Consider the following 57,671-nt stretch of genomic DNA (forward strand, 5'->3'; position numbering starts at 1 on the left):
TTTTAAGGGGCTTTTTATTTTACCTTCACAACCTAATTACATTAAATATTTTAAAACACATTTCTAAAATATTTTGCTTACATACACTTACATTGCCATTCGAACTTTATTGATAATATCCGTTCAAACTTAGTGAATTACTAATTTAATATTATCAACATGAGTTAATTATGAAATATATAACCACCGTCACTTTAGCTTGTTTAGCTATTTCAGGCTGCAACTCCAACAACCCCAAAAAAAACACCCCTACGACAACCCCTACGGCTAGTAATACCGAGTTGGCAGATTCAGTCGATGAAAGAATGATTCACGACATTAAAAAATCTATGGTTTATCTCGATGAAAACAAGGTATGGAAAGGGTTTGACTACAAGTCGAAGCCGCACTACATGGTAAGAGTTGATTCAAATGGCAATCCTGAAACTGCATTTATTATAAACCCTCAATCTAAGGTCAGCGGAGCACAAAAATTAGGTTCGAATGAAAGTTTAGGCCTTAATGTTTATAAATATGAAGCTCAAATGCATACCGCTAATGACAAAATAGGAAGCGTTGGCTATTACTTTGATTATGTCATCGATGGGAATAAGTATTATACCCAAACTTATAGCGTTAAAGATACAATAGTCAGTAATTCATTATTTAGTTTTAGTAAGCTCACCGCTCATGAAATATTCCATTCATATCAAGTTGGCAGTTTTAAAAAATTAGACTGGTGCCAGCAATATATGGATTCTGACTTTAATTCAAAATATCCTTTTGAAGAAGAAATACTGGTAAGACAAATCGCTCAGTTGGATCTATTTGAAGGTTTACCTCATAAGGTCACTAAAGCAGAAGCAACTGAAAAATTGAAACGTTATATCGCACTGAAATTTGATGAAATGCGTGTTGATATTACTCCAGAAAAAATGGCAAAAAACATGGGGCTATGCCAAGAAAGAGGAGAAGGCACCGCGCAATATATTGAGACCATGATTAGTAAATATGCATATAAGAATAATGAAGCTAGTTTCGTTTATGGAATTAATGCTCATTCAGACGACTTTGATAATAAAAGTATGCAGATGTTCTTCAAGTGGGGAATATTCTACTCAACAGGTGCATCCGCCACTTGGCTTCTGAGCGAGCTAGGTTATGACATTACACAACTAGAAAGTACAACCCCATACCACGCAGCAAAAACACTCTTAAAAATGTCTGATGATGATATCCAAGCTAAATTATTAGACATTGAAGCAACTATGAACATGGATAGAGCACGAAAATCAGCCAAAAGGTTAGCAAATATGTAACATAATCAATGCACTCTATACAGGGTGCATTTTTCATTACAAATACATATGCATAAGGTTACATTTGAATTTTTGTGATAATTCGTCAAACATCACTAAATCACAAAAATTAATGCAAACGATTAAACCGACATATCATTTGCGTGACTGAAGTCACTTTTAAGTATGTACTCTATACCGTAAGATGCGCCAACTTCTGTTCTTCATCATCTTATTGAGTGTAACACTATGAAAATATTAAAAAGTACTCTTGCCCTAGCTATCTCTGCAACCATGTTAATGGGTTGTAATGACGAGACAACAACAAACAACTACCTACCAGAGGTTCCTGAAGTTCCAGCACCGGCTCCTGTTGATAGTGAAGGTCGTATTGCTGCATTTAACCTTTCTTTTGACCGCTATACTTATGAAGAGCTAGTGGCTGAGATGAAGCTAACAACGGTAGAACAAACTACTCTGGTTGATGGCTGGAAAGCAGGTACTTTGTCTGAAGAAGATACCGCAACAGCACTCAAAGTAATTCAAATTCGTAACGTTGCAGCTATCATTCAAACTGAAAGACCAGCTGTTATCATGATGTCTGAGTTCAACAATGACGGCACTGGCACAAATAATGACGCTTTAATTGCTTTCCGTTTGAACTACCTTGCTGTTCCTCAAAACTCAAACAGCATCGACCAAGATGGTACTGTGCTTGAGCCTATTGCATTCCAGTACTTTGCTAACTTCGCGACTAATACTGGTTTAGTTAGCCCACATGATTTAGATAATAATGGCACTGCTGGTCAATTACCTGGTGATGCTTGGGGCTTTGGTAACTACCATGGTCAATACGCATTTGCATTAATGTCTCAATACGAAATTGATAAAGATAACATGCGTACTTTCCAAGAGTTTAAATGGAAAGATCTTGAAGGTGCGGTAATTCCAACTATTACCAACTGTAATGATTCTTGGAACCCAATCCCAGATGGCATGAGCTGTGGTGACGAGTGGTATACAGCAGCTGAATGGGCTGACATGCGCCTTTCTTCTAAGAACCACGTAGATGCACCAATCCTAATCCCTCAATCGGATGGCAGTACTGAAACTATTCACCTATTAATGTCTCACCCTACTCCACCAATCTTTGATACAGGAAAAAACAAAGCTCAAAATGCTGATGAAGTTAACTTCTGGATTCAATACATCGAAGGCACGACAAGCACTGTATTTACTGATGACAAAGGTACAACTGGTGCTCTAGCAGCAGATGCTAAATTTGTTGTTATGGGTGATCTAAACGCTGATCCACTTAAAGGCGATGGCGACCTAACTGCGATTAATGCACTGATGGATCACGATAAAGTAAACCGCTTAGCTACATTTGGTCCTTTAGCTCCAGCAAGCCTTGGCGCACCTGAGTGTCTAGCACTAGGCGAATGTAAGTCAGCTAACTGGGATACACCAAACCCAGACCAAGTAACAAGCACAAGTGGTTTGCGTCTTGACCATGTAATTCCTTCAGCGAACCTAACAATTACTGAAACAGGTGTTTACTGGCCAGCTACATTCGAATCTGGTCGTCTTCTTATGAATGATGAGCGTGTTGGTAACTACGGTAATGGTAAAGATATTTCTTCAGACCACCGCATGGTTTGGATCAAAGCAGATATCGCTAACTAATTCATAGTTAACGCTATATAGCAGCAATCAAAGCTCAGCCAACGTGCTGGGCTTTTTCATGCCCCAACAGTAATGTTTTTGTAAACACAGTTCTTTGAAGCGAAAATTATTTTGTCCATCATGCTGTTTTAGACAAAAACACTTGGTACAAAAAAGCCCATAATCCGTCAAGACTATGGGCAAATCAGAGAAGAGAAGCTCTGAAAACTTACCAATAAAGCGTTACATTAATGCGCTAACGTCGGGGGACTAATTAAACGCACGAGCCAATGTACCGCTCCCTTGATATTGGTAACTGGTTGCACTGTGACAAACAAAAGCTGATTCACCTGCTTTCAGTTTTACGGGTTTTTCACCGCACATAATTAACACTTCACCTGTCATACAGAATAAGATTTCTGCGCTTCGAACAAACTGTGAACGACTCTCGTTTTCTACGCATTCAAGTACTTCAAAACCAAAATCATCTACTGGGATAGCGTAGCCTAACTTACCGTCCATTTTAGTTGGTGCTAAACGCAAATCTTCATGATTAATAGATTCAAATTGAGTGTTATCAATCAGCTCTACAACATCCATATGCTTAGGTGTTAATCCTGCGCGAAGTACATTGTCTGAATTCGCCATGATCTCTAAGCCAGTGCCTTGCACATACGCATGTGGCGTTTCAGCATGCAGGAACATCGCCTCACCCGGCTCTAATTCAATCACATTAAGGATCAATGGTGAAAACAAACCGATATCATCTGAATATTCATCAACAAAACTCTTAATCAGATCAAAGGCTTCACGTGCTTTTGCTGTGCGTGGACGTTGTTCCATTGCTATTTTCAGTTCGTTCAACGCGGTCGATTTTTTATCACCATTCAGGCTCATTACCACCGTAAAGAACTGCTTCAAACCTTGAGATGTTGGTAAAGCTTTAAGCGCGTGTAAATCATCATTCAACGTTGCAATGTTCGCTTGCTCAAACAAAGAAATAATTTCAGAAACTGGTCGAAAACCATTCATCGCTTTGTAGAAAGTCAGAGCGTAAACCAACTCGGGTTTATGATTATCGTCGCGGTAATTACGGTTCGAAGCCCCTAACTCAATACCTAAGTCATTCTCTTTTGAGAAGCCTAGCTGTGCTTTGTCTCTACGAGGATGAACCTGCACCGACAAGGCTTTATCAGCAGCCAAAACCTTGAACAAGTAAGGTAGATTACCAAAGCGTTGAACCGTGTAATCACCCAAGACAGAAATTGGATCTTTCTTGATCAAATCAGAAAGTAGCTCGCCATTTTCAGCTATCTTTGAACAGCCATTTGGGTGAGCACCCATCCAAATTTCGGCTTGTGGCTCGTTGTTTGGATTTTCGATACCAAACAGATCATTCATCGCCACTTGGCTGCCCCAAACATAGTTTTGAATAACGTTATCAAGCTTGAATAGATTAGTTTGCATAGTGGTTCTCACTGTTTTCTTGTGTTGCTAAATGCTCGGCTTTACTTTGCACGGGCGTTTGAACAGATAAAATTTGTTGACCTAATTGCAGAGTCGCTGCAACGTTTCGAGAGGTACGAATCAGGTTTTGCTCGGCTTCATTAAGCACTTGAGACAAGGGCTGAGGGGAACGTACGGTTCCAAATAAGCTAGACATTGAGCTATAAAGCATTTCAACGTCTTTTCCCAAAGAACCAGCGATACCAATGGTCGGAATGTTCTGCTTAAGAGCTCGCTGTGCTATTCCAAAAGGCGTTTTTCCTTGTAGAGTTTGATTGTCCATCTGCCCTTCTCCAGTCACGACTAGTGAAGCGCCTTCAAGCACCTTATCCGCATCTAAAGCGTCGAGTACCATCTCAATACCCGCTTTAATTTGGATATTGAATGCCAGGCTTAACCCTAGAGGTGTGCCACCAGCAGCACCAAAGCCCGCGCTGTCGCGATGATTAACACCTGTGTGAGCTTGAGCAATATCGGCAAAGTGCCCAATGGCAGCATCAAGTTGTTGAACGTGAGTTTGTGAAGCGCCTTTTTGCGGACCAAACACGGCACTGGCTCCGCTTTCGCCACACAGTGGATTATTCACATCACATGCGACCACGAACATCACTTCTTTGCATCTAGGGTGCAGTCCATCAAGATCGATGCTGGCTAGCTGACTTAATTCGGCGCCGCCACCAGATAACTCATTGCCTTGCTTGTCTAGTAACTTGCCTCCCAAGGCTTGTAAGATGCCAGCACCTGCGTCATTGGTGGCACTACCGCCCAGACCAATGATGATCTGTTCCACACCTTTATCTAGCGCATCTTTGATCAGCACCCCTGTGCCGTAAGACGATGCTGTTAGAGGTGATCTTTCTTCTACGGTTAATCGATCTAAACCCGATGCTTGGGCAAACTCCACCAAGGCAGTGTTTACGCTTTTACCATCAACCTGTTGTTCAAGTGAAGCCCAATAAGCCGTACATTCACGTCCGATTGGATCCGTCGTTTGCAGCCGTTGTTTCTTACCATTAAGTGCTTCTAGCAACACGTCTACCGTGCCTTCACCACCATCAGCGAGAGGCAGTTTTACGAACTCTGCGTAAGGGAAAACATCGGCAAATCCACGCTCAATGCAAGACGCAACTTGATGGGCGTCGAGTGATTCTTTAAATGAATCGGGGGCAATTACAATTTTCATTGTCGTTCACCATTCCCGCCCACCAAGGTGAGCGGGTGATTAAAATTAGAATTTGATTTGGAATGTTTTTGCTTGGCAAGATGCCAATTCACCAAAAGATAAGTCACCAAAAGACAAGTCATTAAAGGTTTCAATTGCTACATCACCTTCACGAACGCGTTCGTCCATGCTTGTTTCTTTCCAACTTGAAACCGCTTGGGTGAAAGAGATTGAATCCGATACTGAACCCGTTTCTGCTGGGTTGTAGACACGCATGATCAACGCATCTTCGTCTTCAGCTTTCTTAAGTACGCTTAGTACCGCACCTGCCTGTTGCTTCGATAGCAAGCTGAAGCTCATTGGTAGGTTTTGCTCACCCACATTCAGCTTCATCGCGTTGTAAGGGATCTTGTTATAGCATTCGACTTGAGTGACATTGTCACGTGCTTGCGCCATGATATTCGCGTCAATGTGGTTACCAGAGAAACCACACAGCGTGAATTCACACACTAACTTGCCGCGCACTTGTGAATCTGGTGTCGGGATCTTAATACCTGAAGGACGACCCGGACGAAGCAATAGCTCTTCTTTACCCAACACGCCGATACCACGGAATAATGTCAGTGCGAAGGTATCTCTATTCTCATCGCCTTGAGATGCAATCACTTCAAATTCACGCAGACCATTCGACATGATCGCCATGCCCGCTTTGCCGTTTTCTAGCGCTGCAAAGTTCATTAACTGATACACAGGAACTGGTGCTTCTTTCCACTTCTCTTCTTCCCAAACCGCCATTGCAGGATCGTTAGTTGGTCGAGTAATACAACCGAATTGGTTATCAGCAACGACAGTTTCAGAAACAAATGGCGTTGGTACTAACACACGTACACGGTGGTCGTCGGCTTGGTTGTCTAGCTCCATGCGGACTTCGATGCGGCGAGAGCCTTGTTTTAGTACCACTTGGCATTGGGCTTCAACAAAACCGTTTTGACCCGTGCGCTCTTCACGCTCTGCAAGGTTTGCAGGCACGTTCATGCGGAAAGCGATGTTCGCTACCGATTGGAAGCCTTGGTGGTCAATCGATGTTTCTACCGGGAATTCATCTGAGTACAGTAGCCACTCTTGACGAGATGGAGAGTAATCGTACTCATCGCCGTCATCAGAACCGTCTTCTAAACGAAGTACTTGGTCGAATACTTGCTCTGTCTCTTTATCGAAAATAGTCAGAGTACCGTTGTCGTTTACATTGATTCGGTAGTATTCATTTTCTAATAGGTAGTCCTTCTGTTCAGCAACTTTTATTGCGCCCTTCTCGTTTCCTTCAATGTGTAACGTGGTGAAGCCCATCGCTGGTACAGTGCGTTTGATTTGAATATCAAACTCCATGAACGGGTCGTAGTTACCGTAGTGAACGATTTGACGGTCTACTTTACCTGGATCAATTTGGCGCTTGTCTTGGATGAAGTACTCAACTGGGTTTTCGTTTTCATCAAAGATTGAGAATTCTTGAGCACGGATAGTAATGGTTGTGTTCACCACTTCTTCACGCTCGTACGGAGAAAGGTTAAACATCGCCAATTTGTCGCAACCTTCGCGATCCGGCATGTGGTCGACAATCTTACGCTTGTAGAAATGAATCAGGTTTGTCGCCATATCGTCCGCAAGGATGTAACGGTTTAGGATTTCAGCGTGAACCTTGTCTGAACAGCAGCAACCAATCGAGTCATGAGCGTGGTTCTTCATGCTCTCTTTCCACATTTTCTCAATCAAACCGTGGTGGTATTCGAAACCTAATGTCCAAGCGATAGACGCTAGAGGCTCTAGGATGTTTACAATCTTATTTTCGATTTCTGCGTGGATTAGTTTGATGTCCATGCGCGTAGACGAAATAGTACGGTGAACACGCATGTATTTACCGTCGTTGAATTCGCCTTTGATTGTGTCGAGTTGGTCGCGTGCTGCTTCTACTTTCTCGAACACTTCTTCAAAGCGACTCATTGAGAATTCGCGATCTGGGTAGATTTCGCGAAGTTTGTCCATCACTTCAAAGATGTCTTTTTGAATCGGCATTTGATCGTGGCCGTTTGGCAATAGGATATCTTTCGTTACCGATGGTTTTTCTAGTACTGGGAAATACTTATCTAAACGAGCACGCAGACCTTCTTCATCTTGCGGAAGGTATTTACCAATCGCGTAACCCAGTGGAAGCACTTGTGCCGTTACTTCACTGCCGTCGTTAGACTGCCATAAGAATTCTGTTTTGTTGGTGCCATGACGCTCTGAACAACCACGCCAGAACATTGCACGCGTGATGTCGAAACCGTTGTAGATCATCGGCAGCTGTGAGCTCATGCTGAATGAATCTGGTAGGTAACCAATCTTCATTGCATCACCAAATTTCATACAGTCACGAATGCCATACATCATGTTACGCACAATCGACTCACCAGAAACTTGCATTGTGTCGGTTTGAGAATACCAAGGGCCAATAATAAGCTTGCCCGCTTCAACCAATGCTTTTACGCGTTCTGTGTTCTCTGGTTTGATCGCAAAGTAGTCTTCTAGAACCGCTGTTTGACCATCTAGAACGTAGTATTTGTATTCTGGATCGCTCTCCAGACGGTTCATGATTTCTTCCATGTTGTTCACAAGAAGAATACGTGACTCTTCTGTTGTGAAATACCATTCACGATCCCAGTGCATGTGTGGAGTAATATGTACGCGTGATGTAGTCATAATCATTTACCTAAATGTGTCGCTTCGAGTAAATCTAAAATTCGAACTCAAATACGACTAAATTAAAGTTTTTCAAGGGGTTAAAATTGGCTGCCGCTAAATTTAGGGTGCAGAAAACCACGCCCAGAATCTGTGTGAATAAAACCGTTAGGAACACAGGTATTTAGGACAGCCAAGTTATTCGTTATTTTTTATATGGTGTTTTAACTGCGAGCTAGAAGTGAGCTCAAAATTCAGTTAGTTCTGTGTTGCAGTACTTGCTTCAAACTTACCCTTTTTTACAGCGTGACCACGCCACATCAGAAGGGTAACAGTTGAAATCACTGTGCCGACAATCGCAGCACCGAACCAAATTGCAGCGGCAGAGAATGCACCTAAACCTGAATCGTGTAACAAGAAGATAGAGAAGATACCCGCGCCCGGAGTCGATAGACCGATACCTGCCGCGCCAACCATTGCACCAGTAACCACAGAACCAAGTAAGAATGAGCCGATTACACGGATTGGATCTTCAATCGCCATTGGGATTGCACCTTCAGTAATACCTGCTAGGCCAAGTAGCCATGTAGATTTACCCGTTTCAATCTCAAAGTCTTTGAATAGACGTGGAGCAATCATGGTTGACGCCGTTACAGTGAACGCCGATACCATTTTTACTGAGCCAAAGATTGCGTATGGTCCATAAACTCCGTTCGCCATTGCACCTAAACAGAATGCGTAAGCGGCTTTGTTTACCGGACCACCTAAGTCGAATGATACAAACAGACCAAGAATCGCACCCAATAACAGCGCATTGGTGCCTGACATACCGTTCAACCAGTCCGTTAGACCTTGGTTTAGGAAGGCTACAGGTTTACCGATAACAAATAGCATCAAGCTACCCGCTACCAAAGTACCAATCACAGGGTAAAGGTAGAAAGTAAGGAATCCGTTAAACGCAGGACCTAAGCGAACATGCTCTTTTACCCAACGCATCACATAACCAGCAATCAAACCACCAACAACACCGCCTAGGAAACCAGAGCCAATGATGTTTGCTGCAATACCTGCGGCAAAGCCAGGACCGAGTGCCGGTTTATCTGCTAAAGAGTAGGCTGTGTAAGCTGCTAGTACTGGTACCATTAATGTACCCAGTAGGCCGCCACCTAGTTTGCGATACATCCATAGCCAAGAATCTTTTGTTGCGTAGAGCTCTTGCAGGTCAAAAATTTGCGCGATAAGAACAGCAACCGCAAGAACTGTACCACCAGCAACGATAAGAGGAACCGCGTAAGAAATACCAGAAAGCAGTGCTTGTTTAAGCTCAGTTTTCAACGGTAGTTTTTTCGGTTTGTCATCGGTAGCCAATTTACGTTCTGCACCGTTGCCTTTTTTCGACTCTTCAATCGCTTCATTAAGAATGCGTTCACCGTGCTTAATCGGCTCTGCAACTGGGGTTTCAACACGAGGTATACCATTAAAGCGTTCAGATTCTTTAATTGCAACTTCAGCTGCGAATACACACGCCACAGCATTATTAAGTTGTTCCGCAGTTAAGCGATCTTCAATACCGTTTGCGCCCTGCTTTTCAACATGAACCTTGTAGCCAAGCTTTTTGCCGGCTTTTTCTAGGTACTCTGCCGCCATATAAGTATGAGCAATGCCTGCGGGGCAAGCAGTGACACATACAATTGTTGGTGAATTTGTATCTAAGTTGTCTTGTTTTTCTTCTTGTTGATTGTCGCCATCAAGAAGCGCAAAAATTTCTTCAGCGGTTGTGGCTTTTAATACCGCTTCGCGAACATCGTCGTCAACCAATGTAGTTGTCAGTGCAGTCAGCAGATGCATGTGGGTAGAACCCGCTTCTGCATTTGGAATCGCAATTAGGAAGATAAGATTGACATCTTCGTCTTCATCTAAGCCTTTCCATTTCATGTCTTCTTTAAGCGTTGCTACAGCGAAGCCCGCTTCTTTAACTGCGTCTGTCTTGCCGTGCGGTACTGCTAGACCTTCACCAAGCGCTGTCGGTCCTTGCTCTTCACGAGCAAATACTGCATCAAGGTACTCTTGCTTGTTATGCAGTTTGCCTTGCTGATCCAGTTGGTCAGCAAGTGCGTAAATCGCTTCTTCTCGACTGCTAAATGTAGTTTGCAGATTCACGAGCGACTTATTCGTTAGAGTAGTAAGTTTCATAACCTTTTGTCCCATAGTCACGGATTAGTGCGGCAGTCGTCCCTGCCGACAACCAAATAATACAACTTAAAGACATTTAATCCGTGATCACGATCTCATCAATACAAATTTGTATCTAATTTGTATTTAATTGATATTAGAAAATCCATTTAGAAAGCTTGTTATGTATCGTTTAATTTGTATTATATGTACTACAAAATACCAATACGATTCTCACACTAACCTGTAGTTCAAGGCTTATATAGCGTAAATTTACGTATTAAAGGTACAGGTTGTTAATCAAAGTCTAGTTGTCCTAGCGCACAAATGAGGCAAAAATGGCAAGACTCCCGATGTATCGCCAAATCGCAGATGCAATAAGAGAAAAGATCAGTTCTGGTGAATATAAAGTTGGAGAGGCACTTCCAACAGAAGCGCAGTTACGTGAAGTATTTTCTGTAAGCCGTGTCACAGTACGACAAGCACTAAAGCTGCTGATCGAAAATGATGAACTTGAAAGTGTTCAAGGAAGCGGCACTTACGTTAAAGAGAACAAGATCAATTACGACATCTATAAGCAGTCTAGCTTTCAAGAAAAGTGGGCGCATTTGGATGTGGTAACACACAGTGAGGTTTTGGCCTTCGAGATGAAACCTTGCTCTTTGGCAATGTCTGAGCATCTAGATATCAAAGAAGGTGAATTAGTTTTTTACGTAAAGCGTGTCCGTTTCATAGATAACAACCCAATAACGGTTGAAGAAACCTGGCTACCTGTTGCACTATTTCCTGATCTCACTTATCAAGTAATGCAAACATCAAAATACGACTTTATTGAAAACACCAAAGGCATGGTGATTGATAGAAGTGAGCAAGAACTCGTTCCTATTCTTCCACCTGAAGATGTGGCTCACCGGTTAGGAATCGACCCTGCTCAACCGATTATTGAAAAACGTACTCGTGGTTACCTAGCCAATAACACGGTATTTGAATACAGCCGTAACTACTTCACGTCAAATGACTATAAATTTACTTTAGTCGCTAAGCGTCAAAGATAGCACTTTTGAGAGATAGTACTTTGAGTGATAGCACTTAGTCACTCGCTCTAAGTTAATAACGATCCGAATCTAGCATCTAGCATCTAGCATCTAGCACTCATATGAATACAGATACCCCAGGATAAATGCTGGTTCTGTATTCACCTTACCCTCTATCAAACGGTTCTTTTAGACTGCGTAAATCCTGTCTATTCCTTCCCATTTTCTGTTTTAAATAGCCTTTCATGGACCCTGTGTTACTTCTCAACTTTTGACCTAAGCTAACTTAATTATTGTGATATGCCTCGTAATAAGCTTAACTAAAATGAGATAGTTAGTACGCTGCTCTGCTGAGTTCAATCAATGTTCAAAAATGATTGTTGTAATTCCATGTTCACTTTTTACATGAATACAAGCTCTTGCTATACCAACGAATAATAATGCAAGGTGTTCTGGTATGAATAGACGTAAGTTCATGTTTGACAACAACACCGATACCCTTTTCGATTTGCATAACCGAAGAAGAGTATTGAAGTTTATTGTGTTAGTTGCACTACTCACTTTTATACCATTAAGCATAAAAAACTTTGTTATTGGTGAAACCTTTCTCGCGATCTTACTACTTTCATTCTTACTCAGCTTACTCATTGAGGTTTATGCGGTTCTTTACCTTCATAAAAGCCTTCTCGGTTATTCTGTCCCACTTGCGCTTATTTCATTTTCAATCATTTTAAGCGTAGATATATTTGGCACTCTAGCGACTTACTGGGTGTTTCCCGTTATCACAGCGGTGGTCTTTATCATCCCTCAGCGCTATGCCATTGTTGTTAATAGCATTATTATCTTCGGCACTACCATAGTGGCCTCTCAACACCAAATTTCATCCATTACTCTTCGATTTTTTCTTGCTCTACTTTGCTGCGCCTTCATTTCTCATTTTGCTATTGCAGCCATTCGTAAGTTACAGCACGAGCTGCGGAACCTTTCAACAAAAGACTCACTAACTGGGGCGTTCAATCGTTATCAGCTTGAGACATTTTTACAAAACGCTGCAGATAGAAAGATGCCCAATCAACAATCACGAGTTCAAAATTCGATTGCGATTCTTGATATAGATTACTTTAAGCAAGTGAATGATTTGTATGGCCATGATGTGGGCGATCAAATCATTAAAGAAGTGGTTAATACCATCATGGCTAATACACGTAAAAACGACACGCTATTTAGACTAGGTGGGGATGAGTTTTTGCTCTTGCTAATTGATACTTCAAAGAATGAAGCTAGTGATATCGTACAGCACTTTTCTAGCCTGATTTCGGAAGGACGAAACTCGGCTCCTTTTAAAATAAACCTAAGTATTGGTATTGCTGAACTTGTTGCCAATGAAGAAATTGATACTTGGATGAAGCGAGCCGATATAGCGCTCTATGTGGCGAAAAATAATGGACGTAACCAAGTCCACATAGACAATACGACTTGTCCATCGGATCAAGCAACTTCTTTAGGTCATTAAACTAATCAAGCACTAAGCTATTTATGCTTTTATGCTTTTATGCTTTTATGCTTTTATGCTTTTATGCTTTTACGATTTAAGCACTAGACCAGTTAATTGTATTTATCTCTATATTTCATGCTGTAGCCTGAACACCTTCTAAAAATCTATACACTTCATTTATCACACCTCCGTAATGCTTAAAAGTGATCCGTTCGATATTCTTAAAATACAAACAATACTCGAATTAGCATCCACATAACACTGAGAACACACGATTTATCACTAGTTTTAACAACAAAATAATTCATTGTTTTAGATCATGCCAACCCCAACTATCCCTCGTGCCACAGGTTACTTTTCTGTACATTCACTGACATATCTTGAAACAGTTTCTTATAAATTTTAAAACTTAGTGGAGATTTCTATGTTAGAACTCTTAATCGGATTGGTTATTACTATTGCGGTAGGTTACTTCATTGTGAAGGGCTATAAAGCTGCTGGTGTATTACTGACTGCTGGTCTTGCGTTACTTCTTATCACAGGCTTAATTGGCCATACAGTTCTTCCAGCCAAAGTCGCATCTACGGGTAACATGGTTACTGACTCTTTAGAGTTCGTAAAATACATGCTTCAGTACCGTGGTGGAGGCTTAGGTATGCAAATCATGCTGTTATGTGGTTTTGCTTCATACATGACTCACATCGGCGCAAATAACGTGGTAGTAAAGCAGTTTTCTAAACCGCTTGCTGCTATCAAATCCCCATATGTACTTCTTGTTGCGGCTTACATCGTAGCGTGTCTAATGTCCCTAGCAGTAAGTTCTGCAACAGGTCTTGGCGTTCTATTAATGGCGACCCTGTTCCCAATGATGACGGCAATGGGTATTTCTCGCCCTGCTGCTGTTGCGGTATGTGCTTCACCTGCGGCTATCATTCTTTCACCAACATCTGGTGACGTGGTTATTGCAGCAGAAAAATCAGGCATGTCTCTTGATGTATTTGCTGTTCAAACGGTATTGCCTGTTTCTATCTGCGCAATCATCGTAATGGCTGGCGCGGCTTTCTTCTGGAACAAATACCTAGATAAGAAAGAAAACACACCAATGGAAAAAGTCGATGTTTCAGAAATCGAAACAACTGCTCCCGCTTTCTACGCAGCACTGCCATTCCTCCCTATCATCGGTGTTTTCTTATTCAACGGTCGCACTATTCCGGGGCTTTCACTTGATATCTACACCATCGTAGTTGGATCTATCTTCGTGGGTGCGGTTATTGACTACGTTGTTAAAAAGTTTGACGGCGAGAAAACGCTAGAAGATTTAGACTCTTGCTATCAAGGCATGGCTGAAGCATTCAAAGGTGTGGTAATGCTATTGGTTGCGGCTGGTGTATTTGCTCAAGGTCTTATGTCTATCGGTGCAATTGATAACCTAATCGGCTTAGCGGAAGCGGCTGGCGCTGGTGGTATCGCACTTATGCTGATTCTAACAGGTCTAACGGTTGCGGCTGCTATCGCGACAGGTTCTGGTAACGCGCCTTTCTATGCATTCGTAGAGTTAGCACCTTCACTGGCTGCAAAAATGGGTCTAAACCCTGCGTTCTTAATTATCCCTATGCTTCAAGCATCTAACTTAGGTCGTACTATTTCACCAGTATCGGGCGTCATTGTAGCGACTTCTGGTATGGGTAAAATCAGCCCGTTTGAAGTCGTAAAACGTACTTCAGTACCTGTTATCTGTGGTTTGATTACTGTTATTTTCGGTACTCTTGTACTGGTTCCAATGTACACGTAAACGATATAGTGGCTAAAGTAGCTAAGCTAGCTAACGAAGCTGACGAAGCTGACACGAACTTAAACTAAAAAGGGACTCATCAAGAGTCCCTTTTTTAGTAATTAGCTAACGATAAGCTTCTACAACTTAAATCGCCCCACAATTTCGATTAATTGGCTATTCACATTATCTATATTGCTTGCTCCATCTAATGCTTGTTTACCATTGCTATCGAGCTCTCCAACAATGTCATTAATCGCTGACATATTCCGGCTTAGCTCTTGAGTCACGCTACTTTGCTCTTCAGCAGCGGTTGCAATTTGTGCACTCAAGTCATTAATTTCAATTACAAACTGAGTCATGGTTTCGAGGCTTTCAACCACCTCTCCTGCACCTTCAGCCGTATGTTCACATCTATCTTTTGTGACATCCATAGACTCAACAACAGACTGGCTGCCTTTCAATAAACTGCCCAAAGCACCTTCAATTTCTTCAGTACTGGTTTTAGTTCGGCTGGCTAGGTTACGAACTTCATCAGCAACGACAGCAAAGCCGCGACCTTGTTCACCAGCCCGCGCCGCTTCAATTGCAGCATTAAGCGCCAATAAGTTCGTCTGTTCAGCAATTGCTCCGATCACGCCGAGGATCGTATTAATACCATCCGTTTCACTACTCATTTTCTGTACATTTTCAGCGGCAACTTCAACATCTGACACCAATTCAGAAACATTCGACTGTGCTTGCGTTGCCGTTTGCTTTGAACTGTTACCTGCTTCATTCGCCTTATTGGTTAATTGTGCAGTATTAGCCGCATCAACAGCCATGGATTCAGCCGTCGCATTCATTTCTTCTATTGCTGTAACCACTTGCTCAGTTTCTGAAACATGATTTTGGAGGATAATTGAATTGCGCTGCGATTGGTCTTTCAACTTATCAACATTTTCGTTTAAGTCACCTGTAACACCTTTAATTTCCAACATCATCTGTTGTAGGCTTTCAATGAACTTATTCACGCCGCTGGCAATTTCGCCCAAGTCATCTTTGGTATTCACTTCAAGGCGTTGCGTTAAATCTCCATTACCTTGCGACAAGCCATCGATGGTGGTTCTTAAGGCTAAAATTGGACGATACAATATTTGTAATACGAAAAAGGCAACAACAACACTAATCAAAGTCGCCACAACTGCACTAATAATGGCAGAGTATTTAGCTTCAGCTAAGCTGGCGTAAGCGACATCATTATCTACGCCTATTGCAAAGTACCAATTCTTACCTGCTATCTTGATTTGATGTGAAAACAAAAGCTTGTCACTGCCTTCATGGTCGTAGTGTTTAACACTGCTCACGTTAGACACTGCATCATTTGCTACATCTCGAAACCATGGATAATTAGAGGCCTTCTCACTTGCTTTAAGTAGCTTTGTTGAAGAAGCGAGAATGGTTGTATCTTGATTCATTATGACAGCGACAGCGCCAGGAATTTCAGTAGCGTTTTTTACTAGTTCATTCAAAAAACCAAGCTGCATATCCACTGATATCATCCCGTTTTTGATTTTCTCAACGATACTGATCCAATAGATGTCAGATCCAGCCCCTAAATATGGGTCGGTCATTGCTGCACCTTGGCTATTTCTCGCAAGCTGGTACCATGACCTTTCTGTAATATCACCATCAAGCTTATGATCTGGCCAACTCTTTGCAGTTTGGTTCCAATAGCCATCGCCATTTTCAAAACCAATAACAGAACTATTTAAATTCATCGCTCCTGCCATAATCTTGGTCAGTTCAATTAATTCTTCTGCTGTTCCTGTTACTTCCTCCGCCTGGAATTTTGCAGCGAGTTTACTTAACCCAGAAACTTTCTCGCCTAATTGATTTTCAATCAGCTGAGCTTGCTTCGTCACATAGTCTTCATTAGTCGAGGTAATTATTTCAACTAAGGTTTCTTCCTGCTTTATGTAGGAAACATAACTTGAAACCGAAACTGATATCGCTACCAATGCAATGATTGAAATAAGGAGTAAATTTTTAAATCCAAACTGTTTCATAATCGTGTCTACCTATTATTATTCTTGATGGTTCTAATACCGCTGTATTCATCAGCATTAGACCAAGCTGTCCTTGCTATCCACACTGCTTTAATCGAAACATTAGCTTTTGTACGTACCCTATAATTCACACTTAATTACTGTTATTTACCAATATAAAAATAAAAACCATTGATACTATGAATAAAAGATTAACTTAAAGGTCTCAGGTGATTATGACACTTTTGTTAATTCTTAATTCTAGTTACCAGAAGCGTGACTTAGTGAGTGTTTTATAAATAATAATAGACGTAACTTTCCGAATATGTGACTTTGATTTGCAATAAATGAAGAGCAAGAAGAAGTATTGAGGATTTAAGATATTTATTTAGAGAGTGAATAAACGTTCATTAGCCAGTAGGCGTTAGCATGAAGCTTAGTTTTAAGACGGGGTTGTTGTTGTGAGGATAAACGATAAGGGAAGAACCTGAAGGCGCAAGAGAAAAGCAGAGCACAGATCTAGTGACAAGGTTTGTGCGAAAGTAACAAGTCATAACAACCATTCTGAACAATCGTATTCAAACCTTTATCAAAAATATCACACAGCTCTTTGCCTCTCTCTGTTTTTGGGAAAAACATATACATAGGTTTACTGATAAGAGGTTTGTCACTCACGCGAATTGTGTTCGAATCATCCTGCGCTATTTCTTTAATCATGGATAACCCAACTTGCCGCTCTATAGGTAGAGCATCGATTCGGTGTCGATACAATTTATAGATATTTTCCTCCATGCTGGTCGCGCTAACAATGTCGATGCCATGTTTGACAAGTAGCTCTGTTGAGGCATAACCGAGTACACCACCAACTTCATACTTTGAGAGATCCGCTATGTGATCCCATTTAAAATCAACTTTCTCATGATAAAACATGACTGTTTCTACATGGATAAGTGGCGTAGATGAAATTGTGAATAACTTTTCTCTTTCAGCACTCGGATACCAAGGAAAAGTAGCGTCGTATTTTGAGTGCTCTACCAGCTTTGCGCTACGCATCCACGGAAAGTAATCAATCTGTATGCTATACCCTTGTGTCTTGAATGCGTGGTCAATAACGTTTTCAAGAATGCCGCCTGATTTTTTACTGGAGGTATAAGGGAACCAATCTCCTGACGCGAGTCGAATAACCTTACTAGCATGAAATGTTACTTCTGGAGTAATAGAGGTGGGTGCATTTGCATCTGACGAAAGCACGTTTGTGCTTGTCAGTAAACTGAGTGACAAAATCAAAAAGAAACGGGTATTGTCCATCATAGTATTAATTTATTACTTACCTTGGTTTTTACAAAGTCTGTCAGGTAAGCATGACACATGGATTGCTATAAAACGATTTAAAATGTTAAAGATTCAATGATAATGAGAAATAAATTCACACACTTATTAAGTGGTTAAATGCAAAAATGCCGTGTTATGACTAAATAACACGGCATTAAAATTACTTTCATAATAAAGAGCGCAAGAGAATATTACGACTTCATTTCACCATAACGTTCAAGATACAAAACGGTTGCTGCTGTACGTGACGGAACTTGTAATTTTTTCAATAGGCTCTTCATATGAACCTTTACTGTCGACTCAGAAATGAACAAATGGTCAGCAATTTGCTTATTCCTGTAACCCTTTGCCACTTCTTGAAGAATTTGCATTTCACGCTCGGTCAGTTGACCAAAAATATCTTCACGGCTACCCGCATTTTCAAGATAATTTGACACAACACTACTGTAAGCTTTATCACCACTATGGGCTTTCTTTAAAAGCTCAATCAATTCATCTGGTTCAGTATCTTTCAATAGATAGCCATCAGCACCGGCTTTTACAATAGCTTCAATATCAGCAGGGCTATCTGACACCGTTAAAATAACAATATTGGCTTGTGAACCATCGGTACGTAAAGCTTTCAACGTATCAAGACCAGACATTCCTTTCATGTTCAGATCAAGCAGGATCAAATCAGGATCTTCTTCGTGGGCAATCGCGACGGCTTCAGTACCATTGCTGGCTTCAGCAATCACATCAAACTCATTTTCAAAACTCAATAATTGGCTAATGCCTCGGCGCATTAATGGGTGATCGTCCACCAGCATTACTTTACAAATCGTCAACTTTAGACTTCCTTAAAACTTTTATATTCTAGAATTACCTTACAGCCCTTACCTTTGGCTGCGTCGATAGTTAGGTCACCATTAAGCCTTGCCGCGCGTTCTTGCATAATGCTTACCCCGTAATGATTCAATTTAGAATCATTTGGGTCAAAGCCATCTCCGTTATCTTGTACAACGACTAGCACCTTGCCTTCTTCATCTAGACAACACACTTCAATCACATCTGCATTAGCGTGTTTGATAGCGTTAATTGTTGCTTCACGAATTAATTGAAGTAAATGAACCTGTCTGTGTGCATCTAATTCAATCGAGGACAAATTATTGGTTAGTTTGATCTTAGCATCTGTACGTTCGCTTAATTGCTCAAGCATATCACTGAGCGCTTCACCAAAACTGCCTTCTTTGATAGAAAGTCTAAAAGTGGTGAGTAGCTCTCTTAATTGGGTATAAGCCCCAGCTAAACCATCGCCAATCTCTAATGCTATTTGCTCGGATTGATCGCGATGTTTGTGTTCAGGTAACTTTGCAATGACCCTTTTCAATAGAGTCACTTGGATCTTTAGATAAGATAAAGACTGTGCCAGTGAATCATGCAGCTCACGAGCAATCGTCGCCCTTTCTTCCATAAGCAGCAGTTGTTCTGCCTTTTTTTGTGCATGATTATAAAATATGGCTCGCGACAACAATTGTATAAAGCTTTCTATTAACGCTTTATCTGAATAGCCGGTGCGATATGAACAATATAAGTAGCCTAGGGTTAGATCATGATCATCCAACTTAAGCTCTAATTTTTCATCATATTCAATAACATCATAGCCCTCATCTAAAATTAAAGCACGCCCTGCCGTATCTTCAATTTCTAAACGCAAAGACTCGATTCCATCCAAGCTATTTAAGTTTTGTAAGATAGCTCTGAAATTTTCCGGTGCAATACGTGCCACCGTTAATTCTTGTGAAGAGTCATACAATACTTGTAAGGATTGATTGGCATTTTGAAGTTCGCACGTCTTTTCATTAACGGCTTCTTCTAGGTTTCGATACAGAGCACCAAGGTCTTTCGCCATTGAATTAAATGTTTTCGCTAAAACCCCGAGTTCATTGTCATTTTGAACAGGAACTTGAACTGAGAAATCTTGATTCTTTATCTGCTGACTGGCTCTGACCAAGCCGTGCAATGGTTTAACAACCTGTTTACGTACAAAATGAACAACAAATAAAGAAATAATTAAAACACCGCCTAAGCCAATTCCCCCAACCCAAGCGAGTTTAATCAACTTATTCTCAGAAAACTCTTGAAGCTTAAAAACAAAGCCATCTATTTCAGAAACAAAATTGGCCACAATTGCTAGGTAATATTCTGGGTGTTCACTACGTAAAACTGTTTTTAGCTCATGCCAACGGCCGATAATTCGGTAGTAATCTTGCGTAATGTCTTCAGGGACATTCCAGTTACGCAACTTTTTCATTGAATCTGAATATAGTGAATACTCAAACTCACGAATGTGCATACTGTAATCCATTGATTCAACTTGAATATCATGCGCAAGTCGATAGCTCTGCATTCGCATTGAGCCGGCAATATTCACGGCTTCAGCATCATTCAAGCTGGATGCCAAAGTATAGATAGCAAAACCAGTCGTCGTAACTGAAAGCAATAAAATCAAGAGTAATGATTTAGCAATGGTACTTGTGACAGATTTAACGGGTTTTATTAACAAGAATCTATTCCTGGTTACGGCGATTGACTAATTTATCGATATTGTCACACATCGAAATTCATAGCTCCATTCAATATGTGATCGCTGGTTCTGTAATTTATTGATCTAAGACAAGATACGCCCCTATTTAGCCCTTAAGGGGTATTTATACAAATATTTCTAAAACTAAACTCTTTGTGAGAATAAATGACAAGATATTAATGGAACAATGACCTACAATTACAACATCTTATTAACATTTATGGGTATGTAGTGGTAGACATCTCAAAGCGACGTCTATTTTCTAGGCGCAAAGTCGATTCCAGTCAAATTCGTTTGCCGTGGATTAGCAACCTAGATTCTTTCGCAGATGATTGCACTCGCTGCGGTAAATGCATACAGGTTTGTGAAACTAAGATAATTGTTGTAGGCGACGGTGGTTTTCCTACCGTCGATTTTCAAAAAGATGAATGCACTTTTTGTTATCAATGTGCAGATGTTTGCCCTGAGCCTATTTTCAAAGCTGAACATGAAACGCCTTGGCCCGCTAAGGCAGCAATAAGTGATAAATGTTTAGCATACCAAAACGTTGAATGCCGAAGCTGTGGGGATATGTGTGAGCCCATGGCGATTCAATTTAAACTAAGAGCCGGTGGTGTGGCTCTACCGAAAATCGAGTTAGATGAGTGTAGCGGTTGTGGTGCCTGCGTAGCAGTTTGTCCGACTTCAGCTATTCTTGTGAGCAATATATAAATATAAAAACGAGAGTAATTTATGGCACTAAATGAAGTGCATATATCAAGTTTAGTCGTTCATGTGAGCCCTGAGCATTTAGCGGAAACGAAAGCAGAAATCGAAAAATACGATAACGCTGAAATTTACGGTGATAGCCCTGAAGGCAAAATCATAGTGGTGTTAGAAACTGAAAACCAAGGTTTCGTCACTGACACTATCGACGCTATTAACAATTTACCGAACGTTTTAGGTACAGCTTTGGTTTATCACCAAATTGAAACTGACTTAGACGAATTAGATTCAGACACTGGAAGTAACAATTCTCAACTTGAGGGTGAAGTATGAAAATGACAAGACGTGCGTTTGTGAAAGCAAACGCAGCTGCATCTGCGGCAGCCGTTGCAGGTGTAACACTACCGGCAACCGCAACCAACCTGATTGCAAGCTCAGATCAAACGAAAATCACGTGGGACAAAGCGCCTTGTCGTTTTTGTGGTACTGGCTGTTCAGTATTAGTTGGTACTCAAAACGGTAAAGTAGTAGCAACTCAGGGTGATCCTGAAGCACCAGTAAACAAAGGCCTTAACTGTATTAAAGGTTACTTCCTTTCTAAAATCATGTACGGCAAAGACCGTCTTGAACAGCCTCTTCTTCGTATGAAAGATGGTAAATTCCATAAAGATGGTGATTTTGCACCTGTCTCTTGGGATATGGCTTTCGACGTGATGGCTGAAAAATGGAAAGCGGCTCTTAAGAAGAACGGACCAACAGGTGTTGGTATGTTCGGTTCAGGTCAGTGGACTGTAATGGAAGGCTACGCTGCCGTTAAGTTGATGAAAGCAGGTTTCCGTTCAAACAACATCGATCCAAACGCTCGTCACTGTATGGCTTCAGCTGTTGGTGCTTTCATGCGTACTTTCGGTATTGATGAGCCAATGGGTTGTTACGATGACTTTGAACATGCAGACTCATTTGTTCTGTGGGGTTCAAACATGGCAGAAATGCACCCTGTTCTTTGGACTCGTATTACTGACCGCCGTCTAAGCCACCCACATGTTAAAGTAAACGTACTGTCTACTTACTACCACCGTTCTTTTGAGCTTGCAGACACTGGTTACATTTTCGAACCTCAATCTGATTTGGCAATTGCTAACTTCATCGCTAACTACATCATCCAAAACGATGCAGTTAACTGGGATTTCGTAAACAAGCACACGAACTTCAAGCAAGCAACAACGGACATTGGCTACGGTCTTCGTGATGATGATCCGCTTCAACAAGCCGCTGCTAATCCTAACTCAGGCAAAATGACTTCTATCTCATTCGAAGAGTACAAAGAGTCAGTATCTGAATACACCGTTGAAAAAGCATCTGAGATGTCTGGTGTATCTGAAGACAAGCTAATTGAGCTAGCGAAACAATACGCCGATCCAAACACCAAAGTCATGTCACTTTGGACTATGGGTATGAACCAACATACTCGTGGCGTTTGGATGAACAGCCTTGTTTACAACATTCACCTTCTTACCGGTAAAATTTCTACTCCAGGCAACAGCCCATTCTCACTAACGGGTCAACCGTCGGCTTGTGGTACTGCTCGTGAAGTAGGAACGTTCTCACACCGTCTACCTGCAGACATGGTGGTAGCAAACCCTAAACACCGTAAGATTTCAGAAAAAATCTGGAAACTTCCTGAAGGCACTCTAAACGGTAAGCCTGGTGCTCACGCCGTTGTTCAAGACCGTATGCTTAAAGACGGTAAGATCAATGCTTACTGGGTAATGTGTAATAACAACATGCAAGCAGGTCCAAACATCAACTCTGAACGTCTACCAGGTTACCGTAACCCAGATAACTTCATTGTTGTTTCAGACCCATACCCTACTGCAACGGCTCAAGCGGCTGACCTTATCCTTCCAACAGCAATGTGGATTGAAAAAGAAGGCGCTTACGGTAACGCTGAACGTCGTACACAAGCATGGTACCAACAAGTTAAAACCGTTGGTGATGCTAAGTCTGACTTATGGCAAATCATGGAGTTCGCTAAACGCTTTACTATTGAAGAAGTTTGGGGCGAAGAACTTCTAGCTAAAGCACCTGAGTACCGTGGTAAAACAATGTATGACGTGCTTTACAAAAATGGCAATGTTGACGCATTCCCACTGTCTGAAGCTCAAGAGCTTAATGATGATGCACAAGCGCAAGGTTTCTACGTGCAGAAAGGTCTTTTCGAAGAGTACGCAGCCTTTGGTCGTGACCACGGACATGATTTAGCACCTTACGACACTTACCATAAAGTACGCGGTCTACGTTGGCCTGTGGTTGATGGTAAAGAAACACTGTGGCGCTTTAAAGAAGGTTCAGATCCATACGCTAAGAAAGGTTCTGGTTGGGACTTCTACGGTAAGCCAGATGGTAAAGCTCTTATCATCAACGCACCTTACGAAGCGCCACCTGAAGTACCAAATGACGAATATGACATGTGGCTATGTACTGGTCGTGTCCTAGAGCACTGGCATACAGGTACAATGACTCGCCGTGTTCCAGAACTTTACAAAGCGGTACCAGATGCACTTTGTTACATCCACCCAGCTGACGCTAAAGCTCGCGGTTTGCGTCGTGGTGATGAAGTTCTGATTGAAAACAAACGTGGTGAGGTTCGAGTTCGTGTTGAAACTCGCGGTCGTAACCGTCCACCACAAGGCTTGGTATTCGTACCATTCTTTGATGCAAGAATTCTGATCAACAAGTTGATCTTGGATGCAACGGATCCTCTGTCTAAACAGACGGATTACAAGAAGTGTCCAGTTAAGATCACTAAAGTTTCATAAGCCATTAAGCTTTGAAACTTAATCAATCGATCTAACGTATTTAATATTGTGACTACTTTTTTCTGGTGTATCGAACGAAGTAGTCCTCTCAAAGAATTGCCTTTGGCGGAGAAATTAACATGAAAAAACTGATTACTGCCCTACTAACAGCTGGCGTTTTGCTAGCAGGCGCAGCTCAAGCTGAACTGGAAAATCCAGGCGGTATTGGCGGCGTTGAGTCCCTACGTGGTGTGAGTGAGCTAGAAACTACTCGCCCAGCAGATGATTTCAAAAAGTTCCCAAGAGACCAAGTTCTAGAAAGTGACTATGTTTACCAGCCACCTCTAGTGCCTCATACCATTCGTAGCTACGAAGTATCTCTAAACGCAAACAAATGTCTGGCTTGTCATAGCTGGAAAAATGCTAAAGAGATGGGTGCAACCAAAATTAGTGTTACTCACTACGTTAACCGTGAAGATGCGGTATTAGCAGACGTTTCACCACGTCGTTACTTCTGTCTACAGTGTCACGTTCCTCAAGCTGAAGCTAAACCTCTAGTTGAGAACGAGTTCAAACCTGTTGACTCATTGCGCTAATCGTAGCCGAATTGTAAGAGAGGCTATTTATGAAATTACTTAAAGCGTTTTGGAAGCGACTAACGACTCCAAGTAAAGCAGCCGTTGGTGTTGTTTTATTCATGGGTTTTGCTGGTGGTCTTCTATTTTGGGGCGCATTCAACACCGGTATGGAAGCGACTAACACTGAAGAGTTTTGTTCAGGCTGTCATGCTCCTATCGTGGCTGAAATTCAAGAAACGATTCACTACTCTAACCGCTCAGGCGTTCGTGCTATCTGTTCAGATTGCCACGTTCCACATGAGTGGACAGATAAAATCGTTCGTAAGGTACAAGCGTCTAAAGAGCTATACGCTCACTTCATTTCTAAGACAATTGATACTGAAGAGAAGTTTCAAGAACGTCGTGCACACTTAGCTGAACGTGAGTGGGCTCGTTTTAAGAGCAATGATTCTTTAGAATGTCGTAACTGTCACCAGTTTGACTTCATGGACTTCTCAGAACAAAGCCCACGCAGTGCAAAACAGCACTCGACTGCGCTAGCTTCTGGTGAAAAAACATGTGTAGATTGTCACAAAGGTATCGCTCATAAACTACCCGACATGCATGGTGTAGAAGGCTGGCAATAAGGAGAACCTAAATGAGTTCATTAGAAAGTTTTATTTGGCACTTCTTAGGCTATAGCGCTATGCCAGTCATCATCTTGGCAGGCTTTGCTGGTGTTGCAGCTGTATCTCTTTGGATTTTATCGATGGGTAAAGACAAAGAAATCGACTAGAAGACAAATTTAAGTCAACCTTGCTAGCGATTTGATCTGTTATGAGTTGACACAAAAAAGCCACTGAATTCAGTGGCTTTTTTATTACTTATTCTTGATATCTTAGATCAATAAGTTTCCGATGAAAGGCTATTAACGACAAACGGTCAGATAGGATCTATTGTGTTTTAACAGTTCACTATTACGTAAACCATTCATTAACTGACAAACAACCAAACGCCAACTCCCATCATCAATGTACCCGCTATACGGTTCATTAATTTCACGTTATCAGCCTTACCTAAAACACGCTTTAAGCTCTTACCACCGGTGGCATACAATGTCATACAAACAAATTCTGAAACTAGAATGATTGAAATGAGTATCAATAATTGTGGGGCAAGCGCCTTGCTACTGTTAATGAAAGGAGGCAGCAGAGAGATCATAAACGCCCAGCCCTTAGGGTTCGCTATTGCGGTTACAAAGCCCTGAACGACTAAATCCCAGTCTTTCCCTACGTTTTCAGTTTGGTTATCTGTACTAATCGCCAACTTCCCTTTAGAGCGCCACATTTGAACACCTAAATAGAAAAGGTACCCTGCCCCTATAAACTTAAAACCAGTGAATAGCCAAGGGTAATTAAGCATGACCGATGCAATACCAAGTACTGCTGCGACTGAGACCACCGCTACGCCCGCTAATTCCCCGATCATCATCCATAGAGTGCGTTTATAACCAATACTCATCCCCAAGGTGAGAGCCAAAGTCATACACATTCCCGGCGTTATTGAGACAAAGAAAAAGGTTGGGATAAACGCCCAAAGTAATGCACTGTCCATAGTTTCCCCAATTTAGCGATAATTTATAATTAGTGATCTTGTAATTAACTTCGTACATGAGGGCAAAAGAGCTACATACAAAAAGAGCCACATAATAGTGGCTCTTTCTAAATACAATCTTAGTTTTGTATTCGTAGAATTTCTGTCTCTGTAGAGGTTCAGCTATAACAATTCATTTCACCAGTAAACATAATGTCACAAGTTGTTACACTTAGTCTTTACTTACGTCTATTTTTAATACGATTCATCATTGTTAAACGACGTTCAGCAGAGGCTTGATCCGGCTTTTCTTCAGTCGCATTATTCTTGCGGCCTTGACGGTTTTTATAAGCCGACTTCGTGTTCAGCTTTTCGATGTAAGCTTCACGTTTTTTAGGCTCGTAACCAGGTTGCTCAACTCGACGAATGCGTTGCTGAATCAGAGTCTCCACTTGTACTACAGTTAGCTCTTCTTCGCGGTTAACAAATGATACTGCATGACCTTGTTTACCAGCACGACCAGTACGGCCAATACGGTGAACGTAATCTTCTGCAAGGAAAGGCATGTCGTAGTTAATAACATGAGGAAGATCGGCAATATCAAGACCACGAGCCGCAACATCAGTTGCAACCATAACTCGAGCGCGACCTTCTTTAAAATCATCTAGAGCACGACGACGAGCACTTTGTGCTTTATCACCATGGCAAAGCACTGCTTTGATGCCATCAAGTTTCAGCTCTTTTACAACTTCATTAGCCGTTTCTTTGTAGTTCACAAATACAAGCACTTGGCGCCAGTTTTTACGGCCAATTAATTCAGAAAGTAGCTCTGTTTTACGCTCTTGGTCTACCGGATAAACCACGTGACCTACCGTAGCAGCCGTTGAGTTCTCACGCTCTACACTGATACGTTTTGGCTTACGTAAAATATCAACAGAAAGCTGATTCAACTGGGTAGAAGTTGTTGCAGAGAACATCATGATTTGAGGTGATGTTTCTACATCTAACATGATTTTACGCACAGCGTTGATAAAGCCCATATCCAAGATACGGTCAGCTTCATCAAAAACTAAAAACTCTAAGTTCGCTATCGATACATTGCCAGCTTCTAGATGCTCTTCTAAACGACCAGGAGTCGCAACAAGCAAATCCACACCAGCATCAAGCTGACGAACCTGTGAAGACATTTTGTTTCCGCCATAAACCGCAGCAACATTAAGGTTCGTGAATTTAACGTAATCTTTAATGTTGTCTGCAATCTGTGCAGCCAATTCACGAGTAGGAGCAAGAATAAGTGCACGGGCAGTGCCCTTTGACGCTTTCTTATTACTGTCGATCAAGTGTTGAATAACAGGCAGTGAAAATGCAGCAGTTTTACCTGTACCTGTTTGCGCAGTCGCAAAAATATCATGCCCTTTACGAGCCATTGGGATCGCTTTTTGCTGAATTGGAGTGAGTTTTTCATACCCACATTCAGTAAGCGCTTTTACTAATTCAGGAGCAAAACCTTGTGAAGAAAATGACATTATTACGGTTCCTTAAGCAGACAGCCTACATTTCTTATTTCAGCCGAGCACTATAAATGAATTAAGGTGATTTATCTCACATTAATCGTGATATAGAGCAAGTTTTATTACTTAAAATAGCATTTATTTCTTTTACCCAACCAATAATAAAAGAATCATCATTAATATGTGCAAAAAGGGAGCAATTTGCTCCCTTTTTTCATATTCCAAACCAACTCACTTCAATTTCTGGTTCATGTTTGCTTTGTATTTTATGTGAAAGAAACACTCTCCTAAGCTTAGCTTAGCTACAACCTTGTCAGTTAACTGGATAAGCTAGATAAGCTGGACTATTTTTCTTGAAGCCCACAAAGCGATAATAACACTTGCTCTAAGTCATCCCATGGCATCAGTTGTGAATCAATAACCTCTAAACGAGATTCAAATCCATCAAGTGAGATTTCATGAACAGAGACGACTTGATTCGCAACATTGAACGCGTAACAACCTTGGTCCGTGTTAATTACAGCTTTCACACGCTCCGCAGTCAATGCGGAAAGCATGGAGAATAGTTGGTCAAAGTCGAACTTATGCTCTGCCCCAAATAACCACCCACAACTGAAATAACCCTGACCTTTATTTTCTTTTCTGACAAAAGCTTCACCAGGCGAAAGCTTGAATTGAGGCTCTTGCTCCGCATGTTCATGATGATGGGATTCTAGGTTGAACGAAGCACTGCCATGGACTCTTTCAATATCAAGTACTTCGAGTGGAATCTCTCCATGATGTATCAATTTACTGAACACTTTCGGTGGTGACTGCTCGGTAATCCAATCATTAAATGCATCAATGTCTTCTGAATGAACCAAATCAACCTTAGTACCGATAATCACATCAGCGCTATCTAATTGGTCATTGAAGTTCTGGTTGGAAGTATACTTTTCAATACTTAAATTACGTGGGTCAACTAGCCCTAACGTCGCTTTAAGATCAACATAAGGCTGGTATTGTTCAGAGGTTAATGTGGCAACGACCTGTTTAGGGTGACCTAAGCCTGTCGGCTCAATCAGGAGCCTATCGGGCTTTTGACGTAATAGCGCATTGATTCCTACTGACATTGGCACACCAGCAGTACAGCACATACAACCACCTGGCACTTCCTTGAACATCGCACCTTGATCTGTCAGCAAAGCACCGTCAATGCCAATTTCACCGAATTCATTCACTAAAACTGCCCAATGTTCATTTTCAGGCTTATTTTTAAGTAAGTTAAGAATTGAGGTCGTTTTACCCACTCCTAGAAAGCCGGTAATAATGTTCGTTGGCACTCTTTTCGTCATGTCACATCTCCTTTTTCTTGGAGTATATACCTAATTATGGCAATAACGGCAGCAAACCATGAGATTTTAACTCTCTGAGATATATGTAATTACTCAACCCAGCCATTTTTATTATTGACCAAGAGTAAGTACATCATGAAATAGAAGGTGGTTTAGAAAGTGATAGGCAGACAAAAGGCGTACTGTATGTAGCAAGTACGCCTTACCCTCGTGACTCAATCGTGAGTTCGCGAATCAGGAAGTCATAGATAGCAACCTGAACATATTACGAGGAACTAGAAATGGTATTTTTTTGAATCCATCCAAATTGTGTGTAAAACCTCATTCTCCTTGCGGTTCGTTATGTTGCTTTACAATTTAACTATGGTTCATTTTTAGAGAAAAACAAGAAAGTAGAAGTTGAAAAGTCTCTTTTGTGATCTCGATTCAAAAGTCAACTACGGAAGAGCCAAAACAACACTGCAAATTTGAAATCATAAGTTGCGCAATTCACAGGTAAGCTCCATGTATTCCAATGATGTTCTTGTGTAAAATTTACGTGCAACACACCTTAGTGTCACATAATTCAGTGACAACCATTTGCTACATAAAACTAACCTTTACTTTATATAGGCGTGTTTGTAGCATCGCTGGCAAATAGGTATCTCCCTGATATCGCAGTATTCTTTTATAACTGACCACAAAATGGAGCAATACATTGAACTGGAGACGACTCATTCGTGTGCAAAATGTCCCCCCTTCCCAAGCATCATTAGCACTTGGTGTTATCGGGTTAGGACAAGCATGGTCGCTTTATATTCCAGGTTTCGGTGACACAATTCGACCTTTAATGGCTTCATTTGGCGCCATTCTATTACTTCCTGTATTGCTCAAATACTTCACTAGCTACAATACTTTTATAAATGATATTCGCCACCCTCTTAGTGGAAGCTTAATGGCTCCTATGAGTATGGCTTTATTGGTACTGTCAGATTATCTCGCCGCTGTTTCTCCAGCCTTAGCTTACCCTATTTGGTTTGGTGCGCTGTTACTTCATTTTACTATGATGGTCTTATTTTTCAGCTTTCAAGCCATGAATTTTAAGATGTCGAATATAGTTCCGAGCTGGTTTCTTTACCCTGTGGGGCTTATTAGTAGCTCACTCGCAGGCTCTCAGTTTGGATTAACCGTTTTTTCTGAAACTCTCGCTTCTGTCTGTATCGGCATCTATTTCTTCATGCTACCGCTAGTTTTATATCGATTAGTTTTTGAAGGGAAACTGCCAAAACGTGCAAGGCCCACGCTCGCGATTATGGCAGCGCCCGTAAACCTTTCATTGGCAGCCTATCTTGTTAATTTTTCAAACCCTGACCCGATTTTAACGGGTGCGCTAGCAGGCATTGCTATCACAATGACATTGCTCATTTATTTATGTTATATCCGATTAATGCGCCTTAAATTTCAGCCTTCTATTGCAGCTGTAACTTTCCCCTCGGTTATCAGTTCTATCGCCATGCATCACCTAACTACTTTATTTGGCACAGAATATCCGCAATGGTATTGGCTTCATTCATTCGGCTTTTTTGAATTAACTATCGCGACTATTCTGGTTGTGTGGGTTTCAGGTGGTTACGTGAAGATGTACTGGCCTGAATTTTTCAACACTTCAAAGATAATTAATAAAGTGAAGCGTTAAACAGATAGAACGTATCAATATCGCTGGACATTCAAATAACAAAAAACGGGAAGCAATGCGCTTCCCGTTTTTTATTTCTATCTTTCCGGTTCAGACTACTTCGGCAGCCTCAGAATTATCATAGCGCCTTTCTGTTCTGTATCGCTGTACAAAATTGGGCTCACTTGCACTTCAACAAGAAAAGTTTTATTCGGCTCACTTAGCTTACGTATGTTGACTTGCCCACTGAACTCACTCAATGTTTCAAGTGCTCGATATAACCAATTAGCAACGCTTGGCGCATTTTCATCAACAGCTGCAAATAGCAGCTCAAAGTCTTGGCTGTAAACTTCTTTAGAATCAATTCTTAACCATTCTGCTGCCGCTGGGTTGCAATAATCAATTTTACCCTTGCTATCCACTGTAAAAATGAAATCACTTATCGAATATAAAAGCAATTGACTGAATTGATGTTGCTGGTAAAGGTTGTTGTATATCTCACTAAATTTATTACTTAATACGCTTATTTCACCATATTGCGAATATTCGTAAGGGCGTAGATCTTCTGCCAACTCTGAACCATTTACTTGATTTAACCACTCGATTAAACGTTTGATTGGCTTTGTAACGGTTGCTCGCAATACCGCGACTAAAATACCACTTAATACGATGAGTAAGACAAGCTCTGGAATGAGTAAGCGCCATTGTGATGCAATACTGAATGGGCTTCGTTCAATGACGAGTTCAGCCAAAATTGGTAATCTAGATTGATCGGAAAAAAAGATACTGTATGTCGCTTCTAATGTTTTATCTGTATATATGATCTCTGATTTTTCGACGCGCCATTCAGTACCAAATGCCATTCTCTCTATCGCATCGGGTTGAAGCATATTAATAAGACTAAAAGACTCTCCGAGATCTGAACTTATCTCATCGAGAGTTCGTTGCGTCATCTCTCTTAATAGAGTAATACGACCATTACTTGCCATGTTTCCCGAGTTGTCGCTGACTGGTTGCGACACATATACAAGGATACGACCTTGTAAAAATACGACTCCTCGTTGAATTACTCCCTTCTCAATATCATTGATATCGGTAAATAATGACCAGAGCTGGCTATCTGTAATGTAATCATATGAACTGATTCGATAGAGCGCTTTACCGGCATTGTTATGAATAATGACTCCATCTAATGAGCTAGTTCTAAGTGAATCAGAATCCAGTGAGTTCTCTACAAACTTACGGTTTGGGGAGTTAATAAAATCAAGCGTTTCATCCCAGTATCCGTAATCTTTTGCCATATCTGCCACACTATCTACTCTTGAACCTAAAAGTTTCAGTCCTATGTATAGATACTTATCTACTAGCTTTTCCTCTTGTTCTTTTTTCTCGTTATGTCCTGCATACATAGAAATACTGGTCATAATTCCAAACATAAGCGTCATGGCTAACACAAAAATAATGACTAACCGCTTTTCTATTGAGTGGTGCCATTTAATTCTTTTGATTGTGTGCATTCAGTGCTCCCAGGCTTAAAAGCGTACGCTATTTCATAACCTTGGTAGTATAAGTACATTACATAATGTATTCCATACTATAAATTGATTATTTTGCATAAAAAAAGACCTCACTGAATGAGGTCTCTATAGTCAAATTTGCGATCTACTCGCTTGCTCCATTACTTAATCGCTTACGATGGAGCAATGGTTAAAATAATGGTTAGAAATTGGCGTGAGGACCAAACACTTCATAATGAACTCGGTCACGACTGACGTTCAATGAATCCAATTGTTCAACAATATTCTTCATGAAACCAACGGGACCACAGATATAGAAATCTCCCTCAGAAAATAACTTGAATCTAGAGACTTCTTCAAGATTCATCATTCCTTCAAAAGTATGTTCGCAAGGTTCATTTTCAGCTTTCATATACCATGTTTTTGCAGCCCATCCGTTTGTATCCATAATTTGTTGGACTCGGTTTGAAAACGAATGCTGCGATGCATCTTCACAAGCATGCAAGTATGTCACTTCCTCTGTTTTAGATCGGCTATTCAATAACTCAAGCATTGATTGCATTGGTGTAACACCTACGCCAGCAGAAATAAGCGTGACTGGTTTATTACGCTCTTGATACATAAAATCACCCGCTGGGGCATACAGATTCACTTCATCACCCACTTGTACGCAGTCATGAAGATGATTAGAAACCAGTCCTGCTTGTTCCGTTCCATGCCCTTCTCTCTTCACTGAGATTCGATAGTGCTTACCATTTGGTTGATCGGACAATGAATACTGGCGAATTTCATTGTAGTCACTGCCTGTAGGTTTCACTTCAATACCGATATATTGACCAGGAATATAATCTAATACACTCTCCCCATCTTTAGGGGTCAAAACGAAGCTTTTCACCAGTTCAGATTCTTGTGTCTTTTCTGAAACAGTGAAAACACGAGCAGCCTCCCATCCACCAACCGCTTGCTTACGCTGTAAGTACAACTCAGCTTCACGATCAATAAAGACTTTCGCTAAAAATAAATACGCAGCTGTCCATGCTTCTTCTACTTCAGAAGTAAACGCATCTGGAGCTAATTCTCTTAACGTTTCAATCAGGTGAAGACCAACGATTTGGTAATGCTCTGGCTGGATATTAAAGCTCGTGTGCTTTTGAGCAATACGTTCTACAGCGCTGGTTAGTGCAGCAAGGTTCTCAATATTTTTTGCGTAAGCAGCGATAGCTTCAAATAATGCGACACTCTGACGACCCGTTTGTTGATGCGTCATGTTGAAAATGTCTTTTAACTCTGGGTTATGCGTGAACATGCGTTGATAGAAGTGCATGGTTAATGCAGGACCAGCACTCTCTAATAATGGGATAGTCGATTTAATAATGTCTATGTGTTGATTGTTAAGCATGTTGATACTCCGTTCACTAGTAAGTTGACAATTTTTATGTCGAACTGACCAATATTGTTGATATTTGACTTTATTGATTTCAAATAACGTCAATTTGAGTTCTGTGACTCTTTATTGATTAACGTTAATTTCGCTTATGAATGGGTCTTAACTACTGAGTTTTTTACTCAATTTTTATTATGTTAATACAGCGACTTACCATTCAATCCACTCACCAGCATTCACTGGATACTTAGCTATAGCATGAAGAGTGCCAACTTTTGAAAGCCCGTAAATACGAGCCTTACAGAGAATCATTAGCATTTATATAAGTCAGAAAGACCTGTTAAAAATGTCATAAAGACACTACTATGTATTTAAATTTCGATATGCGAGTCAATCATGCAAGATATTTCAGCTTCAACACTTATGGAAATGACCATTGGGTTAGCCAGCGGGCTTAATGACCAAGATCGATTTAATCGCTTAATAGACGCAATACGAAAAACCATTACCTGTGACTGTGTGGCTTTACTTCGCCTTCAGGGTGACACTTTAGTCCCTATCGCCATGCAGGGACTAAGCCGAGATACGTTTGGCAGACGATTTGTTATTGAAGAACACCCTCGCTTTAAAGAGATTTGTGAATCCAAATCACCGATTCGCTTCGATTCAGACAGTTCACTGCCCGACCCATTTGATGGGTTACTCATTGATCACGATGGTGATTTACCAATGCACGCGTGTATGGGGTTACCTTTGTTGTTCGGTGACAAGCTACTTGGCGTTTTAACCCTTGATAGCCTTGCACCTGATGTATTCACCAACATCCCTGCTCGTAATTTAGAAGTACTCGCTGCCATTGCTGCCTCTACCATGCAAATGGCGATGACTTTCTCTCAACTTGAGCACCAAGCAAAACAATCAAAGCAGTTATTAGAAGAATTAAACGTTGAAGCCTGGGAACGTGATGGTGGTGAGTTAATTGGTAAAAGTGACACTATGACAGCATTAAAAAATGATATCGCGGTGGTCGCGCCTTCTGAGTTTAATATCTTAATTCATGGTGATACTGGTGTAGGTAAAGAACTTGTCGCACGAACTCTTCATCACCAATCACAGCGCAAACGTAAGCCTCTTGTGTATGTCAACTGCGCAGCCATTCCTGAAAACCTTGTAGAAAGTGAACTGTTCGGGCACGTTCGCGGGGCATTTACGGGTGCAGATAAGAACCGTACAGGTAAGTTTGCTTTAGCTGACGGCGGCACTCTTTTCTTAGATGAAATAGGTGAATTACCATTGGCGGCGCAAAGTAAATTACTGCGCGCTTTACAAAACAATGAAATTCAGCCAGTTGGTCAAGACAACATTGAAACCATTGATGTGCGAGTATTGGCTGCAACAAACCGGGATTTAAAACAAGAAGTAGAAGATGGTCGATTCCGAGCCGATTTGTATCACCGTTTAAGTGTTTACCCGATTGCAGTTCCAGCCTTGAACGAACGTGGTGACGACATCAGTTTATTAGCTGGATTCTTTTTAGAGCAAGCGAGACGCAAACTTGGTATTAACCAGATCAAATTCAGATCGGATGTATTGGTTTTCTTAAATCGATACAGCTGGCCAGGTAACGTACGTGAACTTGAGCATGTAATCAGCCGCTCAGCCTTAAAAGCACTTGCACGTAGTACAAACAAAAGTTTAGTGACTATCTCAAAAGAGGATTGTGGTCCGCTGGATCAAGATCAACCAGCACCCGTCCTTTTAGACGCTTCTTCAAGTACCAAGAGTCCAAGTATTGATTTGAGTGAAGGGTTAAGAACGGCAACAGAAGACTTCCAGCGAACCGTCATTACAGAAGCACTTGAGCAGTCAAACTACAATTGGGCTCAAGCGGGTCGACTGCTGAAAACAGACCGCGCAAACCTAACCCGGTTAGCAAAGCGCTTAGGGCTAAATGTGGCTAAAACTCACACTATTGAACGGCTTTAAGGACTATATACACGTTGGTTGAAGTATTAAGTAAACCTCGGTTAGCACCTTCAACCAATTAACCTGCTCTATATTCAGATACAAATATTAACCTCGAGAGTTGAACGTATTGAGTAGATTGTGTATATAATGCTGCGAATTGTAAAACTTACTTTAAATATGTAGAGATAATTATGAAGTTTATCCGTTGGTTTCTTGGTCGAATCATTTTGCTTTTGAATTTTGTGTTTTCACCTCGTGGCGTTAAGCGTTCTCAAGAAGAACAAAACACAGTGAACGAAAGTGCAAAAAATTACGCTCTTTATCAATTTGAAGCTTGCCCATTTTGCGTAAAAGTTCGCCGTTCAATGAAACGTCAATCTGTTAAATTTGACATCCGTGATGCTAAAAATAATGAACAGCACCGTTCGGAACTTGAAGCAGGTGGTGGCCGAGTGAAAGTGCCATGTCTACGTATCGAAAAAGATGGCAAAACTGAATGGATGTATGAATCATCTGATATTGTTGCTTATCTAGAAAAAGAATTTGCTTAATCGAGTTTAGTCCTGAATTAATATCATTCAGGTGATTTCGAATATGTAATTTAGTAGATCAAAAAGCCCCATAGTTACGAGCATAACTATGGGGCTTTTGAATTTAGATTAGTCCAGCAGACATGAACTGGAAGCTCCAAATCATAAATTTAATTGGAGACAATCAACATTAGCTCAACTCGCCTATTACAAGCTTTCCCCTTAGAAGATTGGTTATTACACGCTGGTACATACTCACCAAACCCACGAGTGTAAATAGACGAGCTTGCTACGTTATTTCTTTCAAGCCTAGCCTTCACTTGTTTCGCACGTTTTTCTGATAGCGGGTCATTAATATAGTCAGAACCAGTATTATCTGTGTGTCCTTCAATAACCACGTCAATATCGGTTCGCTTAGCTAAATAATCCCCTAGTATATCAAGCCATTGATTATAGCTAGGTGGCGTAGCTGAGCCCGTATTAAAGTTAATGTGATCAGAGAGCTTTACCATGATGTGATCACCAGGAAGCATCTCATAATCAATACGGTGTTGTCTCAGAAAAACTTCTAACGAATCCTCCATCGAGGCAGGAGAGCCGTAGTTATTTACTAATGCTTTTTGCTGAGGGACATTTTGCTGAACAGGTTGTTGTACTGCACCCCAATCTGGGTAGAGAACGTCATAATTTGTCTTTGGCGCAGTCTCAAGCATGCTCTCAAACTGCATCACCTGGCACCCTGTTAATGCTAAGCTAAAAACTATGGCTAAATACTTCATTCAATTACCCACTCATCTGCTCGTATTTATCTTACTTTTACCTATATCGGCACATCTCCAATAACTTTAGTTCAAATAGATCCATGCAAATAAAATAGTGTTCAAGATCACATTTTTTCTTGCCGCTTAACTTGGAATGATAATGCTTGGCTTTGTTTGCATTTAATTACTTTATTATGGTTTGCCAACTGTCTCTAAATGGTTAAAATCTGGAAACTTCTTAAAGTCCGAGTAAACACAATGTTTAAACCATTTTCTAAAATTATTGCTGCTGCCTTTGCCCTTCTAATTCTTGCAGGTTGCAGCGAAAACAGTGAGCCTCAAGAAGGGGCACAGTTTCAAAAGTTACCTGTCGAGTTAACTGAATTTAACCTTGCACCGATTACTGAAGTCTTCTCTTTAAACTGTGGTCATTGCCGCACCATGGAAACCAACATTCCTGAAATTGAATCTCTGACTAATCAGAAAGTTGGTAAGGTTCATGTTACTTTCAATGAAAGTGCTCAAATCAGCGCGATGATTTTTTACACGGCCGTGATGCAACTGAATGAAAACCCAAGCCATGATTTTATGGAAGACCTTTTCGCTGCAGTGCAAATGGGTGGCGATGTCACACCAGAACAGCGTCAATCAGCGTTAGAAACGGCTTTTACCTCTCGTAATTTAGTTAGCCCTTACCAGTTAAATAAAGAACAGCAAGTGGCTTTATTCCAATATATTGAAAAAGCACAAGAGATTTCAGTTCAGGGGCAAATCAACTCAGTTCCTGCTTTTATCGTTAACGGTAAATACCAAATTTTAACTGCAGGACATCAAGACATTAATGGTATTGCAGAAACCATTAATTACTTACTTGCTAAGTAATTTGCGCAATACCTATGATTTAACTTAAATATCATTCGATTCAAAAAACAACCAAAGCTAGGCGTACACTATGACCAAATTTATTCTACCTGTTATTGTTTTCATTCTTGCAGGTTTCATGATTTACCGAACATGGACAAATCACAAAGCAGGCGAACAAAACATTGAAGTTGAGCAAAAATTCTTAGCTGAAAACGCTCAAAAAGAAGGGGTTATTACCACTGAAAGCGGCCTTCAATATCTTGTGCTTGTTGAAGGTACTGGTACTGAAAAACCACTTCCTAGCAACAAAGTTAAAGTGCATTATCACGGTACTTTGATTGATGGAACAGTTTTTGATAGCTCTGTTGATCGTAATGAACCAATTACATTTGGCGTTAAGCAAGTGATCAAAGGATGGCAAGAAGGTCTTCAATACATGGTCGTAGGCCAAAAAATTCGTCTATTTGTGCCAAGTAAACTTGGTTACGGAAAAGGTGGTTCAGGTCCTATCCCACCGTCTTATACTCTAATCTTTGATGTTGAGCTTCTTGAGATTCAATAAGTAATAGAGCTAGACAGCTAACTCAAATAGAAAAAGCCCCTTTGGTCTTGCGAACAAAGGGGCTTTTTATTTGTCTGCTCCTTATGGAGCCAATGTGACTTTTATTTTGAAAGGCTAAGGTTCAGCGCAGAATCAAACTCTTCATGTTTTCCTTTCGATACATGCACCGAGCTGGCTTCTCCCCATACTTGATGGAGTGTTTCGTTGATGTCTGTCTCGCTCATGTGCGCGATATGGTAATCAAAAAACATTAACTTATCAGATGGTTGAATATACACATCTTGGTTGATCACTGATGATGAAATGTCAGATGCTGTTTGAAGTAATGTTTGATCAAGCGCTTCTTTCAAATCAGTACGGATATAAACAAGCTCTTCCTTAAATTCATTTCTAGTAATACCAATATTAACGATATCTTCCACGGCTTCTTGCATCACTAAGTAGGCATTGTTGATATCCATTTCAGAGCTTAATTCGACAATTGTGGTTGTCATAATTTGCTCGTGAAATACAACCGTTTCAGCAGTGTTAATGCTGGTAAACATGATTTGTTTGTCTTGGTAAGCTTGCTCTAAACGGTGAGTTAAAGCTCGGTTTGAAATGTCACGTGTTAGTTTTTCACGTTGGGCTTTTTTACTGTCTTCTAAATCAACATTGCTAAGCACTGTCATTGAAATTGAAGTAGCAGATTTAGTGACATTAATGGTTAATTTTTCAAAACTAGGCGCCGCTGGACTTTCAATAGACTGAGAGTGTTCACGTTCAATTTCGATGTAACCGTCATTGTCCGCGAACGTCTTATAAAGAGTGCGTTTTAGTTTACCGGTTCTAAAATCACCTACGATCACTAAAGAAACATTTTGATCATTAGTAGACACTTGTTCAACTTGGGTTTTCAATTCATCCATTGAATCAAACGCTTGCTGATCTGTTTCAAAGTTCAAAATGGTAGGCAGGCTCGGATTAAAGGCCGTTGTGATTTGAACGGCGACACCCTTGTGATCAGTCGGCATTAAGGTATAGCGAAGGTTGTCTGTTAATAAGCCAGTATCCATTTGACGAGGCAATGCAATATCTACAGGCTCAAACCAAAGGTCATTATTTTGCTTTGCAGCACCCGTTTGCGGAAGTAGAGCCAAAACTAATAGCGATGTGAGAGATGCGGTGCGGCGCGATACTGATGAAATACGAGTTAATAGCTGGTTAGCTAGAGAAGCGGTATATCGAGAAGGTGTTGAAATACGGAGCATAGACGACCTCAATAAAGGCAAATAAAAACCAGTAAGCGAAACATCTCACCTACTACTATTCGTTATTGAAGATTACTTATAATCGTCTCCGTGTTTGCCTGCAAATCCTTCCAACTATGACGTTGAGCAGCCCTTCTAGTAATAGAAGGTAAACCTGATGATGAGAATCTTATAAATTTTGCGAGATATTATAGTCTTTATCTCAACACATCAATTGATATGATTTTTGTATATAACCTTATGCCGTACATTCTCAGTATTGAGAACTTCCCATCCGTAAAGTTCCATCTATAATTTTTCATCTGTAATTTTCCGTCTAGAATTCTTTACCCATAAGTAGACGACTGGTCTAATTTACTATATCTTAAGCGCATGAACGATAAAACAAATGACACTCGACAACATATTCTAGATATCGGATATCAACTTATAGTGAATAAAGGCTTCACTAGCGTTGGTTTATCCGAACTGCTAAAAGTAGCTGGAGTACCGAAAGGATCTTTTTACCATTACTTCAAATCCAAAGAGCAATTTGGTGAAGCGCTGATCTTAGATTATTTCGAGCAATATATGACCCGAATTGACTCTATTTTGGTCTATGGTGACGGCTCACATTATGAGCGTCTCAACCACTATTTTTCACAGTGGCTTAAAATAGACTCAGGTACCTGTAACGCACACAAATGCTTGGTAGTTAAATTAAGTGCTGAAGTTTCAGATCTATCGGATTCTATGCGCCAGGCACTATTTCAAGGTGCAGATAAGATCACCTTTGCACTTCAGACATGTATCGAATCTGGAGTACAAGATGGTTCAATACGCGTCAAAGACAGCCATGAAGCCGCCCAAAGCCTTTATGCCTTATGGCTAGGTTCTAGTTTACTAAGTAAGTTAAGCCAGAATACGCAGAGCCTAGAGTTGGCTCTAAAAACAACAGAAAAGCTGTTACACGAATCAAGCTAATTTCATTAAGTTGAGATAGAGATAGAGATAGAGATAGAGATAGAGATAGAGATAGAGATAGATTTCAGCTTATAGCAATTAAATTCCGCCACTGCTATTTACGATTAAATACTTGGCGGTTTTTTAGGAATAAACACTAGACGACTGGTCTGATTATAATATCAAGGACATCCAATGACTGAACAAACAAACCGCCAAATAGTTTTAGCATCACGCCCACAAGGTGCTCCTATTCATTCAAACTTCCGTTTAGAAAACGTTGCAGCGCCTAGCATTCAAGATGGTGAAGTACTACTACGCAGTGTTTACCTTTCACTTGACCCATATATGCGTGGGCGAATGAGTGATGCGAAATCTTACGCAGATCCGGTAGCGATTGATGAGGTGATGGTAGGCGCAACAGTTTGCCAAGTAGAAGAGTCACAACATGCCGATTATGAAGTAGGTGAATGGGTGTTGGCTTATACAGGATGGCAAGATTTCGGTGTTTCTGATGGCGAAGGTCTGATCAAGTTAGGCAAGCAACCTTCTCACCCTTCATACGCGTTGGGTATTATGGGTATGCCAGGTTTCACTGCGTATATGGGTTTATTGGATATTGGTCAGCCGAAGCAAGGTGACACATTGGTTGTGGCTGCGGCTACTGGACCCGTTGGCGCAACTGTTGGTCAAATTGGTAAGCTCAAAGGCTGCCGTGTTATTGGTGTCGCTGGCGGTGAAGAAAAATGTCGTTACGCTAAAGAAGTACTAGGGTTTGATGAATGTATCGACCACAAAGCGGATGATTTTTCACAACAGCTTGAAGCAGCATGTGACAAAGGCATAGATGTTTACTTTGAAAATGTCGGTGGCAAAGTCTTTGATGCTGTGATGCCTTTATTAAATACAGGCGCTCGCATTCCAGTTTGTGGGCTTATCTCTCAATACAATGCGACATCACTGCCTGAAGGTCCTGATCGCATGTCTACCCTTGTGGCGACTCTTCTGATCAAACGCATTAAGATGCAAGGTTTCATCATCTTTGATGACTACGCACATCGCTACAATGAGTTTGCAACTCAAATGACTGAGTGGCTTGCACAAGGAAAAATTCAGTACCGTGAACATATGATTGACGGTTTAGAAAATGCGCCAGAATCTTTCATGGGTTTACTCGAAGGTAAGAACTTCGGAAAGCTTGTGATTAAAACTAACGAAGCGAAATAAATTCCGCTCGCTAACGATATAAGAAGGCAGCACATGATTACATTACACCACCTGAATAAATCTCGTTCGAAAAGAATTATCTGGCTTTTGGAAGAACTTGGGGTTGAGTACCAAATCAAACCTTACCAAAGAGACAGTGTCACGTTTCTTGCACCTCCAGAGCTAAAAGCGGTTCACCCACTGGGTAAATCGCCTGTTATTGAAGACAACGGCGTTGTGATTACGGAATCAGGAGCAATCACTGAATACTTAATTGATAAATATGGTGCTGGCAAGTTTTCACCAAGCCGTGGGACTTCAGAATATGTTGAATATTCTCAATGGCTTCACTTTGCTGAAAGCTCAGGCATCTTGCCTTTATTATTGAAAGTATTTGTCCTGAAAGACGGCTGCGAAACCAATTTTCTGAATGACTATGCCGATATTGAAACTGCAAAAGTCATGGCATATGTGAATGATTCTCTTCAAGAGAAAACGTATTTCGTGGCGGAGCAATTAACTGGCGCGGATTTCATGATGTCATTCATTATCGAAATTCTAGAAGCCAATGGTTCGATGCATCTTTATCCAAATATTGAGCTGTACGCTAAGCAAATACAGTCCCATGCGGCTTATCAAAAAGCGAACACTATTGAGATAGAGCATTCCGCTTAAGCTTGTCTTAGTTCTTGTCTCGACTCTTGGTTTTGCTTAACTAAGATTTCATCCCTCATTAGGATAATGATTAGGGGCAAGAATCCATTTGATAACAGAAGCCGATTAAAAACAGAAGCCAATTGTCATTAACCTGTACTTTTGGCTTCTCATTCTCTCCAAATTCGTCAACAATACTGCTCTAGTTAACCTCGCGATTTGAGTTTTATTTTAATGTCGATGTCTGAACCAAAGAACTGCTTTACTCCCCTGCCTTCAAGCAGTCACTTCACGTTGCCAAAGCGTTTCACTTTTCCTTATTACTATACACCTCACCCAATTGCCGATATCGCAGCGTCTCTGTTACAGGAGCGCCTTACCGCGATTGCCGTAGATGACAGTGCTATTGGTAATTTATACGCGGTTTTAGTTGTGCGAAATGCACAAGGTGAATTAGGTTATCTATCTGCATTTTCAGGGTTGGATTTACAGCCTCAGCTGGTTGATCCATTAAGCGAAATTACGTTTGTTCCTGCTGTTTTTGATTCCATGAAGTATCAACAAGAACATCAACATGATTTTGAAAATCTAACAAAGGTCATCGCACAACTCGACGGTTTAGAGAAGCAGAACCTTCTTGTACAGCTCATCGACAACCTGAAAGCAACTCAAGCTCAAGCAGAACTCGCACTAAAACAAAAGCAGCAGCAAATATCTGAAAATAAAGCCAATCGAAAAGCAACTCGAAAGCAGGCTGAACTGAACCTTTCAGAGACTGAAGTTGCCGATCTTATTAAGCAATTAGGTATCCAAAGTAGCCAAGAGAAACGTGAATTAAAATCTCTCAAATCGCAACTAAATGCTCAAGTCGAACATGCTCAATCACTGTTAGATAATCAGCAGCTCTCTATTAGTTCAATTGAAGAAACGAAGGCAAAATTGGAACAAGATTTAGAGCAGGCACGATTAGCAAGCTACCAGTTCCATAATAAAGATGGTCACATAAAGTCCCTTGATAAGTTACTCAGTAGGCAAGTGCTCGATGGGCAAGCACATAATGAACAGGTACTTAATGGACAATCGGCTATTCCTGGTACTGGAGACTGCTGTTGCCCCAAGTTACTCAATTACGCCTTTCAGCATAACCTTACGCCAATTGCATTAACTGAGTTTTGGTGGGGAATAGCGCCGCAAGCTGAAATTAGACAGCACAAAAATCTATACCCCGTATGCCAAAGCAAATGTTTTGAAATACTGGAGCATATGCTTGAAGGAATAGAGTTGGATGAAAATCCACTTATAGTGACGCCATCCGTAGGGAAAACCTTCGATACCATCTATGAAGATGCAGATTTTATTGTCGTCAATAAGCCCGAGGAATTCCTTTCTGTGCCGGGTAAGTTTATTGAAGACTCCATCTATACCCGCGTGAAAGCACTTTACCCAAATGCAACGGGGCCTTTGATTGTCCATAGGCTAGATATGTCGACTTCAGGCTTGCTGGTATTGGCTCTGACTGCTGAAGCAAATAAACATATACAGAAGCAATTTATCGACCGCACAGTCGAGAAGCGTTACACAGCACTGATTGATGGGTTAATCGAAACAGATTCTGGAACGGTGAACTTACCTCTACGAGGTGATATGACAGATAGACCAAGACAACTGGTTTGCCACCAGCACGGGCGTACAGCTGAAACCAAATGGGAAGTGATCGCTAGGAACAAAGCAACTAGCGCATCACCAGCTAACACGACAAAAGTATACCTTTACCCTAAAACGGGGCGAACTCATCAATTACGAGTTCATTGCGCTCATGTGAGTGGCTTAGGTTTGCCGATTACTGGTGATGATCTGTATGGCTTTAAGCGCGACCGCTTGTATTTGCATGCTGGGTATTTGAAATTTTCCCATCCAGCAACAGGAGAGATGATGGAGTTTGAAGTAGACGCTAATTTCTAATCGAACCGAGTGTTAATCCATAATCCATAATCCATAATCCATAATCCATAATCCATAATCCATAATCCATAATCCATAATCCATAAGGGCAGTTTACGTATTATCAGTAAACTGCCCTTTAATCTTTTATATCGCGGTAAGCTAATTAGAACAATACTTCCTTTATGCGTGTCACTTTGGTTACCAACAACGAACGGTCACTAGCTTGTTAATCAGTAAATTTATAAGCAACACCTAGGCTCATCGCCCAACCAAGATCACGCTGAACTAAAGGGCTGTTAGAATCATGTGATTCCAGCTCGAACTTAGCTAATGCAAGCCATTGAGGTGCGAAGGTATAAATCCCAATCAAGCCACCTTGATATACCCACGTGGAGCCTGAGTTATGAGCACTGAGCCCAGAGGCGGCAGATTCTGTCGCAGAGATGTTATACAAGTGCTGAGATAATTTTTTATCTCGATAATCCACCTCAACATAAGGTGTGAGAGTCAGGTTTGGGATTGGTGTATCAAAGCTTCTTCCTAAATGCGCTTGCACTTCATAACCATCATGTACACTGGAAACATCATGTAGGAATGTAATTCGTGCGCCAACCGTACCAATGGTTAGCCCTAACTCTCCACTGCCATCTCTATTTTCTATCCCTGTTGGAATATCTTCAAAGTCATCAGATACTTCTGCAAACCGCCATTGGCCAGAGATTCCTACATAGGGCAGTACAGAGACATTCACCAGACTACCATCTACAAAACCATACTTACCGTTATAAAATAGATTCGGCTCAGGACTAATACTCGCTTCATCTTCATCAGAAAAAACAGACTCTCCATATGAACCACTTAGCCCGATAAATCCGTAATCGTAATATTGCTCATCAGCTACAGCCATGAAAGGTGTAATAGCTAAACATAGTAAGCTGCATTTCAGTTTGTTTGCTCTATTCATGTTGATGTTCCTTCGTCGACTATTCTCTATATGAACCGTCAACAAAGGAAAAAATTACACAGCAAGATTAGATTTTTTATACAAGTCATAATTAATATAGGCTTCAAAATCCTATTAACCCGCTAACTGACTTATTTTTATGGAGGTTTGACTGTGATTTCAATCAACATACTTAAATGATTATTTCTATGAATCAAATAGCCACAGGAGTCGATTAGGGTTAGAGATAATGAAGTTTTCTGGGATGTATGAAGAAGACATGTCAAATTGGCATCAGCAGTTTGAACGAATGGAAACCGATGCTCACCAAGAGTTTTTAGTATTTTTAGGGATAGTAAGCAACGAGATAAACAGATTAGCGAACTTGGCTGAGTAGAATTCAACCAAGTAGAGTAGAGCTAAGTTAGAGTCAGAGTCAGAGTCAGAGTCAGAGTCAGAGTCAGAGCTATGATGTATTGCCTATGAAATACTTAAAGCGAGCTCAAAGCTCAATTTATATAAACGCAAAAGTTCGATTTACATATTTTCTGTGCGTTCCACAACACATTCATAAGATCCCATTTCGAATTCACGACAAATCCAAGGGCGGTTTTCGTAAATAGAGCACATTAATGTTTCACGATCTAATGCTGAGCACCAGCCGTCATCAAGCCGAAGCATGGTTTCCCCGCCCCACTCATCAAATGCGATGTGTTCTTCAGGTACACCTGTATCAGTAATGATCATCACTTCTAAACGGCAGCAGCAAGCTTGGCAGTTTCCACAGGTTACTTCAGGCTCGGTAATGTTCTTAACTTCTATGCTCATATTAAACTACATAATACTCAATTGCCGTATAGTAGTCGAAAGCGGTTCAGACTGCTATCTGTAGATGATTAACTTCATCGAAATGCTACACATCAGCTCAGGGAGGTGTGATAGACACCACTTATCAAGGTTAACTAAGTCTATTCAGCTATAGTAGATCTATTCAACTGCAGTAGATCTATTCAGCTGTAGTAGGTCCCACTTGTTACCATACAAATCTTGGAACACGACTACCGTTCCGTATTCTTCAACTCTTGGCTCTTCATTAAAAATGACGCCTTTAGATTTCATGTCATAGTAGTCACGCCAAAAATCATTGGTTTGTAAGAATAAGAACACTCGCCCACCGGTTTGATTACCAACCGCAGCATTTTGTTCGTCAGTGCTCGCCTGAGCCAACAATAAATTAGTGCCATTACCATTCGGTGGTGAAACTTGGACCCAGCGCTTACCGCCGCCTAAGTCAGTATCTTCCACCAATTCAAATTGGAGTTTTTGAGTATAAAACTTAATAGCGTCATCATAATTATCGACCACTAACGCTATATTTCCAATTTGCTGTTTAATAGAGCTTGTCATCGTTTGTCCTTTTCAAAAAAAAACCACCAAATAAAGTGGATAATACACGCTTTGTGTATATCTCATCTATCCAGTGGTTCTATATATTTAGCTCGACCTACATATCACTCAGTCTTAGCTAATTTTCAGCTAAACTTACTCTCAGCTCAACTTACAATTAGCTATACTTACGATTAGCTAAACTCGGCTTAATCGCAACTCAGTTTATTCGCAGCCCAGCTTTAGGCTGTAGCCGTTAACTGTCGTTGAGCTTGTGCTTTTGCCATTTTAACTGCCGCTATAGGACCTGTTATTAAGGTCACTGCGATAATCAAAGAAACCGGTACTGCTGTAATCACGATGAATGATTGTAATGCATTTAAGCCACCATCACCTGCGACTAAAAGCACACCCGCAACGCAACCCATGATCACAGCCCAAAATAGACGCTGCTTACGATCCGGTTCGTTGTCTCCAGATACCACCATAGCAATAGAATACGCCATTGAGTCACCCGTCGTTACTACGAAAGTCGTGGTAAGTACCAGAAACGCAGGAAGTAGAATTTCGCTAAAAGGCAGTTGCTGTAAAGAGGCAAGCAATACCGCTGGTAAACCACCATCAGCAAGAGCGCCTGAGATAATTCCAGGAGACTCAAGCTCTAAGAATATGCCGGTTCCGCCAAGCACTGAGAACCAAAAGTTCGTGACAATTGGAGCGCCTACCGCGACAGCTAAAATAAGCTCGCGAATTGAACGCCCTTCAGAAATACGTGCAATAAAGATTGCCATCATTGGCGCAAAACCGATGAACCAACCCCAGAAGAACCAAGTCCACCACAAGTTCCAGCCAGAATTACTGTTGGTTACGCTCATGTTTGGCATATCTTGCAGATAACTTGCGAAAGCCAGACCAAACTGCTCGAAGATGAAAGTCGTTGGACCGAGAATCAAGATCGCAACAAGCAGTGCAAAAGCGCCAATAACATTTAACCGACTTAGCCATTGTAAGCCTTTGTCCATGCCTGATGCTGCTGAGATTGCACAAATAGAAACCACGACAGCCAAAATCATCAACTGTGAGTTCATGTCATTCTTCAGGCCTGTCAGAACTTCTAAGCTGTATCCCATTTGAGATGCTAAGAAGCCAATTGGTCCGATTGTACCTGCCGCGACTGCAATAATTGAACATGCATCAATCATTGCCCCTAGCCAGTGATTTTCTAAACGGTCACCAACAAGTGGGAATAATAACGCTCGCGGTCGTAGCTTAATACCATGGTTATGGTGTGCATACATTAAAACGATAGTCGCCAACGTACCCAATACAGACCAAGCTAGAAAGCCCCAGTGCAAAAAGCTTTGGCTGAGAGCCGGTACTACAGCTTCTGCCGTTGAGCCTGCAACATCACCAAAACTAGGAGAAGGAGTAATAAAATGATAAATAGGTTCGGCAGCTGACCAAAACACGCCGCCACCAGCAAGTAAGGTACACATTATCATCGCTAACCAGCGAAAAGTGCCAATAGTTGGTTTTGACTGGGTTCCCATACGGGTTTTACCATAACGGGAAGCGGCAACACAAAGTGCCACTGCAAAGTTTGCTACCATCAACCACTGCCAAAAGTATCCGAATTGTTCGGCGGCAATTGAAAATGAGCTTTGAATTAGGGTCGTAAAACGAGGGAGATCAATGATCGCAGCAAGTAAGAAAAGGCTTATAAAACCAATAGTCAGAGCTGGAACAAGTTTGATGTCTAGAAGACGGTTTGAAACTTTGTTTTTTTCAGGTATTTCTTCGCCAATTTGGCATGCATCAGTTAGCATAAAACGCTCACGTAGTGTGTGAGGGGCGTCATAATATCAGCATCGATATTAATTTCCAGTAGAAAATATTATTTACCTATTAAGGATAATCCCCAATCAACACAAATTTATTATGCAAACGATATCTACGTATAAAAACCACTCAAATAGAAGAAAATACACTCAAAACGATGTAAATAAACTTCCACTGCATTTATTCGTGCTCTAAGCATTCTAGTCTTCAACGACAACTATTCTTTTAGTAACAGGCAGCTGTAAAAAGTGAAAAATTACGGTTTTAAATACTTTGTTCTTAACTCTTCGCAGGTAAGAAACAAGCCGAGTATTGAAGACAATAGAAAGCTGAAAGAGATAACATAGAGAAAAGATAAAGGTCAGCAACCATAGTTACTGACCTTTAAACGAGCGGAATCACATCACATTTATTGCAACTTAAATTGCTCTACAAGTTTTGATAACTGCTTGTTACTTTGCGATAAATTTTGAGTACTCTCCATGGTTTGAGTACTATTGTTAGTCAACTCATTCACCATACTTTGGATTGTCGTCATATTACGGCTGACTTCATCCGTTACGGCACTTTGTTCTTCCGCTGCCGTGGCGATCTCCAAGCCTAAATCATTGATGTGTGTAATCGAGCTAACCATAACATCTAAGCTAACATTCACATTCTTGGTTGCTTCTGCTGTTTGCTCACAACGTGATTTAGTTTCATCCATCGCTTTCACGACCGTTTTTGTCCCTTCATTTAAATCAGCAAGCATACTATTAATTTCAGACGTACTGTGCTGAGTTCTTGCGGCCAGAGCTCGAACTTCATCCGCAACAACGGCAAATCCTCTGCCTTGCTCTCCAGCTCGAGCGGCTTCAATAGCTGCATTAAGCGCTAATAAATTCGTTTGATCAGCAATTTCACCAATAACAGCCAATACTGAGCTAATTTTTTGCGAATCTTGATTCATCGATTGGATGCTAGCCGCCATTGTCTCAACTTCTGAGATTAAATCAGCCACACTTGTCACTGAGTTCGCAACAACCAGTTTAGATTGTGCAGCCTCATCATTTGTTGATTGAGTGAATCCAGCCGTCTGAGAAGCACTTTGGGCAACACTTTCGGCCGTTGAATTCATTTCATTAATGGCAGCCACGACCTGAGTCGTTTCCATCACATGTGATGATAAGACTTGGTCATTACTCATAGTCTGATTGGTTAACTGCTCGATGTTATTAGAAATCTGTTTCGAAGATTTAGAAACATCTAGCATCATTGTCTGTAAATTCCCAATAAAGGTATTTACAGCCTGTGCTATTTCTCCCAGATCATCGTTAGTATTCACCTCTAATCGGCGAGTCAAATCACCATTACCTTTAGACAGATCCACCACTGTACTTTTCAGCGCTAAGATTGGTCGGTAAGTAATATTAAAAATAATAAAAAACAATACAAACGAGCTAACAAGCAATAGCGCAGATGTGTACAACGACTCTTCTAAAGCAGCATCAACACCTGCGTATGCGACTGACTTATCTACGCCAACCATCAAATGCCAGCCGTTGTTTTCATCTACATTGATAGTTTTAAAGAATGCGACCTTTTCAACTCCATTCAGACTATAGTCAGCCTTTCCTGATGACTGAGACAACAGAATATCCGTAAGCGGGCGTAAGCTATCGAAATCGTATAATTTAGTCTCACCCGGCACATCAACTTCACCATTAGATGCAATCGTCAAACTCGTGTCATCGTAGATGCCCATGAAAGCACCAGGGAAAGGCGCTTTTTGAACCAAGTCTGCAAGCAAGTCCAACTCTATATCCGCCAGCAGTACGCCTTTTAATTGACCTCCTGAATAGAAAGGTTCAGCAATACTCACTAGTAATTTTTTAGTTAGGGCATCTTGATAAATACCCGTCGTAATCATCCCTCTCTTTTGCTTGGCTAACTGATACCAACCACGCTGACGAGGGTCATATGTCGCTAAATCACGCTTACCACTTGCGTTGCTGTACGCTCTACCATCCTCAAAGCCTACGAAAATATCAGTCGCTAATGATGTATTAGCGATGGGTCTCAGCATCGATAGTATTTTTTCGTCACCGTGTGCATTCGAAAAGTCAGGAGCATTAGCCGTTAATCCCGATTTAATCGTATTCAACCAAGTTTCAATCGTGTCACTCGTCGTCTCAATTTTAAGCATTGAATATTCATTGACTCGATCATGGATCGATGTTGAAACCTGCTTATAAGATAGTACGTTAGACACCACTAATGAAGCTGCCAGTAAGAAGGTTACAGCGACAAAAAGCTTCCCCTTAAAACCACTTATAATATGCATATAATTTCTCTTTAATTTATAAAACTATGAATATCATCCCATCAAACTACTGCAACATGTTCGACATTCATTATTTTTATGAATTAAATCACACTATTAGATAGTCACTAATCATGATTTCTATCCGGTTTAATTCATTTATTCCGGTAGAATCCGCTCTCTTATATAGCTTTTAAACTACATAAAAAGCTTTAATAAGGATTTGAGTTTTAGTAAATGAATGGAAACGAGCACATTATTACAAGCATGCCTTTATCAATTGCAATAGATGCGTATAATCCCCCGCTCTTATTACGCCGTTCTATTCTTAGCGAGACCAATATGTCCAAACTGTTTTTTAAAGGCCGAATTGAAACTAGGCAAAATCACGTACTTGCAGGTTACAACGTAAACCGCGACGTGAAAGCCGGAACAGATAAAGCACCAATTTCAATTTCTGTGCAATCTGAAGAACGTAAAGCTGAACTTGAGCTGTTGGTTTCTGAACATTCTGTTATTGCAGACATTACAGTTAATGCAGATCAGGAAGAAAACACACTTGAACTTGATGTTCTTCTGAACAAACCGAAAACAACAACGTTTGAAAAAATGCCGAATCGAAATGATCCATGTAGTTGTGGAAGCGGCAAAAAATATAAGAAGTGCTGCGCTTAATTCTTTAAAAATACCGCCTATTTGGCGGTTTTTTTTGCTTTCAACTTGCATTTATCAACCCTATCTCTGATTTATTCCTCATACCTTTTTCCGCTTCAAATACCTACATCACTCCAAGCGTCCAAATTTTGTCATGTGATTGAAACTCGACACTTATTGAACCGAGTGCACATAAATTAAAAGTCTCTCCAAATGTAATCACAATATTTCGTACAACATGTCTAAACTTTAATAAGAAAACACAACCTAAATCATTACATTTAAAAGGGTTAATCTGTTTTAGCTTTTGCCTAGCGAAAAGTACAAGCAAGTTGTTTACGGAGAAACAATGAAGAAATCATTTGGTCAGTTTCAATATTTCCCTATCGCGGCGTTGGCGATTTCCATGCTTGTTGGCGGGTATTTTTATAACCGTACTCTAGATGATTGGTTAACTAAGATAGTCAGTGGCTACATGTTCAGCCTAGTCGATGATGTGGCATACCAAATGCAGCAAGATCACTTAGACCTCTATGATATGGAAGCCATTGAGATAGATGAGTATCTGAGCTCTTTATCCCAAGCTAATTTTGGTCGACGCTTTACCGTTATCCACAGTACAGGGAAAGTGCTTGGTGATTCACAGCTCAATTTCCGTGAACTTTCCGAGCTTGATGACCATAGTCAAAGGGTAGAAATAAAGTCAGCCCTTACCGGAGAAAGTGGATTATCAAAACGTTATAGCCCCACCTTGAATCAAGAGCTTTTATACGTTGCGAAGAAAATTGATTTTCATTTGGATGCGCATGACCATGATTCCATCTATGTTTTGCGTCTCGCAATGCCGATGACCACGCTCTCTGCAATGGCAAAAGATCTTCAATACATTGTGGTTGCTTTAATGAGTTGTTCCCTCATTGTGTTGATGTTTTCTTCTTGGTACAGCAACCGAAAAGTATTTATCGTGGTGAATAAAGAGCGCGATAAACAAGAAGATAGGATAAGAAAAAGCACTCAAGAAATTGAACTACTCCACAGGTTAGCCAATATGCTCGCAGCGTGTAATAACGTGAGTGAAGCACAAACTGTGATAGCTGATATCATCCCACGCATATTGGGTGATATTAATGGCTGTGTTTCAATTATGCGCGAGTCACGTAACCAGCTTGAAGTGAAGCTAGATTGGGGAGGCTCTTGGCCTGCAAACTTAACTTATGCGCCTCATGATTGCTGGGCTTTACGTAAAGGTAAACACCATTTATCTCATGATGATCACCACCATCTACCTTGTAACCACATGAGCCAATGTGAAGATTCAGGTGTCACACTTTGTCTACCTTTAACCGCTCACGGTAATACTGTTGGCATGTTTCATTTATATTTTGGACATCAAACAGAATCTATCAATGAAGAAACAAAACAACTAGCGTTCACTATTGCCGAACATTTAGGTTTAGCTCTGGCGAACTTAAGCTTACAAGAAAAGCTACGATCTCAAGCGTTAAGCGATCCTTTAACTGGGTTATTTAACCGCCGCTACTTTGAAGAAGCTATTGAGAGTGAATGGAATAAATCGAGCCAATTGAATCAACCGCTATCATTATTAATGCTCGACTTAGATCACTTCAAACGTTTCAACGATAATTTTGGTCATGATGCTGGTGATTATGTACTGAAAGAAGTGTCTAACCTTCTAAAAAGAGTGATTGGTGAAGACCATGTTGCCTGCCGATTAGGAGGGGAAGAACTCGCCGTTCTTAGCCCAAATTGTGACAATAAAGAATCAATGGAATTGGCAAACCTCATTGTTAACTCTATTCGTGAACTGCACTTAGATATGAAGGGGTTATCTTTGGGCCAGCTCGGTGTATCTATTGGTGTAACCACTTACCCAGACTTAAATACTTCCACACAAGATTTAGTAAAAGCCGCTGACACCGCTTTATACCAAGCTAAAGATAATGGACGTAGCCAAGCTATTCATACCTGCTATAAACCTGAAACTCTGGAGAATAAACCAGTACTGATAGAACCAGTCGCAGAAGCTTCTGGTTCTGAAGAAGCTTCTGGTTTTGAAGAACCTTCTGTTACTAAAGAACTATTTGACTCCGAAAATGTGGAACCTATCAAAACTAATAAAGTTTAGATCTTAGGTCCTGCTAATTTGGCGATGTATCGCTTTGTCTGAGATACATCGTCTTTTTTACCAGACCTCTTCACCTAAGCACCATAGAGTTTTTTATAATGGTTTTATCCTCTCTCATCACTTCTCCTGCTATTTAAAAATAGTCACTATACAATTTGGTCGATGGCTACAGCTAGCAGCTGATAATCAACTCATCCTATGTTTCAATTGATTAAATAAATGTTGATTAATAGAGTCTTTTCTTGAAGATTTACAGCCTAAAATGGTTATTTCTAACGGAAACGAATCCTAGGTCTATACTTATGTAACAAGTACCTATGCTCTAAACTCTAGTTTTGATGGCGTGAATAAAAGGTTATAATAAACATATCTGTCAGTAATATAATAAGTTATAAATCAACTGGCTCATCACTTCACATTAATAGCGGTGTGTCATTCCTATTTGGTGACTTTAATCTCCGAATTAAGTTAATATTTTATAGTCTTAGTATGGTCAACCAAAAATATGCATAAGCACTCACCTGAAAGCTCTATTAAAGTTCAAATATCTGAAATTTCGATTGGTATGTTCGTCACTGGTATAGAAAACAATACCCGAATCAACCTAACCAATGCAGGCCGAGTATCAAGTCAAACTGGTATTGATAGCTTATTGAAAAATAACATTAAATTTGTTTGGGTCGATGAAGGACTATCAGACAGCAAGATTGATTTTTCCACGCTAACGGTTTTCAACCCAGCAGATGAAGCTCAGCCGAGCGAGCCAGCTACAACAACAACACAAAGTCTACGTAGCAAACGAAAAAGCAATGTTAAAGGTACTGCTGCCGCTCGTTCGTTAGTAGAAGAAGCGAAAGGCATTGCCAGTAAAGTTATAAACAAGGCTTTTGATGGTCAAGCATTTAGTGTTGATGAATTTGACGCTTGGGCTGATGACCTAATCAGCTTTACATTAACGGATAAAGACGCCATTCGTTTGGTGTCAGCACTTCGTTCAAAAGATGAATATTTGCTTGAGCACTCAGTAAGTGTCTCTACTTTACTTGTCACTTTTGCACGCTATTTAGGCTACTCAGAAGCCGAGCTAAAGCAGTTTGCGATTGGCGGTATTATTCACGATATCGGCAAAGTCAAAGTCGACGACAAAGTTCTACACAAACCAGCCAAATTAACAGCAGAAGAATTTGAGCATATGAAAATGCATCAAACTTATGCTTTAGACTTAATCAAAAACATCAAAGGGCTTTCTGTTATTAGCCGTGATGTATGCTTAATGCACCATGAGAAACTGGATGGAAATGGCTATCCTAAAGGTTTAACTGGCGATCAACTCCCAGTACATGGTCGTATGAGCTCAATTGTCGATATATTTGATGCTCTAACTGCTGATCGTGTTTATAAGAAAAGTATGAGCCCTCAAGAAGCATTCAAGATCCTGCTTGGGATGACCCCAAATCATCTAGACAGTAATCTCGTGTACCAGTTCATTAACTGTTTGGGTGTGTACCCAGTCGCATCACTTGTCGAACTAAGCAATGGGCGTGCAGCAATAGTCTGGGAGTCTAACCAAAAGCACAGTAAGAAGCCGATTGTTAAAAGCTTTTATTCCATTAAACATAAGCACTTCACTGAGATTGAATTTAAAGATTTAGCCAAAAGTGATTTAACAATAGTAAGAGCTATTTCTCCTTCAGAGTTTGATTTTGATATTAATAACTTTATCCATTAGTAACTTTATCCATTTGTAACGTCATCACTTCTCTCTAAATAGTTTGAGCATATCCAAAATAGAATGTTAATGAATAATAAAACCTCTACTAGAAAGCCAGTAGAGGTTTTAGGGCTTAATCGGTTAAAGAGTTAGTAACCGTAATTATCATGGGTATTCGTTAGCTCATAAAATGTTGCTTTCGCGTAGTCATCTTTATCTCCCGTTTTATCTTGAAGATATATACCCGCCTTAAAGTACATATAGTTATCTGCGTCACCGTAACCGCTGCCAGACATATCTACCGTTTTATTCGCTAGTTGAGTGCCGTTTTGGCTAAGTGTCACAGTGAGGTCGTCACCTTTCACTTTAATCTGATAAGAGAAGTGCTCATCCAGAGCTATACCATCAGATGGGCTTGAAGTGCTGTTAAGATCACCATTTGATTTAACCATAGTACCTAATAAGTTGTACCAAGCTTCATTGCCACCATCACTTTTAGATGTTTCATGTGCAAAATAAATGGCGCCATTTTCGTTGTTTGGCAGCTTGTGGTAGTACAAACGGATAGGTTCATTATGTTCAGCGTGTATTTGCCCTACAATAATGCGTCCTTTTTGCTCATTTGATGATGCTGTTGTGGTTACTTTATTAACAGCTAATGTTGCATTCATCACTCCGTCGATGCCACCAAAATCACTTTGGCTAGAACTTGGGATACTTGAAAATGCCCAGTTATTCTCAGCGGAACTAGTGCCAACGCTTGTATCTCCACGACGTAACATCTCGCGAAGTTCTGTTCTTGTGTAACTTGTGTTACTCGATGTTTTATAACCGCCAACTGTACATTCAAAGACCATTCCGCCATCAGTACCCGTGTAGAAGAATTCACTTTCGTAGTTATTGTTTAGGTCTTTTTCTTTAATTGAATCAGCAGTACCTGAATTATCAGTATCGGTAGGGACACTTAAATACCAATCCCATAAGTCGAAGTTATACGCTGGTGTTTGGGAAGGATCTAAACCGTAATCAGGTGTACCCGGGTCAACTGGCGGCTCGCCATCAGACTCATTCCCAAAAAGACGAACTTCTTTGATATTAGTGTATTCATCACCATCGCTGTTTTCGAAAATTTTAACGCGAACATAACGTGCATCAATGTCCGTAACATCATAGTTTTCATAAGCTTCCGATAATCCAGAGCTGGTTCCTGAAAACACTTTTGTCCAAGTACTTGAACTATCGTCGACTTGTGTACGGACTTCAAACCTATGCGTTCGGTCGTCTCCTTTACCCCAAGCAATGGCAAGATCAGTGATTTTTTGCACTGAGCCTAAATCTAAAACTAGGTTTTCTGCGCTTCCATTCGATGCTTTCCAACGGCTATCCCACGCGGTGCTACCATCTATAGCGTTTGAAGCTGGGTAGCCGGCAACAGAGCCTCCCCAGTCAGACGCACTTTGTATATTTAATTGAGCAGCACTTGCTGTGGCGTTGAAACACATTAGCATTGAAACGCTAAGAACCTTTTTATAAGTAATCATGATCATCCTCATCAGATTTTAGTCACTCTCCTACTGATTCATTGTTTTATTGTGGGTACAGATAATCATCCTTCTTTCACGGGAGATTTAAACAATATCAGCAGAAGCCGAATGCCAAATTGCATTCTGGATATGAAGCGTAATGCGTTTCATTTTAGGTTGCCAAGATGAAGATCTAATATTAATAAATTATAATAATACAAATGTCACAACTGTGATCTGTGAATATAATTTAACCACTTAATACATTTTTTCGATGACTGCGGTTTGCGTTATTGATCATGTAGCTCCGCCCCCCTTCTGAAATTCATAAATCTAGCCACCTTTCATAAATAAAAGCACTAATAACGCATTTAGCCGTTAACTTTTGACACTCCTCTGACTATCCATCCTTACAATCCGGGCGATTTTATTTCATTCGAGGTTGTTATGTTTCGTTGTCTCTCCCATAGAGTGGTATTCATACTATTATCTATCGTTTTAAGTGGTTGTTCCTTATTAGAAATTAAGCTTGATAGTCAAACTACACCTTTAACTAAACAAGAACTCAACACCCGAATCATGACTCGTGAATACACAAAGTCTTTTTTCACTCAAGTTGAGAACGCAGCGGATCAAACCGCACAGCAATATTCAGAATCAGACACTCTTCATCAATCTTATGTTTTGTTATGGAAAATACATTCTGAACAA

The 57,671-nt window shown here is 40.7% G+C and carries 45 protein-coding genes and 1 pseudogene (1 of these 46 running past the window's edge); 25 read left to right on the forward strand and 21 right to left on the reverse strand.

All coding sequences use genetic code 11. The features are described from left to right. The first annotated feature begins 170 nt into the window (after window positions 1-170). Window positions 171-1,298, forward strand: a complete 1,128-nt coding sequence (locus F0226_RS12450) for a hypothetical protein (protein ID WP_171735945.1) — start codon at window positions 171-173, stop codon at window positions 1,296-1,298. A gap of 228 nt (window positions 1,299-1,526) precedes the next feature. Beyond that, window positions 1,527-2,963, forward strand: a complete 1,437-nt coding sequence (locus F0226_RS12455) for an endonuclease/exonuclease/phosphatase family protein (RefSeq protein WP_171735946.1) — start codon at window positions 1,527-1,529, stop codon at window positions 2,961-2,963. A 249-nt stretch (window positions 2,964-3,212) separates the two neighbouring features. Here F0226_RS12455 and manA read toward each other — a convergent pair whose 3' ends face one another. The 4 genes from manA to mngA all read right to left on the reverse strand — a co-directional run bounded on the left by manA (window position 3,213) and on the right by mngA (window position 10,518). Beyond that, window positions 3,213-4,409: a mannose-6-phosphate isomerase, class I gene (gene manA, locus F0226_RS12460; protein WP_171735947.1), complete on the reverse strand. Its 1,197-nt coding sequence runs from the start codon at window positions 4,407-4,409 to the stop codon at window positions 3,213-3,215. Next, a complete protein-coding gene (locus F0226_RS12465; RefSeq protein ID WP_171735948.1) occupies window positions 4,399-5,631 on the reverse strand; it encodes a glycerate kinase in 1,233 nt (410 codons plus the stop codon). The genes manA and F0226_RS12465 overlap by 11 nt, the downstream gene beginning before the upstream one ends. Window positions 5,632-5,676: 45 nt before the next feature. Continuing rightward, window positions 5,677-8,346, reverse strand: a complete 2,670-nt coding sequence (gene mngB / locus F0226_RS12470; RefSeq protein WP_171735949.1) for a mannosylglycerate hydrolase — start codon at window positions 8,344-8,346, stop codon at window positions 5,677-5,679. Between the two features lie 237 nt (window positions 8,347-8,583). Continuing rightward, a complete protein-coding gene (gene mngA, locus F0226_RS12475) occupies window positions 8,584-10,518 on the reverse strand; it encodes a PTS 2-O-a-mannosyl-D-glycerate transporter subunit IIABC (protein ID WP_171735950.1) in 1,935 nt (644 codons plus the stop codon). Between the two features lie 317 nt (window positions 10,519-10,835). Here mngA and F0226_RS12480 point away from each other — a divergent pair, with 317 nt between their 5' ends. The 3 genes from F0226_RS12480 to dcuC all read left to right on the forward strand — a co-directional run bounded on the left by F0226_RS12480 (window position 10,836) and on the right by dcuC (window position 14,818). After that, complete coding sequence (locus F0226_RS12480; RefSeq protein ID WP_171735951.1) at window positions 10,836-11,552, forward strand: GntR family transcriptional regulator; 717 nt, start codon at window positions 10,836-10,838, stop codon at window positions 11,550-11,552. A gap of 436 nt (window positions 11,553-11,988) precedes the next feature. Beyond that, the gene (locus F0226_RS12485; protein ID WP_171735952.1) at window positions 11,989-13,044 is read left to right on the forward strand and encodes a GGDEF domain-containing protein; all 1,056 of its coding nucleotides are present in this window, start codon (window positions 11,989-11,991) and stop codon (window positions 13,042-13,044) included. Between the two features lie 406 nt (window positions 13,045-13,450). Continuing rightward, complete coding sequence (gene dcuC, locus F0226_RS12490) at window positions 13,451-14,818, forward strand: anaerobic C4-dicarboxylate transporter DcuC (RefSeq protein WP_171735953.1); 1,368 nt, start codon at window positions 13,451-13,453, stop codon at window positions 14,816-14,818. Between the two features lie 119 nt (window positions 14,819-14,937). On the opposite strand, the gene F0226_RS12495 is transcribed toward dcuC, so the two are convergent. The 4 genes and pseudogenes from F0226_RS12495 to narQ form a co-directional block, all read right to left on the reverse strand. Continuing rightward, a complete protein-coding gene (locus F0226_RS12495) occupies window positions 14,938-16,845 on the reverse strand; it encodes a methyl-accepting chemotaxis protein (RefSeq protein ID WP_171735954.1) in 1,908 nt (635 codons plus the stop codon). Between the two features lie 498 nt (window positions 16,846-17,343). Beyond that, the gene (locus tag F0226_RS12500) at window positions 17,344-18,135 is read right to left on the reverse strand and encodes a transporter substrate-binding domain-containing protein (protein WP_171735955.1); all 792 of its coding nucleotides are present in this window, start codon (window positions 18,133-18,135) and stop codon (window positions 17,344-17,346) included. Window positions 18,136-18,347: 212 nt separating this feature from the next. After that, window positions 18,348-18,983, reverse strand: coding sequence for a response regulator (locus F0226_RS12505; protein ID WP_171735956.1), 636 nt, complete (start codon window positions 18,981-18,983; stop codon window positions 18,348-18,350). After that, window positions 18,970-20,701: pseudogene (gene narQ, locus F0226_RS12510) on the reverse strand (nitrate/nitrite two-component system sensor histidine kinase NarQ). Before narQ ends, F0226_RS12505 begins: the two are co-directional and overlap by 14 nt. 252 nt (window positions 20,702-20,953) lie before the next feature. Between narQ and napF the strand changes: the two are divergent. The 6 genes from napF (at window position 20,954) to F0226_RS12540 (ending at window position 25,578) form a co-directional block, all read left to right on the forward strand. After that, complete coding sequence (gene napF / locus F0226_RS12515; protein WP_171735958.1) at window positions 20,954-21,433, forward strand: ferredoxin-type protein NapF; 480 nt, start codon at window positions 20,954-20,956, stop codon at window positions 21,431-21,433. A 21-nt stretch (window positions 21,434-21,454) separates the two neighbouring features. Further along, complete coding sequence (locus F0226_RS12520) at window positions 21,455-21,760, forward strand: chaperone NapD (protein ID WP_137375255.1); 306 nt, start codon at window positions 21,455-21,457, stop codon at window positions 21,758-21,760. Next, window positions 21,757-24,246, forward strand: coding sequence for a periplasmic nitrate reductase subunit alpha (napA, locus tag F0226_RS12525; RefSeq protein WP_171735959.1), 2,490 nt, complete (start codon window positions 21,757-21,759; stop codon window positions 24,244-24,246). Before F0226_RS12520 ends, napA begins: the two co-directional genes overlap by 4 nt. Before the next feature lie 119 nt (window positions 24,247-24,365). Next, window positions 24,366-24,821, forward strand: a complete 456-nt coding sequence (locus tag F0226_RS12530; protein ID WP_171735960.1) for a nitrate reductase cytochrome c-type subunit — start codon at window positions 24,366-24,368, stop codon at window positions 24,819-24,821. Between the two features lie 29 nt (window positions 24,822-24,850). After that, the gene (locus F0226_RS12535; protein ID WP_137375258.1) at window positions 24,851-25,429 is read left to right on the forward strand and encodes a NapC/NirT family cytochrome c; all 579 of its coding nucleotides are present in this window, start codon (window positions 24,851-24,853) and stop codon (window positions 25,427-25,429) included. Between the two features lie 11 nt (window positions 25,430-25,440). Beyond that, complete coding sequence (locus F0226_RS12540; protein WP_171735961.1) at window positions 25,441-25,578, forward strand: TIGR02808 family protein; 138 nt, start codon at window positions 25,441-25,443, stop codon at window positions 25,576-25,578. Between the two features lie 197 nt (window positions 25,579-25,775). Here the strand turns inward: F0226_RS12540 and F0226_RS12545 are convergent, their stop codons facing one another. The 3 genes from F0226_RS12545 to F0226_RS12555 all read right to left on the reverse strand — a co-directional run bounded on the left by F0226_RS12545 (window position 25,776) and on the right by F0226_RS12555 (window position 29,220). Continuing rightward, window positions 25,776-26,396: a LysE family translocator gene (locus F0226_RS12545; RefSeq protein ID WP_171735962.1), complete on the reverse strand. Its 621-nt coding sequence runs from the start codon at window positions 26,394-26,396 to the stop codon at window positions 25,776-25,778. 218 nt (window positions 26,397-26,614) lie between these two features. Further along, the gene (locus F0226_RS12550; protein WP_137375261.1) at window positions 26,615-27,901 is read right to left on the reverse strand and encodes a DEAD/DEAH box helicase; all 1,287 of its coding nucleotides are present in this window, start codon (window positions 27,899-27,901) and stop codon (window positions 26,615-26,617) included. Between the two features lie 329 nt (window positions 27,902-28,230). Next, the gene (locus F0226_RS12555; protein WP_171735963.1) at window positions 28,231-29,220 is read right to left on the reverse strand and encodes a GTP-binding protein; all 990 of its coding nucleotides are present in this window, start codon (window positions 29,218-29,220) and stop codon (window positions 28,231-28,233) included. A gap of 697 nt (window positions 29,221-29,917) precedes the next feature. On the opposite strand from F0226_RS12555, the gene F0226_RS12560 reads away from it, so the two are divergent. Beyond that, window positions 29,918-30,895 carry a TDT family transporter gene (locus F0226_RS12560; RefSeq protein ID WP_171735964.1) on the forward strand — a complete coding sequence of 326 codons (978 nt, stop codon included), beginning with the start codon at window positions 29,918-29,920 and terminating at the stop codon, window positions 30,893-30,895. A 95-nt stretch (window positions 30,896-30,990) separates the two neighbouring features. Here the strand turns inward: F0226_RS12560 and F0226_RS12565 are convergent, their stop codons facing one another. Then, on the reverse strand, window positions 30,991-32,391 hold the full coding sequence (locus tag F0226_RS12565; protein ID WP_171735965.1) for a CHASE4 domain-containing protein: 1,401 nt from the start codon (window positions 32,389-32,391) through the stop codon (window positions 30,991-30,993). 202 nt (window positions 32,392-32,593) lie between these two features. Beyond that, the gene (hmpA, locus tag F0226_RS12570; RefSeq protein WP_171735966.1) at window positions 32,594-33,790 is read right to left on the reverse strand and encodes an NO-inducible flavohemoprotein; all 1,197 of its coding nucleotides are present in this window, start codon (window positions 33,788-33,790) and stop codon (window positions 32,594-32,596) included. Window positions 33,791-34,171: 381 nt separating this feature from the next. Between hmpA and norR the strand changes: the two genes are divergently transcribed. Together norR and F0226_RS12580 are read left to right on the forward strand one after the other, a co-directional pair. Continuing rightward, the gene (norR, locus tag F0226_RS12575) at window positions 34,172-35,761 is read left to right on the forward strand and encodes a nitric oxide reductase transcriptional regulator NorR (protein WP_171735967.1); all 1,590 of its coding nucleotides are present in this window, start codon (window positions 34,172-34,174) and stop codon (window positions 35,759-35,761) included. Between the two features lie 173 nt (window positions 35,762-35,934). Then, window positions 35,935-36,294 carry a glutaredoxin gene (locus F0226_RS12580; protein ID WP_137375267.1) on the forward strand — a complete coding sequence of 120 codons (360 nt, stop codon included), beginning with the start codon at window positions 35,935-35,937 and terminating at the stop codon, window positions 36,292-36,294. Window positions 36,295-36,443: 149 nt separating this feature from the next. Here F0226_RS12580 and F0226_RS12585 read toward each other — a convergent pair whose 3' ends face one another. Further along, window positions 36,444-37,001 carry an OmpA family protein gene (locus F0226_RS12585; protein ID WP_253820822.1) on the reverse strand — a complete coding sequence of 186 codons (558 nt, stop codon included), beginning with the start codon at window positions 36,999-37,001 and terminating at the stop codon, window positions 36,444-36,446. Window positions 37,002-37,292: 291 nt separating this feature from the next. On the opposite strand from F0226_RS12585, the gene F0226_RS12590 reads away from it, so the two are divergent. After that, window positions 37,293-37,916 (forward strand): thioredoxin domain-containing protein, encoded by a 624-nt coding sequence (locus F0226_RS12590; protein ID WP_171735969.1) that lies wholly within the window; start codon window positions 37,293-37,295, stop codon window positions 37,914-37,916. A 70-nt stretch (window positions 37,917-37,986) separates the two neighbouring features. Next, a complete protein-coding gene (locus F0226_RS12595; protein WP_171735970.1) occupies window positions 37,987-38,460 on the forward strand; it encodes an FKBP-type peptidyl-prolyl cis-trans isomerase in 474 nt (157 codons plus the stop codon). Between the two features lie 101 nt (window positions 38,461-38,561). On the opposite strand, the gene F0226_RS12600 is transcribed toward F0226_RS12595, so the two are convergent. Continuing rightward, a complete protein-coding gene (locus F0226_RS12600) occupies window positions 38,562-39,710 on the reverse strand; it encodes a hypothetical protein (protein WP_171735971.1) in 1,149 nt (382 codons plus the stop codon). Between the two features lie 372 nt (window positions 39,711-40,082). Between F0226_RS12600 and F0226_RS12605 the strand changes: the two genes are divergently transcribed. The 4 genes from F0226_RS12605 (at window position 40,083) to F0226_RS12620 (ending at window position 44,474) form a co-directional block, all read left to right on the forward strand. After that, window positions 40,083-40,673, forward strand: coding sequence for a TetR/AcrR family transcriptional regulator (locus tag F0226_RS12605; RefSeq protein WP_171735972.1), 591 nt, complete (start codon window positions 40,083-40,085; stop codon window positions 40,671-40,673). Window positions 40,674-40,847: 174 nt separating this feature from the next. After that, window positions 40,848-41,879 (forward strand): NADP-dependent oxidoreductase, encoded by a 1,032-nt coding sequence (locus F0226_RS12610; protein ID WP_171735973.1) that lies wholly within the window; start codon window positions 40,848-40,850, stop codon window positions 41,877-41,879. Between the two features lie 33 nt (window positions 41,880-41,912). Then, entirely contained in the window at window positions 41,913-42,533 is a 621-nt protein-coding gene (locus tag F0226_RS12615; protein ID WP_171735974.1) for a glutathione S-transferase, read from the forward strand. A gap of 213 nt (window positions 42,534-42,746) precedes the next feature. Further along, entirely contained in the window at window positions 42,747-44,474 is a 1,728-nt protein-coding gene (locus tag F0226_RS12620) for an RluA family pseudouridine synthase (RefSeq protein ID WP_253820819.1), read from the forward strand. A gap of 208 nt (window positions 44,475-44,682) precedes the next feature. On the opposite strand, the gene F0226_RS12625 is transcribed toward F0226_RS12620, so the two are convergent. After that, window positions 44,683-45,363 (reverse strand): MipA/OmpV family protein, encoded by a 681-nt coding sequence (locus tag F0226_RS12625; RefSeq protein WP_253820823.1) that lies wholly within the window; start codon window positions 45,361-45,363, stop codon window positions 44,683-44,685. 286 nt (window positions 45,364-45,649) lie between these two features. On the opposite strand from F0226_RS12625, the gene F0226_RS12630 reads away from it, so the two are divergent. Continuing rightward, window positions 45,650-45,796: a hypothetical protein gene (locus tag F0226_RS12630; protein WP_171735976.1), complete on the forward strand. Its 147-nt coding sequence runs from the start codon at window positions 45,650-45,652 to the stop codon at window positions 45,794-45,796. 140 nt (window positions 45,797-45,936) lie between these two features. Here the strand turns inward: F0226_RS12630 and F0226_RS12635 are convergent, their stop codons facing one another. The 4 genes from F0226_RS12635 to F0226_RS12650 form a co-directional block, all read right to left on the reverse strand. After that, the gene (locus tag F0226_RS12635) at window positions 45,937-46,227 is read right to left on the reverse strand and encodes a YkgJ family cysteine cluster protein (protein WP_137375276.1); all 291 of its coding nucleotides are present in this window, start codon (window positions 46,225-46,227) and stop codon (window positions 45,937-45,939) included. Window positions 46,228-46,386: 159 nt separating this feature from the next. After that, the gene (locus tag F0226_RS12640) at window positions 46,387-46,806 is read right to left on the reverse strand and encodes a VOC family protein (protein ID WP_171735977.1); all 420 of its coding nucleotides are present in this window, start codon (window positions 46,804-46,806) and stop codon (window positions 46,387-46,389) included. 221 nt (window positions 46,807-47,027) lie between these two features. Further along, the gene (locus F0226_RS12645) at window positions 47,028-48,611 is read right to left on the reverse strand and encodes a BCCT family transporter (protein WP_171735978.1); all 1,584 of its coding nucleotides are present in this window, start codon (window positions 48,609-48,611) and stop codon (window positions 47,028-47,030) included. Window positions 48,612-49,033: 422 nt separating this feature from the next. After that, entirely contained in the window at window positions 49,034-50,947 is a 1,914-nt protein-coding gene (locus tag F0226_RS12650; protein ID WP_171735979.1) for a methyl-accepting chemotaxis protein, read from the reverse strand. A gap of 321 nt (window positions 50,948-51,268) precedes the next feature. On the opposite strand from F0226_RS12650, the gene F0226_RS12655 reads away from it, so the two are divergent. The 3 genes from F0226_RS12655 (at window position 51,269) to F0226_RS12665 (ending at window position 55,455) form a co-directional block, all read left to right on the forward strand. Then, window positions 51,269-51,601: a PBPRA1643 family SWIM/SEC-C metal-binding motif protein gene (locus F0226_RS12655; RefSeq protein WP_171735980.1), complete on the forward strand. Its 333-nt coding sequence runs from the start codon at window positions 51,269-51,271 to the stop codon at window positions 51,599-51,601. Window positions 51,602-51,929: 328 nt separating this feature from the next. Then, window positions 51,930-53,726 (forward strand): diguanylate cyclase, encoded by a 1,797-nt coding sequence (locus tag F0226_RS12660; RefSeq protein ID WP_171735981.1) that lies wholly within the window; start codon window positions 51,930-51,932, stop codon window positions 53,724-53,726. A gap of 505 nt (window positions 53,727-54,231) precedes the next feature. Next, window positions 54,232-55,455 carry an HD-GYP domain-containing protein gene (locus F0226_RS12665; protein ID WP_171735982.1) on the forward strand — a complete coding sequence of 408 codons (1,224 nt, stop codon included), beginning with the start codon at window positions 54,232-54,234 and terminating at the stop codon, window positions 55,453-55,455. 131 nt (window positions 55,456-55,586) lie between these two features. On the opposite strand, the gene F0226_RS12670 is transcribed toward F0226_RS12665, so the two are convergent. Beyond that, window positions 55,587-56,978, reverse strand: a complete 1,392-nt coding sequence (locus F0226_RS12670) for a polysaccharide lyase family 7 protein (protein ID WP_253820820.1) — start codon at window positions 56,976-56,978, stop codon at window positions 55,587-55,589. A 429-nt stretch (window positions 56,979-57,407) separates the two neighbouring features. On the opposite strand from F0226_RS12670, the gene F0226_RS12675 reads away from it, so the two are divergent. Beyond that, a protein-coding gene (locus tag F0226_RS12675) for a DHH family phosphoesterase (protein WP_171735984.1) crosses the window boundary here: on the forward strand, window positions 57,408-57,671 show its beginning. The gene runs 924 nt beyond the window's last position; the window shows 264 of its 1,188 coding nt (coding positions 1-264); the start codon lies at window positions 57,408-57,410; its stop codon lies beyond the right edge, outside the window.

Source organism: Vibrio sp. 99-70-13A1 (assembly GCF_013114625.1).
Taxonomy (GTDB): Bacteria; Pseudomonadota; Gammaproteobacteria; order Enterobacterales; family Vibrionaceae; genus Vibrio.

Bases quoted from the DNA above. Each gene is read 5' to 3' on its own strand.
- mngB (WP_171735949.1), bottom strand. From the start codon at position 8,346: ATGACTACATCACGCGTACATATTACTCCACACATGCACTGGGATCGT.
- F0226_RS12520 (WP_137375255.1), top strand. From the start codon at position 21,455: ATGGCACTAAATGAAGTGCATATATCAAGTTTAGTCGTTCATGTGAGC.
- F0226_RS12630 (WP_171735976.1), top strand. From the start codon at position 45,650: ATGAAGTTTTCTGGGATGTATGAAGAAGACATGTCAAATTGGCATCAG.
- F0226_RS12540 (WP_171735961.1), top strand. From the start codon at position 25,441: ATGAGTTCATTAGAAAGTTTTATTTGGCACTTCTTAGGCTATAGCGCT.
- manA (WP_171735947.1), bottom strand. From the start codon at position 4,409: ATGCAAACTAATCTATTCAAGCTTGATAACGTTATTCAAAACTATGTT.
- F0226_RS12500 (WP_171735955.1), bottom strand. From the start codon at position 18,135: ATGATGGACAATACCCGTTTCTTTTTGATTTTGTCACTCAGTTTACTG.
- F0226_RS12555 (WP_171735963.1), bottom strand. From the start codon at position 29,220: ATGACGAAAAGAGTGCCAACGAACATTATTACCGGCTTTCTAGGAGTG.
- F0226_RS12465 (WP_171735948.1), bottom strand. From the start codon at position 5,631: ATGAAAATTGTAATTGCCCCCGATTCATTTAAAGAATCACTCGACGCC.
- F0226_RS12645 (WP_171735978.1), bottom strand. From the start codon at position 48,611: ATGCTAACTGATGCATGCCAAATTGGCGAAGAAATACCTGAAAAAAAC.
- norR (WP_171735967.1), top strand. From the start codon at position 34,172: ATGCAAGATATTTCAGCTTCAACACTTATGGAAATGACCATTGGGTTA.
- F0226_RS12665 (WP_171735982.1), top strand. From the start codon at position 54,232: ATGCATAAGCACTCACCTGAAAGCTCTATTAAAGTTCAAATATCTGAA.
- F0226_RS12670 (WP_253820820.1), bottom strand. From the start codon at position 56,978: ATGATTACTTATAAAAAGGTTCTTAGCGTTTCAATGCTAATGTGTTTC.
- napA (WP_171735959.1), top strand. From the start codon at position 21,757: ATGAAAATGACAAGACGTGCGTTTGTGAAAGCAAACGCAGCTGCATCT.
- F0226_RS12600 (WP_171735971.1), bottom strand. From the start codon at position 39,710: ATGCTCCGTATTTCAACACCTTCTCGATATACCGCTTCTCTAGCTAAC.
- F0226_RS12625 (WP_253820823.1), bottom strand. From the start codon at position 45,363: ATGGCTGTAGCTGATGAGCAATATTACGATTACGGATTTATCGGGCTA.
- F0226_RS12660 (WP_171735981.1), top strand. From the start codon at position 51,930: ATGAAGAAATCATTTGGTCAGTTTCAATATTTCCCTATCGCGGCGTTG.
- F0226_RS12450 (WP_171735945.1), top strand. From the start codon at position 171: ATGAAATATATAACCACCGTCACTTTAGCTTGTTTAGCTATTTCAGGC.
- F0226_RS12535 (WP_137375258.1), top strand. From the start codon at position 24,851: ATGAAATTACTTAAAGCGTTTTGGAAGCGACTAACGACTCCAAGTAAA.
- F0226_RS12580 (WP_137375267.1), top strand. From the start codon at position 35,935: ATGAAGTTTATCCGTTGGTTTCTTGGTCGAATCATTTTGCTTTTGAAT.
- mngA (WP_171735950.1), bottom strand. From the start codon at position 10,518: ATGAAACTTACTACTCTAACGAATAAGTCGCTCGTGAATCTGCAAACT.
- F0226_RS12635 (WP_137375276.1), bottom strand. From the start codon at position 46,227: ATGAGCATAGAAGTTAAGAACATTACCGAGCCTGAAGTAACCTGTGGA.
- F0226_RS12615 (WP_171735974.1), top strand. From the start codon at position 41,913: ATGATTACATTACACCACCTGAATAAATCTCGTTCGAAAAGAATTATC.
- F0226_RS12640 (WP_171735977.1), bottom strand. From the start codon at position 46,806: ATGACAAGCTCTATTAAACAGCAAATTGGAAATATAGCGTTAGTGGTC.
- F0226_RS12585 (WP_253820822.1), bottom strand. From the start codon at position 37,001: ATGCAGTTTGAGAGCATGCTTGAGACTGCGCCAAAGACAAATTATGAC.
- F0226_RS12545 (WP_171735962.1), bottom strand. From the start codon at position 26,396: ATGGACAGTGCATTACTTTGGGCGTTTATCCCAACCTTTTTCTTTGTC.
- F0226_RS12655 (WP_171735980.1), top strand. From the start codon at position 51,269: ATGTCCAAACTGTTTTTTAAAGGCCGAATTGAAACTAGGCAAAATCAC.
- hmpA (WP_171735966.1), bottom strand. From the start codon at position 33,790: ATGCTTAACAATCAACACATAGACATTATTAAATCGACTATCCCATTA.
- F0226_RS12605 (WP_171735972.1), top strand. From the start codon at position 40,083: ATGAACGATAAAACAAATGACACTCGACAACATATTCTAGATATCGGA.
- F0226_RS12455 (WP_171735946.1), top strand. From the start codon at position 1,527: ATGAAAATATTAAAAAGTACTCTTGCCCTAGCTATCTCTGCAACCATG.
- F0226_RS12530 (WP_171735960.1), top strand. From the start codon at position 24,366: ATGAAAAAACTGATTACTGCCCTACTAACAGCTGGCGTTTTGCTAGCA.
- F0226_RS12650 (WP_171735979.1), bottom strand. From the start codon at position 50,947: ATGCATATTATAAGTGGTTTTAAGGGGAAGCTTTTTGTCGCTGTAACC.
- F0226_RS12590 (WP_171735969.1), top strand. From the start codon at position 37,293: ATGTTTAAACCATTTTCTAAAATTATTGCTGCTGCCTTTGCCCTTCTA.
- F0226_RS12480 (WP_171735951.1), top strand. From the start codon at position 10,836: ATGGCAAGACTCCCGATGTATCGCCAAATCGCAGATGCAATAAGAGAA.
- F0226_RS12620 (WP_253820819.1), top strand. From the start codon at position 42,747: ATGTCGATGTCTGAACCAAAGAACTGCTTTACTCCCCTGCCTTCAAGC.
- dcuC (WP_171735953.1), top strand. From the start codon at position 13,451: ATGTTAGAACTCTTAATCGGATTGGTTATTACTATTGCGGTAGGTTAC.
- F0226_RS12485 (WP_171735952.1), top strand. From the start codon at position 11,989: ATGAATAGACGTAAGTTCATGTTTGACAACAACACCGATACCCTTTTC.
- F0226_RS12565 (WP_171735965.1), bottom strand. From the start codon at position 32,391: ATGCACACAATCAAAAGAATTAAATGGCACCACTCAATAGAAAAGCGG.
- F0226_RS12595 (WP_171735970.1), top strand. From the start codon at position 37,987: ATGACCAAATTTATTCTACCTGTTATTGTTTTCATTCTTGCAGGTTTC.
- F0226_RS12550 (WP_137375261.1), bottom strand. From the start codon at position 27,901: ATGTCATTTTCTTCACAAGGTTTTGCTCCTGAATTAGTAAAAGCGCTT.
- F0226_RS12610 (WP_171735973.1), top strand. From the start codon at position 40,848: ATGACTGAACAAACAAACCGCCAAATAGTTTTAGCATCACGCCCACAA.
- F0226_RS12495 (WP_171735954.1), bottom strand. From the start codon at position 16,845: ATGAAACAGTTTGGATTTAAAAATTTACTCCTTATTTCAATCATTGCA.